Source organism: Microvirga lotononidis (assembly GCF_034627025.1).
Classification (GTDB): domain Bacteria; phylum Pseudomonadota; class Alphaproteobacteria; order Rhizobiales; family Beijerinckiaceae; genus Microvirga; species Microvirga lotononidis.
On the sequence record NZ_CP141049.1, the window covers coordinates 905,744 to 963,414 of the forward strand.

At 62.0% G+C, this 57,671-nt stretch carries 47 protein-coding genes and 12 pseudogenes (2 of these 59 running past the window's edge); 25 read left to right on the top strand and 34 right to left on the bottom strand.

Going from position 1 to position 57,671, the window contains the following annotated elements; all coding sequences use genetic code 11:
* From U0023_RS28090 to U0023_RS28110, 5 genes are all read left to right on the top strand, one after another.
* Window positions 1-333: the 3' portion of a helix-turn-helix domain-containing protein gene (locus U0023_RS28090; protein WP_245272843.1), read on the top strand. 303 nt of this gene lie to the left of the window's left edge; 333 of the gene's 636 nt are visible here — the last part of the coding sequence; its start codon lies off the left edge, out of view; the stop codon is at window positions 331-333.
* A complete protein-coding gene (locus U0023_RS28095) occupies window positions 266-1,417 on the top strand; it encodes an IS110 family RNA-guided transposase (RefSeq protein ID WP_009489212.1) in 1,152 nt (383 codons plus the stop codon). Before U0023_RS28090 ends, U0023_RS28095 begins: the two co-directional genes overlap by 68 nt.
* 266 nt (window positions 1,418-1,683) lie before the next feature.
* The gene (locus U0023_RS28100; RefSeq protein ID WP_154660886.1) at window positions 1,684-1,887 is read left to right on the top strand and encodes a hypothetical protein; all 204 of its coding nucleotides are present in this window, start codon (window positions 1,684-1,686) and stop codon (window positions 1,885-1,887) included.
* Window positions 1,888-2,027: 140 nt separating this feature from the next.
* Window positions 2,028-2,534, top strand: coding sequence for a transposase (locus U0023_RS28105; protein WP_245272851.1), 507 nt, complete (start codon window positions 2,028-2,030; stop codon window positions 2,532-2,534).
* 263 nt (window positions 2,535-2,797) lie between these two features.
* Window positions 2,798-4,609 (top strand): HrpF/NolX family T3SS translocon protein, encoded by a 1,812-nt coding sequence (locus tag U0023_RS28110; protein ID WP_009488845.1) that lies wholly within the window; start codon window positions 2,798-2,800, stop codon window positions 4,607-4,609.
* Window positions 4,610-5,878: 1,269 nt separating this feature from the next.
* Here the strand turns inward: U0023_RS28110 and U0023_RS28115 are convergent.
* Together U0023_RS28115 and U0023_RS28120 are read right to left on the bottom strand one after the other, a co-directional pair.
* Window positions 5,879-5,989, bottom strand: a pseudogene (locus tag U0023_RS28115) (IS3 family transposase); the annotation flags it as partial.
* A 16-nt stretch (window positions 5,990-6,005) separates the two neighbouring features.
* A pseudogene (locus U0023_RS28120) lies at window positions 6,006-6,593 on the bottom strand (transposase); the annotation flags it as partial.
* A 105-nt stretch (window positions 6,594-6,698) separates the two neighbouring features.
* On the opposite strand from U0023_RS28120, the gene U0023_RS28125 reads away from it, so the two are divergent.
* On the top strand, window positions 6,699-7,727 hold the full coding sequence (locus U0023_RS28125; RefSeq protein WP_040637926.1) for an IS110 family RNA-guided transposase: 1,029 nt from the start codon (window positions 6,699-6,701) through the stop codon (window positions 7,725-7,727).
* Window positions 7,728-8,081: 354 nt separating this feature from the next.
* Window positions 8,082-9,350, top strand: a complete 1,269-nt coding sequence (locus tag U0023_RS28130; protein WP_322883806.1) for an IS256 family transposase — start codon at window positions 8,082-8,084, stop codon at window positions 9,348-9,350.
* 32 nt (window positions 9,351-9,382) lie between these two features.
* Here U0023_RS28130 and U0023_RS28135 read toward each other — a convergent pair.
* From U0023_RS28135 to U0023_RS35725, 4 genes and pseudogenes are all read right to left on the bottom strand, one after another.
* Window positions 9,383-9,868, bottom strand: a pseudogene (locus tag U0023_RS28135) (IS110 family transposase); the annotation flags it as partial.
* A 309-nt stretch (window positions 9,869-10,177) separates the two neighbouring features.
* A complete protein-coding gene (locus U0023_RS28140) occupies window positions 10,178-11,260 on the bottom strand; it encodes an IS110 family RNA-guided transposase (protein WP_009488349.1) in 1,083 nt (360 codons plus the stop codon).
* Between the two features lie 286 nt (window positions 11,261-11,546).
* Window positions 11,547-12,223, bottom strand: a pseudogene (locus U0023_RS28145) (IS3 family transposase); the annotation flags it as partial.
* A gap of 58 nt (window positions 12,224-12,281) precedes the next feature.
* Window positions 12,282-12,437 (bottom strand): transposase, encoded by a 156-nt coding sequence (locus U0023_RS35725; RefSeq protein WP_407667430.1) that lies wholly within the window; start codon window positions 12,435-12,437, stop codon window positions 12,282-12,284.
* 259 nt (window positions 12,438-12,696) lie between these two features.
* Between U0023_RS35725 and U0023_RS28150 the strand changes: the two are divergent.
* Window positions 12,697-12,838 (top strand): annotated as a pseudogene (locus U0023_RS28150) (IS6 family transposase); the annotation flags it as partial.
* Between the two features lie 2 nt (window positions 12,839-12,840).
* Here U0023_RS28150 and U0023_RS28155 read toward each other — a convergent pair.
* Entirely contained in the window at window positions 12,841-13,326 is a 486-nt protein-coding gene (locus tag U0023_RS28155) for a transposase (protein ID WP_009489217.1), read from the bottom strand.
* Between the two features lie 64 nt (window positions 13,327-13,390).
* On the opposite strand from U0023_RS28155, the gene istA (U0023_RS28160) reads away from it, so the two are divergent.
* Together istA (U0023_RS28160) and istB (U0023_RS28165) are read left to right on the top strand one after the other, a co-directional pair.
* The gene (istA, locus tag U0023_RS28160) at window positions 13,391-14,890 is read left to right on the top strand and encodes an IS21 family transposase (RefSeq protein WP_009489216.1); all 1,500 of its coding nucleotides are present in this window, start codon (window positions 13,391-13,393) and stop codon (window positions 14,888-14,890) included.
* Window positions 14,890-15,618 (top strand): IS21-like element helper ATPase IstB, encoded by a 729-nt coding sequence (gene istB, locus U0023_RS28165; RefSeq protein ID WP_009489215.1) that lies wholly within the window; start codon window positions 14,890-14,892, stop codon window positions 15,616-15,618. The genes istA (U0023_RS28160) and istB (U0023_RS28165) overlap by 1 nt, the downstream gene beginning before the upstream one ends.
* A 307-nt stretch (window positions 15,619-15,925) precedes the next feature.
* On the opposite strand, the gene U0023_RS28170 is transcribed toward istB (U0023_RS28165), so the two are convergent.
* The 4 genes from U0023_RS28170 to U0023_RS28185 all read right to left on the bottom strand — a co-directional run bounded on the left by U0023_RS28170 (window position 15,926) and on the right by U0023_RS28185 (window position 19,017).
* Entirely contained in the window at window positions 15,926-16,129 is a 204-nt protein-coding gene (locus U0023_RS28170; protein ID WP_154660886.1) for a hypothetical protein, read from the bottom strand.
* A gap of 266 nt (window positions 16,130-16,395) precedes the next feature.
* The gene (locus tag U0023_RS28175; protein ID WP_322883808.1) at window positions 16,396-17,547 is read right to left on the bottom strand and encodes an IS110 family RNA-guided transposase; all 1,152 of its coding nucleotides are present in this window, start codon (window positions 17,545-17,547) and stop codon (window positions 16,396-16,398) included.
* Complete coding sequence (locus U0023_RS28180; RefSeq protein WP_245272843.1) at window positions 17,480-18,115, bottom strand: helix-turn-helix domain-containing protein; 636 nt, start codon at window positions 18,113-18,115, stop codon at window positions 17,480-17,482. The genes U0023_RS28175 and U0023_RS28180 overlap by 68 nt, the downstream gene beginning before the upstream one ends.
* Before the next feature lie 71 nt (window positions 18,116-18,186).
* Window positions 18,187-19,017, bottom strand: a complete 831-nt coding sequence (locus U0023_RS28185; protein ID WP_009491826.1) for an IS5 family transposase — start codon at window positions 19,015-19,017, stop codon at window positions 18,187-18,189.
* 780 nt (window positions 19,018-19,797) lie between these two features.
* Between U0023_RS28185 and U0023_RS28190 the strand changes: the two genes are divergently transcribed.
* The 3 genes from U0023_RS28190 to U0023_RS28200 are packed head-to-tail and all read left to right on the top strand — an operon-like array spanning window position 19,798 to window position 22,540.
* Complete coding sequence (locus tag U0023_RS28190) at window positions 19,798-20,484, top strand: winged helix-turn-helix domain-containing protein (protein WP_009491827.1); 687 nt, start codon at window positions 19,798-19,800, stop codon at window positions 20,482-20,484.
* Window positions 20,485-20,515: 31 nt separating this feature from the next.
* Window positions 20,516-21,964, top strand: a complete 1,449-nt coding sequence (locus tag U0023_RS28195; RefSeq protein ID WP_009491828.1) for a type II and III secretion system protein family protein — start codon at window positions 20,516-20,518, stop codon at window positions 21,962-21,964.
* 12 nt (window positions 21,965-21,976) lie between these two features.
* Window positions 21,977-22,540: a CpaD family pilus assembly lipoprotein gene (locus U0023_RS28200; protein ID WP_245272942.1), complete on the top strand. Its 564-nt coding sequence runs from the start codon at window positions 21,977-21,979 to the stop codon at window positions 22,538-22,540.
* Window positions 22,541-22,603: 63 nt separating this feature from the next.
* On the opposite strand, the gene U0023_RS28205 is transcribed toward U0023_RS28200, so the two are convergent.
* From U0023_RS28205 to U0023_RS28235, 7 genes are all read right to left on the bottom strand, one after another.
* Window positions 22,604-22,972 carry a prolyl oligopeptidase family serine peptidase gene (locus U0023_RS28205; protein ID WP_009491830.1) on the bottom strand — a complete coding sequence of 123 codons (369 nt, stop codon included), beginning with the start codon at window positions 22,970-22,972 and terminating at the stop codon, window positions 22,604-22,606.
* A 374-nt stretch (window positions 22,973-23,346) separates the two neighbouring features.
* A complete protein-coding gene (gene tnpA / locus U0023_RS28210) occupies window positions 23,347-23,790 on the bottom strand; it encodes an IS66 family insertion sequence element accessory protein TnpA (RefSeq protein WP_009491831.1) in 444 nt (147 codons plus the stop codon).
* Window positions 23,783-24,076, bottom strand: coding sequence for a hypothetical protein (locus U0023_RS28215; protein WP_052600536.1), 294 nt, complete (start codon window positions 24,074-24,076; stop codon window positions 23,783-23,785). The genes tnpA (U0023_RS28210) and U0023_RS28215 overlap by 8 nt, the downstream gene beginning before the upstream one ends.
* 85 nt (window positions 24,077-24,161) lie before the next feature.
* Window positions 24,162-25,862 carry an IS1182 family transposase gene (locus tag U0023_RS28220; RefSeq protein ID WP_322883809.1) on the bottom strand — a complete coding sequence of 567 codons (1,701 nt, stop codon included), beginning with the start codon at window positions 25,860-25,862 and terminating at the stop codon, window positions 24,162-24,164.
* Between the two features lie 28 nt (window positions 25,863-25,890).
* Window positions 25,891-26,340, bottom strand: coding sequence for a transposase (locus U0023_RS28225; protein WP_009491834.1), 450 nt, complete (start codon window positions 26,338-26,340; stop codon window positions 25,891-25,893).
* A 47-nt stretch (window positions 26,341-26,387) separates the two neighbouring features.
* Complete coding sequence (locus tag U0023_RS28230) at window positions 26,388-26,906, bottom strand: helix-turn-helix domain-containing protein (protein ID WP_245272939.1); 519 nt, start codon at window positions 26,904-26,906, stop codon at window positions 26,388-26,390.
* Between the two features lie 210 nt (window positions 26,907-27,116).
* Window positions 27,117-29,456 (bottom strand): PEP/pyruvate-binding domain-containing protein, encoded by a 2,340-nt coding sequence (locus U0023_RS28235; protein WP_040638537.1) that lies wholly within the window; start codon window positions 29,454-29,456, stop codon window positions 27,117-27,119.
* Window positions 29,457-30,406: 950 nt separating this feature from the next.
* On the opposite strand from U0023_RS28235, the gene U0023_RS28240 reads away from it, so the two are divergent.
* From U0023_RS28240 to U0023_RS28265, 6 genes and pseudogenes are all read left to right on the top strand, one after another.
* Window positions 30,407-31,423: a pyridoxal phosphate-dependent aminotransferase gene (locus U0023_RS28240; protein ID WP_210161007.1), complete on the top strand. Its 1,017-nt coding sequence runs from the start codon at window positions 30,407-30,409 to the stop codon at window positions 31,421-31,423.
* Window positions 31,424-31,431: 8 nt separating this feature from the next.
* Entirely contained in the window at window positions 31,432-33,030 is a 1,599-nt protein-coding gene (locus tag U0023_RS28245; protein ID WP_154661060.1) for a thiamine pyrophosphate-dependent enzyme, read from the top strand.
* A gap of 1,018 nt (window positions 33,031-34,048) precedes the next feature.
* Window positions 34,049-34,492 (top strand): IS66-like element accessory protein TnpA, encoded by a 444-nt coding sequence (gene tnpA, locus U0023_RS28250; RefSeq protein ID WP_040638546.1) that lies wholly within the window; start codon window positions 34,049-34,051, stop codon window positions 34,490-34,492.
* An 80-nt stretch (window positions 34,493-34,572) separates the two neighbouring features.
* Window positions 34,573-35,438 (top strand): annotated as a pseudogene (locus U0023_RS28255) (IS3 family transposase); the annotation flags it as partial.
* A 286-nt stretch (window positions 35,439-35,724) separates the two neighbouring features.
* Window positions 35,725-36,807: an IS110 family RNA-guided transposase gene (locus U0023_RS28260; protein WP_009488349.1), complete on the top strand. Its 1,083-nt coding sequence runs from the start codon at window positions 35,725-35,727 to the stop codon at window positions 36,805-36,807.
* A gap of 16 nt (window positions 36,808-36,823) precedes the next feature.
* Window positions 36,824-37,129: pseudogene (locus tag U0023_RS28265) on the top strand (IS3 family transposase); the annotation flags it as partial.
* Between the two features lie 34 nt (window positions 37,130-37,163).
* Here U0023_RS28265 and U0023_RS28270 read toward each other — a convergent pair.
* The 4 genes and pseudogenes from U0023_RS28270 to U0023_RS28285 all read right to left on the bottom strand — a co-directional run.
* Entirely contained in the window at window positions 37,164-37,376 is a 213-nt protein-coding gene (locus U0023_RS28270) for a hypothetical protein (protein ID WP_456085531.1), read from the bottom strand.
* A gap of 77 nt (window positions 37,377-37,453) precedes the next feature.
* Entirely contained in the window at window positions 37,454-38,200 is a 747-nt protein-coding gene (istB, locus tag U0023_RS28275) for an IS21-like element helper ATPase IstB (protein WP_322883810.1), read from the bottom strand.
* Window positions 38,201-38,213: 13 nt separating this feature from the next.
* Complete coding sequence (gene istA / locus U0023_RS28280; RefSeq protein ID WP_195904271.1) at window positions 38,214-39,722, bottom strand: IS21 family transposase; 1,509 nt, start codon at window positions 39,720-39,722, stop codon at window positions 38,214-38,216.
* A gap of 214 nt (window positions 39,723-39,936) precedes the next feature.
* A pseudogene (locus tag U0023_RS28285) lies at window positions 39,937-41,100 on the bottom strand (IS110 family RNA-guided transposase); the annotation flags it as partial.
* Window positions 41,101-41,227: 127 nt separating this feature from the next.
* On the opposite strand from U0023_RS28285, the pseudogene U0023_RS28290 reads away from it, so the two are divergent.
* Window positions 41,228-41,608: pseudogene (locus U0023_RS28290) on the top strand (integrase core domain-containing protein); the annotation flags it as partial.
* Window positions 41,609-41,802: 194 nt separating this feature from the next.
* On the opposite strand, the gene U0023_RS28295 reads toward U0023_RS28290, so the two are convergent.
* From U0023_RS28295 to U0023_RS28305, 3 genes are read right to left on the bottom strand one after another with little or no spacing between them, the layout of a single operon-like run.
* Window positions 41,803-42,225: a DUF6527 family protein gene (locus tag U0023_RS28295; RefSeq protein ID WP_009491853.1), complete on the bottom strand. Its 423-nt coding sequence runs from the start codon at window positions 42,223-42,225 to the stop codon at window positions 41,803-41,805.
* Entirely contained in the window at window positions 42,222-43,391 is a 1,170-nt protein-coding gene (locus U0023_RS28300; RefSeq protein WP_009491854.1) for a ThiF family adenylyltransferase, read from the bottom strand. Before U0023_RS28300 ends, U0023_RS28295 begins: the two co-directional genes overlap by 4 nt.
* Window positions 43,366-43,635, bottom strand: a complete 270-nt coding sequence (locus U0023_RS28305; RefSeq protein ID WP_009491855.1) for a multiubiquitin domain-containing protein — start codon at window positions 43,633-43,635, stop codon at window positions 43,366-43,368. The genes U0023_RS28300 and U0023_RS28305 overlap by 26 nt, the downstream gene beginning before the upstream one ends.
* Window positions 43,636-43,770: 135 nt before the next feature.
* Between U0023_RS28305 and U0023_RS28310 the strand changes: the two genes are divergently transcribed.
* Together U0023_RS28310 and U0023_RS28315 are read left to right on the top strand one after the other, a co-directional pair.
* Window positions 43,771-44,115 (top strand): helix-turn-helix domain-containing protein, encoded by a 345-nt coding sequence (locus tag U0023_RS28310; protein ID WP_009491856.1) that lies wholly within the window; start codon window positions 43,771-43,773, stop codon window positions 44,113-44,115.
* A 1-nt stretch (window position 44,116) separates the two neighbouring features.
* Window positions 44,117-44,680 (top strand): ImmA/IrrE family metallo-endopeptidase, encoded by a 564-nt coding sequence (locus tag U0023_RS28315; protein ID WP_009491857.1) that lies wholly within the window; start codon window positions 44,117-44,119, stop codon window positions 44,678-44,680.
* Between the two features lie 623 nt (window positions 44,681-45,303).
* Here U0023_RS28315 and U0023_RS28320 read toward each other — a convergent pair.
* A pseudogene (locus U0023_RS28320) lies at window positions 45,304-46,577 on the bottom strand (IS256 family transposase).
* Window positions 46,578-46,724: 147 nt separating this feature from the next.
* Here U0023_RS28320 and U0023_RS28325 point away from each other — a divergent pair.
* Window positions 46,725-46,934, top strand: coding sequence for an LbetaH domain-containing protein (locus U0023_RS28325; protein WP_009494076.1), 210 nt, complete (start codon window positions 46,725-46,727; stop codon window positions 46,932-46,934).
* Here the strand turns inward: U0023_RS28325 and U0023_RS28330 are convergent.
* The 8 genes and pseudogenes from U0023_RS28330 to U0023_RS28365 form a co-directional block, all read right to left on the bottom strand.
* The gene (locus tag U0023_RS28330) at window positions 46,931-48,307 is read right to left on the bottom strand and encodes an IS110 family RNA-guided transposase (protein ID WP_009494075.1); all 1,377 of its coding nucleotides are present in this window, start codon (window positions 48,305-48,307) and stop codon (window positions 46,931-46,933) included. The two genes, U0023_RS28325 and U0023_RS28330, sit on opposite strands and share 4 nt — an antisense overlap.
* Before the next feature lie 220 nt (window positions 48,308-48,527).
* Window positions 48,528-48,809: pseudogene (locus U0023_RS28335) on the bottom strand (transposase); the annotation flags it as partial.
* Between the two features lie 62 nt (window positions 48,810-48,871).
* Window positions 48,872-50,008, bottom strand: a pseudogene (locus U0023_RS28340) (IS256 family transposase); the annotation flags it as partial.
* A 354-nt stretch (window positions 50,009-50,362) separates the two neighbouring features.
* Entirely contained in the window at window positions 50,363-51,391 is a 1,029-nt protein-coding gene (locus tag U0023_RS28345) for an IS110 family RNA-guided transposase (RefSeq protein WP_040637926.1), read from the bottom strand.
* A gap of 60 nt (window positions 51,392-51,451) precedes the next feature.
* Window positions 51,452-51,727 carry a hypothetical protein gene (locus U0023_RS28350; RefSeq protein ID WP_009489153.1) on the bottom strand — a complete coding sequence of 92 codons (276 nt, stop codon included), beginning with the start codon at window positions 51,725-51,727 and terminating at the stop codon, window positions 51,452-51,454.
* Between the two features lie 87 nt (window positions 51,728-51,814).
* Window positions 51,815-52,024 (bottom strand): hypothetical protein, encoded by a 210-nt coding sequence (locus tag U0023_RS28355; protein ID WP_009489152.1) that lies wholly within the window; start codon window positions 52,022-52,024, stop codon window positions 51,815-51,817.
* Between the two features lie 763 nt (window positions 52,025-52,787).
* Entirely contained in the window at window positions 52,788-53,816 is a 1,029-nt protein-coding gene (locus U0023_RS28360) for an LLM class flavin-dependent oxidoreductase (RefSeq protein WP_009489151.1), read from the bottom strand.
* A gap of 100 nt (window positions 53,817-53,916) precedes the next feature.
* Entirely contained in the window at window positions 53,917-55,341 is a 1,425-nt protein-coding gene (locus U0023_RS28365) for a dicarboxylate/amino acid:cation symporter (RefSeq protein WP_009489150.1), read from the bottom strand.
* Window positions 55,342-55,574: 233 nt separating this feature from the next.
* Here U0023_RS28365 and U0023_RS28370 point away from each other — a divergent pair, with 233 nt between their 5' ends.
* Together U0023_RS28370 and U0023_RS28375 are read left to right on the top strand one after the other, a co-directional pair.
* On the top strand, window positions 55,575-57,464 hold the full coding sequence (locus U0023_RS28370) for a sensor histidine kinase (protein ID WP_009489149.1): 1,890 nt from the start codon (window positions 55,575-55,577) through the stop codon (window positions 57,462-57,464).
* Window positions 57,461-57,671, top strand: partial view of a sigma-54-dependent transcriptional regulator gene (locus U0023_RS28375; protein WP_009489148.1) — the 5' portion only. The gene runs 1,172 nt beyond the window's last position; the window shows 211 of its 1,383 coding nt (coding positions 1-211); it begins with the start codon at window positions 57,461-57,463; the stop codon falls past the right edge of the window. The genes U0023_RS28370 and U0023_RS28375 overlap by 4 nt, the downstream gene beginning before the upstream one ends.

Sequence of the window (57,671 nt, forward strand, 5' to 3'; positions counted from 1 at the left end):
CTGGCGCGCGACCCGCGCCGCTGCGGCTACCAGGCTACGAGCTGGACGGTGCCGCTGCTGGCCCACGACCTGGCCGCGAAGGGCCTCGCGGTCAGCCGCCAGACGCTGCGGCGGCGGCTGCACGAAGCCGGCTATCGTTGGAAGCGGCCGCGCTATGTCTATGTCGCGCGCGCGGCTCACCTGCCGCAGAAAAAGATCTCATGGGCCAGCGACCGCCGAACTGGTGAAGTAAGGCGGTCACCTCACCTCACCCTGGAGGCCGCTCATGTTCTCCTCTCCCTCAGCCGACGCTTCAGTCTCGGACAGCACCCACACGATCTATCTCGCCCTTGAACTCAGCCGCCGCTCCTGGCTGGTGGCGCTGCATGCCCCCGATGCCGCGAAGATCGAGCTGCATCGGCTTCCCGCCGGTGATGGACAGGCGGTGCTCGACCTGCTTGCCCGCATCCGGACCCGCGTGGAACGACGCACCGGCGTGAGCCCACATGTATCGTGCTGCTACGAGGCCGGCCGCGACGGGTTCTGGCTGCACCGCCTTCTCGAGGCGCACGGCGTCAGCAGCCATGTCATGGACCCGAGTTCGCTGCAGGTCGACCGCCGGGCCCGGCGGGCCAAGACGGACCGCCTGGATGCCCAGGCTCTGCTGCGGGCGCTGATGGCCTGGTCCCGCGGCGAGCCGAAGGTCTGCTCCATGGTCCGCCCACCGTCCCCGGACGAGGAGGATGCGCGTCGTCCGAGCCGCGAGCGGGCCACGCTGCTGCAGGAGCGCATTCGCCTGGTCAACCGGATCAAGGGGCTGTGCGCGACGCAAGGGATCGACGACTACGAGCCGCTGCGGCCGGATCGCCGCTCGCGCCTGGCGCAGCTGATCACGGGGGATGGCCGGCCGCTGCCGCCGCGGCTGTCGGCGGAGATCGCGCGTCAGCTCGACTGGCTCGAACTGGTCCTGCGGCACCTGGCCGAGGTCGAGACGAGGCGCGATGCCGACGCGGCGGCGGCACGAGCCGCGTCCTCGTCCAAGCTTGGGACCTTGCTGCATCTGAGGGGGATCGGCTCTGAGATTGCAACTGTCCTCGCCAAGGAGGTGTTCTACCGATGCTTTGCCAGCCGGCGCCACGTGGCTGCCTATGCGGGACTGACCCCCAGCCCGTTTGCGAGCGGCCGCCGCTCGCGCGAGCAAGGGATTACCAAGGCGGGCAACGCCCGCGCCCGCAAGGCGCTGATCGAACTCGCCTGGCTGTGGTTGCGCAACCAGCCTGACAGTGCACTCGCGGTCTGGTTCCGCAGCCGTGTGGGGTCGGCCACCGGGCGGGTCAGACGCATTGCAATTGTGGCGCTCGCCCGTAAGCTGCTGATCCTGTTGTGGCGCTATGTCGAAACAGGCGCCCTGCCAGCCGATGTGGCCGTGAAGCCCTGAACCCGCTTGCGCACTGGCGCGGGAGTGTCAGCGCGTGATGTCTGAGGGGAGTGCGACCGCGTTGTCCCCCCTGGCTGGAACAATGCCGCGAAAAAGAATGGTCGCGCTCACCCCGGAGCCCGTTCCCGACGCATGCGGGATTATGGTCAGGGCTTGGGCCCAACCGGATATAAGGTGATGCGGACGAACGGTTCGCATGAGCGCCATCGGGCTCAGCCTCGGAGGTCACCGCAAACTGTCGAATCCCGCCCTTGAGTAGACGGACAGTGTCGGAGCGAGTTGCCCTCGGGCAGTCTCCAGGATGGCTTGGAGCTTCGGCCGGCCCTCAAGCCCTGCGCCTGCGGCGCACCGCGAAGCGGCTGCGGGACTTGACCGCCCGCCTCGCCCAAGCTGAGAGCCGCCATGCCAGAATGGCAGGCTTTGAACTCGGCTTCCTTTGGTTCGACCCTGTCGGCCAGGTCAAACTCTGACTTCGATCCGGCACACCGCCTGCCAGCGCTTGACGGATCGGCCCATATAAGGGGGGATCACCCGACGCCTGAAGGCGGGCTGGCACAGGAGCGATCGGCTGCTGTGCCTCGACTGGACGCTGCTGCGGCTGTTTCCGCCGCTGCGCGCGACCTGGGCGCTCAAGGGCACGCAGGCCCTCGTGCCGATCACCGGCCGCAATGCCAAGCGGGTGCTGTTCGGGGCGATCGACTTGCAAAGCGCGCGTCGGGTGGTGCTGATCCGCACCCGTGCCGGTCAGGCCGATGCCCAGGCGTTCCTGCGTGCGCTGCGGCGCCGCTACCGCAAGGCTGGCTGGCTCTGGCTGCTCACCGATCGGGCGAGCGCCCACACTGCCCCGCAGACCCAAGCCCTGGCCGACCGGCTGCGCATCCGGTTCGTGTGGTTGCCCCGGCAGGCGCCCGAACTGAGCCCGATGGATCAACTCTGGCGCGAGCTCAAGCGGCTGATCGCGGCCAACCGGCAGGCGGCTTCCATCGATGCTCTGGCCGCCGAGGCCGCAGCCTGGGTGCTGACGCTGACGCCGCAACAAGCGTTCCGCAAGGCCGGCATGCTGTCCAAACGCTTCTGGCTCAGAAAGCTGTTGCAGAACTTTTGGCGACCTACTTAGCCGCAGCCGCCTCGTTAATGGATTCTTTGAGTTCGTCAGGTTCTCGAAAGCTGAGCCGGCCATGATGAGAGTCAAGACCTGACGGATCGCCGCCCATTGTGCGCTGGAACGGGAGTTTGGAGCCGTCAACAAACTGAGCACTCAAAGCACGGTCATAGAGAGACGGAATTGATGACGCGGCTAATGCTCATAATCATCAATGCTGGTGAATCCATTTGGTGACGCCCTTGTCGCGGATGCAACTTTACGTCTGAGGAGCCAGGATGCCAATCAATAACGCCAATAACGCTTTCTTGCAGTTCGCTCAGACTTCGTCGGAGCCAGTATCCGCGTTCATCAAGACTCAGCAGAACGCATCTCCCTTGGAAGAGGTGCTGCTCACGTCACTGCTCGAAGACAGGGCCCGTCCGTTCAGGCTCCCAGACCCGCTGCCGCGGGATCCCGCTTTATCGACGGGAGCATCTTCGCAGCAGTGTTCGGAATCGCTGTCGGATGTCGAGTCGGCGTTGGAGGACTTGGCGCAGAACCCATTGGACCTGCTGCCGCCAAATATGAGGGCAGCCATTGAGTCGATGGATCGGGACTGGCAAGCTTCCGAGGTCGCCAATCCTTCGGTTGCGCCGGCGCCCGTGGCAAGCGAGAGAATCACGTGGAATGGCGGCTCGCTGACCCAGGCCGAGTTGGAGATTGTAGCAGTGCTGAACCGCCACAAGGACCAAGCCCCACTCAGTTGGGAATCATTGGCGGAGAAAGCTAACGATCCCTCCACGCCCCCCGATTTGAAAGCGGCGATCGAGGGATTGCAGAAGGATCCAGAGCTGTTTTATGCGATCGGCTCGCAGGGCGATGGCCGCTGCGGCGGCAAGATCACGGCGAAGGACTTGTCCGGATTTTCCCGCCATCACTCCCAAGTTGCCGAATTTCAGGACAAGCAGGCGCAAAGCTACGTGCAGAACTACATTCCATCCGACAGCACTGGTGAACCGCAGCCGTCCGTCATGACCCGGAGCGATGCATTACGCGAGCTTTACCGGTACTCCGAAAACCTGCCCGAGAACCTGAGTCTGGCTGAATTCGAGAAGATCGTCGAAGGCGAAGCGAAGACTGGCAAGTGTCCGCCCCAGGTCATTGCTGCAGCTCAGTACTTCGTCAGCCACCCGGATCAATGGAAGCAGTTGTATGGTGGTGGAATAGACAAGGTGCACAAAGAGGACTTTCTTCAAGTCGCTTCATCGTCGATGAGCCTCACGCGTACTGAGCTTGAGACCTTAGAAACGATCAATAGCAATCAGGACGCCTTCTTTGGAAGCGGTGACCTGACGCGTGACAAGCTCGCGACGATGGCGGAAGACAAGAGCCTCACTCCGAAAGTACAGAAAGCGGCCTCTCAGCTGCTCTCAGATCCTCTACTGTTCAGTCAGCTTAACAATGCCATTACGGGCTATGAGACCGATAATTCGTTCTTCGACTTCGGCGGGGGCCACACCGTCGATTCCGGTGACATCAGCAAAAACGACTTTGCTCGGTTCTACCAAAGCATGTCGTCGGCGAACCGCACGGTCCAGCAGTCAAAGACCCATGTGCCCGAAACCACTGCGGAACAGGACGCGGTTTCGAATATGCTGGCGGGCCGGACGGACCAGCCTGACACCAAGTCACCGAAGAAAAACGGTGGGGCCTTTATCCACGCCGTCGGGGACGCGCTCAAGATCGTCTCGCCAGTTCTCGATTGGGCGGCGACGGCGGTGGGTTTATTGAGCTTCGTTCCAGTCCTTGGCCAAGTGGCCGATGCCGTTTCAATGGCGCTTTCGTGCGAGGCGCAGGCGGCAAATCTTCTCCGCACAGCCATTACCGGAGGCAACATGAAGCAGGCGCTGATAGAAGCTGGAATCAATATCGGAGCGCAAGCGCTCAGCCTTGTCGCAGGGCCGGAGGTAAAGTTAGCAATTCGCAATGGGCTCGTCAAAAAAGTGATGGAAGAGGCCGCGGCGGCTGGGATCGATCTGTCGATTTCCACGGCGCAAACTTATGCCGAAGACTATTTAAGCAACCTGGAAGCACGCCTTGCGGCCTGAGCCTCCAAAGCACGAGGCAGATCGGTACAATACCCTTGTTCTTGGTTCGGCTTTTATTCGGCGGGCAAAGTACGTTCATGTTTGGCCTTTGAGAAGGTGGTGCAGCGCGACAAAGGGAGCCAGGAGACAAATTGCGCGGGTCAAAGCATAGTGAACCGGCAACGCCCTACGATTGTGTTTTGGAAAGGCGAGTGCGGCAGAAAGTTGTGCGGCGCCGCCAACTCCATTGCACCCTGGTCGCCGGTTATCGTGGATGCCGGCAATAGGCGAGCCAGCCCCGGATGGTTATGCGGTCTTTGAAGAGAGATGAGACTACCAGGCGCTACGCCGCTTGCTCTTCTGGGTCAGCCGCGGGTTCAATGGCCAGGCGGCTCCGATCCTGCCCTGTCGGGTCGCGCAAGGTAGCGTGGCCGCGCGCCCGCGGCAGGTGTTTCGCAGGTACAGGCGAGTGGCCATCGGAGAGGCCCCACCTTATGGGCACGGCACGTGATGGGATTTGCCCCGCATTAGTGGAGAGCGGTTTGTTTGCTATTCGGCCGGCCTTTCGAACTGAACCAGACTGACATAATCGAGTGTCGAATGGCGGTGGGCGGGTTGTAAAAGTAGAGTAGGCGGCTAGCGAGTTGCCGTCGCCGGCACTTTTCCAACCGCCTCTCCCCGAACCGGGCTTGCGCTGTTAGGAGCACCCGGCTCTCCAGTGTCCTCCACAACCGCAGAGCGGTTGTGGATGATTCCCAACACGGTTTTGGCGTTTCGCATCTCGCGTACCTCGCCGTTCGGGTTTCAGGACACCTGCCACCCTTCCCCATGTGGACGGCTTTCCCGTCCTCAGAGTACTACGGTGGCTCCGTCGCCCTGCGCCTCGCGGCGCGGTGGGCGATCCCATATTCCCTTGATGCTGGACGTCCCGAGCGCGACGTAGGTGCCTCGTCCGTCTCCTTGAATGGGGTTATTCCCCATCGTCCATCGCGTGGAAGGTTCGAGCGACGACGGCTTTGCCGCTCCATCGCGGTGGCCCCGACCTCAGACGCTGTGTCGAGGGATGTACATTTGCATCACTGGAGGCTGAGGTTCGAGCAATGCGGCTCTCACCTTATCGCGCGGGCCTTGCAGACCATGGCCGTAAGCGTCTTCGGACCATTTCCGCTTCGACGGCATGCTACTGTCCCCTTTGGTTTTGACCGCCAGGTAAGCCGTTGGCCCAAGGGTCATTTCTTCCAAACCCCTCCTTTCTGCGAAAGGGATCCAGCGCCAGGTGATATGGCGCACGCCGTCGATATAACGCCCAATCGCATCCTTGGCCGCAGCTCGTGTCTGGAACACCGTGCGCCAGACCAATTCGGATTTCAAGGTCTTGAAGAAGGTCTCGACAGCGGCGTTGATGCTCCTATAGAGGTCAAGAGGTTGAAGAGACGGCCGCGAGAGGCCTGCTGGCGCGGCAGAGATAGCCGAAGATCTCCCGTGCAACAAAGCGCTTCAGACAGCGAATGATCTCCATCTTGCCCTTACCCTCTGCCGTTCGCTTTCGGACGTAGTCGCGGGTGGGAGAATGGCTGCGCATTCGGCTAATGACCACACGATACAGAGCGGCGTTGGCCTGACGGCGGCCGCCGCGGTTGAGCCGGTGCCGCGAGGTCTTGCCGCTCGAGGCGGGAATGGGACAGGCCCCGCACAGTTTGGCGAATGCCGCTTCGGAGCGAATACGCTCAGGATTATCGCCCACCAGGATCAACATCTCGGCGGCCGTGCCAGTCGCCATCCCATGAGCCTCCTTCAGAGCTGGGGCGTAGGCGGTGGTCAAAGCATCGAGAGCGGCATCGTGGCTCTTGATCTCAGCATCGAGCATCAGCCAGCGTCGGGCGAGAGCGCGCAATGTTGCTTTGGCGGAGGCTGTCGGGTCTGTCATCCCTCCTGGCCGCAGGGCTGGGAGATGCCGGATCAGCGCCATCGTGCCGGTGAGCCCCTCAAGGCTCTCGCGCAAGGCAGTGGAACTATACCGGAATGTGATGGAGTGGATGCCCCCTCCTGACGGCATCACAATGTGCCAAGGTGGTGATCTGAGGATCATTCACAAATGGAGAGGGCATCCGTGACAGACGTTAACATCATTGGTCTCGACCTTGCAAAGCGTGTCTTTCAGGCGCACGGCGCCCGCGCCGATGGGAGCGTGGCCTTTCGCCGGAAACTGACCCGCCAGCAGGTTCTGACGTTCTTCTCCAAGCAGCCACGTTGCATTGTTGCGATGGAGGCCTGCGCCACAGCGCATGACTGGGGCCGCGAACTTCAGGTTCTCGGGCATGAAGTGCGGCTCATCCCGCCGGTCTATGTAAAACCTTTCGTTAAGCGCCAGAAGAACGACGCGGCGGACGCAGAGGCCATCGCCGAGGCGGCGGCACGCCCGACCATGCGGTTCGTCACAGTCAAAACCGAGGAACAGCAGGCGCGAGCGATGGTCTTCCGCACGCGGGATCTTCTCGTGCGCCAACGCACGCAGCTGATCAATGCGCTGCGGGGGCATCTCGCCGAGCACGGCGTCGTCGCGCCACAGGGAACAGCCAAAGTGAAGCTGCTCAGCGATGTGATCGAGGACGTCAACACGACCCTTCAGCCACTGGTCGTCGAACTCGGTCGCCTCTATCTCGACCAGATCGCAGCCCTCGACGGCAAGATCGCGGATCTCGAGAGGGTGTTGAAACGCGAGGCCGCGCGTGGGGTGACGACGTCACGCCTGCAGACCATGCCCGGGATCGGGCCGATCACCGCAATGGCGATCGAAACCTTCGCACCGCCGATGGAGAGCTTCAGACGCGGACGCGACTTCGCCGCCTGGCTCGGGCTTGTCCCGGTCCAGCACTCCACCGGCGGCAAGCAGGTGCTCGGGCGCACCTCGAAGATGGGCCAGCGTGATATCCGACGTCTGCTCATCATCGGCGCGATGGCTGTCGTCAAGAGCGCAGGGCGCAAGAGCGCGCCGGAAGGCTCCTGGCTTGCCCGCATGCTGGCGCGCAAGCCGAGGATGCTCGTGGCCATTGCGCTGGCGAACAAGATGGCGCGGTCCGCCTGGGCCATGCTGACGAAAGGCGAGGACTTCAGAGTTCCGGCAGCAACGGCGTCGTGATCGGGAGATCCGGCATCGATCCTGCCGGTGCGTCAGGCGTGTGAGGAGGTCGAGGAACAGTAAGGGCAAAACGATCGGTCAGATCGGGAGCAGGAAAAGCATTATCACCCAAAGAGCTTCGCGCTCGGGAATTTGATCTGCACCTGCTCCGCGTATCTCCATACCGGCCAGCGGCATGATCATGGCCGCAACAGAAGGCCTGATACATGACCGCACCCGATCACATGCCGAAGCTGTTCAGAAATCCCTTGCGCGAACGGGGGCATCCATACATGGGTGATGACGGATTGAGAAAGGCGACGTATCGAGGCGGGTGTCGAGCCTGCCAGAACCTCTCCAGGAGAGCGATACGTCATGAACGAGACTACCAGCATTGTCCGCCTTCGTCAGCCCGACACGATCGACGATCCCCTGACCGATCTTCTCCGAGCCGGCGCGCGCAAGCTGCTGGCCCAAGCCATCGAGAGCGAGGCCGAGGCTTATCTGGCCAGCATGCGCGATCTCAAGCTGCCGGACGGCCGCGAGCGCCTGGTCCGGCACGGGCATGGCCCCGAGCGCATGCTCCAGACCTGCATCGGCCCGGTGGCGGTCCGCCGGGTCAAGATCCGCGACCGCGGCGCCACGGATGATGCCGACCGCATCCGCTTTACCTCGGCGATCCTGCCGAAATGGGCGCGGCGCACCAAAAGCTTGGATGCGCTGCTGCCGATCCTGTACCTGCGCGGGCTCTCGACCGGCGACTTCCAGGAGGCGCTCTCCGCCCTGCTCGGCCAGGATGCGCCCAACCTCTCGCCCTCGGTGGTCACCCGACTCACGGGCGAATGGCAGGGCGAGTACGAGCGTTGGCAGGCCCGCGATCTCTCGGCTCGGCGCTACGTCTATGTTTGGGCCGACGGCGTCTACCTGCAGGCCCGGATGGCGGACCAGGCTGAATGCATCCTGGTGCTGATCGGCGCCACCCCGGAGGGCAGGAAGGAGCTGATCGGCTTCCAGGCCGGCGTGCGCGAGAGTGCCCAGAGCTGGCGCGAGCTGCTGGTCGAGATCAAGCGGCGGGGTCTGTCGATTGCGCCTCACATTGCTGTGGGAGACGGAGCGCTGGGCTTCTGGAAGGCGCTCGACGAGCTCTTTCCCGGCACGCATCATCAACGCTGCTGGCTGCACAAGACCGCGAACGTGCTCAACAAGGTGCCCAAGTCCGTGCAGCCCGGCATGAAGGGGGCCCTGCGGGAGATCTATCTCGCCCCGACCCGCGCTCAGGCCGAGGTCGCCCTCGATCTGTTCGAGGACGCCTATGGCGCACGCTATCCGAAGGCGGTGGAGTGCCTGCGCAAGGACCAGCGGGCGCTGCTAGCCTTCTTCGACTGGCCGGCTGAGCACTGGATCCATCTGCGCACGACGAACCCGATTGAGAGCGTGTTTGCGACCGTGCGGCACCGCACCGTGCGCACCAAGGGCGCGCTGTCTCCAACGACTGCTCGCCTGATGGTGTTCAAACTCATCATGGCGGCTGCGAAAAGCTGGCGCCGGCTGATGGGCGAAAATCAGTTGCCGAAGGTGATTGCCGGTGTCAGGTTTAAGGACGGCGCCGAGATCACAACGACGCCAACACACAACGTCGCCTGATCGACCCCATCACCCACCTTCCGGTTTAACTCGGCAGTGGGAGCGTTGATGATGATCGTCTTGAGGGTGACCATCGCCTGGGTGCGGCTCTTCACGGCGGTGTCGCGCGCCACCTTGAGGTGGCGGATCATCTCAACCGAACTGGTGCCCGACTTGGGAGTTGCACGGGCTTGGCCACTGAGAACGGCACGAGCCGCGTTCTCGGCATCCAGTGGATCAGTCTTGCCATGCTGGTGCCGGATCTGGCGATTAGGTCGGTTGACCTCAATGACGCGATGGCCCCTCTCCTGTAGGAAGCGCGACAAGCCAGCCCCATAGGACCCGGTTCCCTCAATGCCAAAGGCTCGGACGCGGCCCAATGAATGGGCCCAGGCCTCCAGCTCCTGATAGCCTCTACGGGTCGCCGGCAGAGTTATCGCGCCAAGGCGGCTCCCCAGTCCATTGATAGCAACAGCAGCATGGGCTTCATTGTGGGTGTCGATGCCGATAATGACCTCGGCGGGATCGGTGTCATGCATTCCTGGTCCTCCGCGGGTGAGGCCCTGGCGGGTTCCTGCGGGCGGACAGGACTGTGACAGGACAAGGTCCCTCAAGCTCCTATCAAGTCACGCGACAGCAGACTGCCAGGTGCCGCCCGGAGGACCGACACGTCAACGCAATGACACGCGGTCAATCATAGCAAGGGTCAGGCCCTCCGAGCGGCTCTGATATTCTCACGATCATAACAGTTGCCTTTGCCGGACATCGAGATCCGGATGCTATGCTTCTTCAGCTCCGCCTGATACTCGATCGAACAATACTGGCTGCCACGGACGCCCTTCTGTTTGTCAAGCGGTGATCCGAGCCTGGTTGATCTCCTTTTGCCGCTGGCTGATTAGGGTGAACACCTCGCGCGCGATGTAGCGCTTCAGGCACCGGATCGCCTCAAGCTTGGAGTGGCCTTCAGCGACGCGTTTAGCCATGTAGGCCTTGGTTCGCGGATCGGTCCGAAGCCTCCCGATCGCAATGATGTGCAGAGCACTGTTGGCGGCTCGATCACCACCCCGGTTGAGACGGTGGCGCGTCGTCTTGCCGGACGAGGCTGGGACCGGGCTGACACCGCAGAGTGCGGCAAAGCCGGCCTCGGAATGCAAGCGCTCCGGATTGTCCCCCGCTGTCAGGAGCAACTGGGCCGCCCCTGCGTGACCAATCGAGTTCCGGGCCACGAGGTTGGGGGCAAGTTCATCGACAATGGCACCGATCATAACGTCCAAGTCGGCAATCTCATCGTGCAGTTCGACATAGCGGCGGCCGAGCGACTTGAGGCTGATCCTATAGGCGGAATCCACATTGCGGTAGTCAGTCAGGTCAGGCCGCCATGCCGCCAAGGTCCTGACCAGCTGCATGCGGGTCATCTGGCGCAGCGCCTCCCGCAACCCGTCCGGCGCGCAGACGATGGTGTTCTGGATCATCTGCAACGCGATGCGCCGCGCCACCACTGCTGTCTTTCGACACGCCTTGAGAACGCGCAAGGATTCGATCATGCCATCCCGGCTTCTGGGCGTGACGGTGCGCTTGCCGGCAAAGGCGGCATGCGCGGCGTTCTGAGCGTCGAGATCATCGTTCTTGCCCCGCTTGCGCCGGTCCGGTTTATCCGGAGCCGTGACCTCCAGAACTTCGACACCGGCATTCTGCATGGAGCGCAGCAACCCGGCGCCATAGGTGCCTGAGGCCTCAATGCCAACGCACCGGAGCTGTCCGAAGGAGCGCATCCAGGCGAGCATCTGCCGATATCCCTGTCGGGTTGTCGCAAAGCACTGGGTCCCGAGAACACGGTCGTGTTCGTCGACAACAGCGGCGACGTGAAGATCTTTGTGCGTGTCGACCCCGCCGACAACGGGATGTAAGACAACGTCCTGACCAACTTCCATACCGGCTCTCCTGGTTCGACCGTGGATCGACGGTTCACCACGACCGCATGCCTGGACAGGACAGTAATGCGACAGGATGTCAGGCCCTTCTTGGGTCACATGCACCGGTGAGGCAAACCTCACCGCAAGGCTCCCGGGCGGCCGACAGGTCCGAGGAAAGACACGGGTTGTGGTCGATCAGCGTGTGGGTCAGGCCACACCGGCGCCTTGCGATACCAGTGATGTTAGCCGGTCTATCGCCGTGAGGGTCAGGCCGCCCAGGAACACTGGCCTAAGCATACTTACTGTCCGCGTGGTGGGTCAGCCCCTCGCCGGGTCTTCGGATCGCCAGAGCCTTGCGCAGCGCCTCGAGCGCGAGTTCCTTGTGCAGCCGGTCACTCACCGCCCAACCAACCACCCGGCGAGCAAACAGATCGAGGACCACGGCCAGATACAGCCAGCCCTCGTTCGTCCACACGTATGAGATATCGGCGTTCCATTTCTGGTTCGGACGAGTGGCTGAGAAATCCTGCTCGAGCAGGTTGGGTGCGACCGGAAAAGAGTGATGGCTGTCGGTGGTGCGCGTGAACCGCCGCTTCTGCCGCACCTTGAGGCCGTTCTCCCGCATCAGCCGAGCGGTTCGACGGCGACCCACCGTCAGGCCCTCATCCTGCAGCTCGCGGGTGAGGCGCGGGCTGCCATAGGTCTCATGCGAGCGGGTGAAGGCCGAACGGACATGGGCCAGCAGAACCAGGTCCTCCCGCTGGCGCGGGCTGGCTGGACGCGATCGCCAGGCGAAGTAGCCACTCTGGCTGACACCGAGGACCTGGCACAGACGGGTGACGGGGAAGCTCTCTTTCGCCACATCGATGAACTGGAACTTCATCGACTTCCCTCCTTGGCGAAAAAAGCCGTGGCCCGTTTGAGGATCTCCCGTTCCTCGCGCAGAATTTCGTTCTCGCGCCGCAGCCGCTTCAGCTCGGCCGCCATGCCCTCCTAGCGCTCTACGGGCGGATCCTCGATCGCGCGCTCGAGCCGGCGATCAATCCAGTGGCGCAGGGTCGACGATCATGCGAAACACGCAGGTCGACAGGCCAACGCCGAGATCCGCGGCAATCGCCCGTCGGCTGCGGCCGCTGGTCAGAGCAAGCCGTACCGCCTCATCCTGAAACTCTGTCGTAAAGCGTGTCTGGGGCATGGGGATCCTCCTGAGTTGTAAGAGTGCTCTCCATTTTCCGAAGCAGGTCCAGTCGCAGATTAAGCCCTTCTCAAGGAGCCTGTTCGTCGCCCGGTCGAAGCTCTTCCGAGCTTGGAATCCATCGTGCCGCGTCAGCTACAGCAGGGCGATGACCGCCTCGCGGATCTTGTTCTGGTCGATCCTCATGCGGCTACTTTCCCACGACACGACCCTAGATTCCACAGTCATCGGCGCATGCGTATGTAGCCTCTGGACGTGCATGGCGTTCAAAGGCCGCCGATTCTCATCGGTCGGCAATCCTGCTCTGCGTGTGCTGGTACCAGTCCTATAATCTCAGCCTGCGCAATCTTGAGGAGATGATGGCTGAACGCCGCATCTCGTTCGACCATGCAACCATTCACCACTAAGTAGGTCGCCAAAAGTTCTGCAACAGCTTTCTGAGCCAGAAGCGTTTGGACAGCATGCCGGCCTTGCGGAACGCTTGTTGCGGCGTCAGCGTCAGCACCCAGGCTGCGGCCTCGGCGGCCAGAGCATCGATGGAAGCCGCCTGCCGGTTGGCCGCGATCAGCCGCTTGAGCTCGCGCCAGAGTTGATCCATCGGGCTCAGTTCGGGCGCCTGCCGGGGCAACCACACGAACCGGATGCGCAGCCGGTCGGCCAGGGCTTGGGTCTGCGGGGCAGTGTGGGCGCTCGCCCGATCGGTGAGCAGCCAGAGCCAGCCAGCCTTGCGGTAGCGGCGCCGCAGCGCACGCAGGAACGCCTGGGCATCGGCCTGACCGGCACGGGTGCGGATCAGCACCACCCGACGCGCGCTTTGCAAGTCGATCGCCCCGAACAGTGTGTTTCGGCATGCAATGTTGACCCTCTGAGACGGGGGATCGGCGTCCAAATTTGACCCCTGCGGCTGTCACGCGAGCACACTGCCTGTCCTGGATCAGGATAGGTGGCAGGGGATGAAGGGCGTGGACACGATTGCACGGATCCGACGCGAGTTCTTCGTGCGCGGCAAGACGATCAAGCAGATCGCCCGCGAGCTCCACATCGCTCGCAACACAGTCCGCAAGGTTCTGCGCTCGGGAGCCACTGAGTTCCGCTACGAGCGCGAACGCCAGCCTCTGCCACGCATCGGCCCCTGGAGGGAGGATCTGGATCGCCTTCTGGCGCTCAATGACGCCAAGCCCACTCGGGAACGTCTGACCCTGATCCGCCTCTTCGAGGAGCTGCGGGGTCTTGGCTATGAGGGTGGCTACGATGCCGTGCGCCGTTATGCCAGAAGCTGGCGCCGGGAGCAGTCCACCTCTGCGACCGCCGTCTTCGTGCCGCTGAGTTTTGCACCGGGCGAGGCCTACCAGTTCGACTGGAGCCACGAGGCCATCCTGCTCAACGGCATGCCGGTGACCGTCAAAGTCGCCCATGTCCGGCTCTGCCACTCGCGCATGATGTTCGTGCGGGCTTATCCGCGTGAGAGCCAGGAGATGGTCTTCGACGCCCATGACCGCGCCTTCGCCTTCTTCAAGGGCGCCTGCCGGCGCGGCATTTACGACAACATGAAGACGGCGGTGGACACCATCTTCATCGGCAAGGAGCGCGCCTACAACCGTCGCTTTCTCCAGATGTGCGGGCACTACCTGGTCGAGCCGGTCGCCTGCACGCCAGCCTCCGGCTGGGAGAAGGGTCAGGTAGAGAACCAGGTTGGGCTCGTGCGTGAGCGCTTCTTCACCCCGCGGCTGCGGGTGAAGAGCTATGACGAGTTGAATGCCTGGTTGCTCGATCAGTGTATCGCCTATGCCAAAGCGCATGCCCATCCCGAGCACCGCGACCGGACGATCTGGCAGGTCTTCGAAGCCGAGCGCGTGAGTCTGGTGCCCTATCCCGGACCGTTCGACGGCTTCCACGCCATTCCGGCCTCCGTCTCCCGAACCTGTCTGGTGCGCTTCGACTCCAACAAGTACTCGGTGGCCGCCAGCGCTGTCGGACGCCCGGTGGAGATCCGGGCCTATGCGGATCGGATTGAATGCCGCCAGGATGGCAGAGTTGTCGCGCAGCATGTCCGCTGCTTCGGCCGCGATCAGACGATCTTCGATCCCTGGCATTACGTGCCGGTGCTGGCCCGCAAGCCCGGGGCTCTGCGCAATGGTGCTCCGTTCAAGGACTGGATTCTGCCCGCTGCCCTTGAGCGCGTCCGGCGCAAGCACGCCGGCCGGGACGATGGCGACCGCCAGATGGTCAGCATCCTGGCGGCCGTGCTCAGCGACGGCCTGCCGGCGGTTGAGGCTGCCTGTGCCGAGGCTCTGAGTGAGGGCGTCTGGTCCGCTGATGTGATCCTCAACATTCTCGCCCGGCAGCGCGAGCCGGAACCGCCGCGGACGATTACGACCCCACAGGCGTTGCGGCTCCGGCATGAGCCGCAGGCCGATTGTGCCCGCTACGACAGTATCAGGAGGGCTGTGTGATGGAACGGACTGAGATCCTTGCTGCCATGGCCGACCTCAAGCTCTATGGCATGAGGTCGGCCTATGACGAGATCATCACGACCGCGGTCAAGCGCAGTCATGAGCCGCAGCGGGTGGTGGGCGATCTTCTGTCTGCCGAGATCGCCGAGAAGCAGGCGCGCTCGATCAAGTACCAGATGACGATTGCCAAACTGCCCCTGGCCAAGGACCTTGAGGACTTCGTCTTTGCCGGCACGCCGATCAATGAAGGCCTCGTGCGGGATCTGGCCGGCGGGGAGTTCCTGACCCAGGAACGCAACGTCGTCCTGGTGGGAGGCACCGGCACGGGCAAGACCCATCTGGCGATAGGGATTGCGCGAGCGTGCATTCGCGCTGGATCCCGCGGGCGGTTCTACAACGTGGTTGATCTGGTGAACCGGCTGGAGGCGGAGACTCGCGCGGGCCGGCAGGGCCGGATGGCGGACTATCTCTCGCGGATGGATTTCGTTGTGCTGGACGAACTCGGCTACCTGCCGTTTGCCCAATCGGGAGGCCAGCTCCTATTCCATCTGGTCAGCCGTCTGTACGAGCAGACTTCTGTGATCGTCACAACCAATCTGGCTTTTGGGGAATGGCCGAGCGTCTTTGGTGACGCAAAGATGACCACGGCCTTGCTCGACCGGCTCACCCACCACTGTGAGATCGTCGAGACCGGCAACGAGAGCTGGCGCTTCAAGAACAGAATCTAATCACGCCACAGAATGGCGGAATTGCCTCTATGCCCGGAGGGTTAGAATTGGATGCTGATCGAGGGTCATATTTGCAAGTCGATCGCCCCGAACAGCACCCGCTTGGCATTGCGGCCGGTGATCGGCACGAGGGCCTGCGTGCCCTTGAGCGCCCAGGTCGCGCGCAGCGGCGGAAACAGCCGCAGCAGCGTCCAGTCGAGGCACAGCAGCCGATCGCTCCTGTGCCAGCCCGCCTTCAGGCGTCGGGTGATCCCCCCTTATATGGGCCGATCCGTCAAGCGCTGGCAGGCGGTGTGCCGGATCGAAGTCAGAGTTTGACCTGGCCGACAGGGTCGAACCAAAGGAAGCCGAGTTCAAAGCCTGCCATTCTGGCATGGCGGCTCTCAGCTTGGGCGAGGCGGGCGGTCAAGTCCCGCAGCCGCTTCGCGGTGCGCCGCAGGCGCAGGGCTTGAGGGCCGGCCGAAGCTCCAAGCCATCCTGGAGACTGCCCGAGGGCAACTCGCTCCGACACTGTCCGTCTACTCAAGGGCGGGATTCGACAGTTTGCGGTGACCTCCGAGGCTGAGCCCGATGGCGCTCATGCGAACCGTTCGTCCGCATCACCTTATATCCGGTTGGGCCCAAGCCCTGACCATAATCCCGCATGCGTCGGGAACGGGCTCCGGGGTGAGCGCGACCATTCTTTTTCGCGGCATTGTTCCAGCCAGGGGGGACAACGCGGTCGCACTCCCCTCAGACATCACGCGCTGACACTCCCGCGCCAGTGCGCAAGCGGGTTCAGGGCTTCACGGCCACATCGGCTGGCAGGGCGCCTGTTTCGACATAGCGCCACAACAGGATCAGCAGCTTACGGGCGAGCGCCACAATTGCAATGCGTCTGACCCGCCCGGTGGCCGACCCCACACGGCTGCGGAACCAGACCGCGAGTGCACTGTCAGGCTGGTTGCGCAACCACAGCCAGGCGAGTTCGATCAGCGCCTTGCGGGCGCGGGCGTTGCCCGCCTTGGTAATCCCTTGCTCGCGCGAGCGGCGGCCGCTCGCAAACGGGCTGGGGGTCAGTCCCGCATAGGCAGCCACGTGGCGCCGGCTGGCAAAGCATCGGTAGAACACCTCCTTGGCGAGGACAGTTGCAATCTCAGAGCCGATCCCCCTCAGATGCAGCAAGGTCCCAAGCTTGGACGAGGACGCGGCTCGTGCCGCCGCCGCGTCGGCATCGCGCCTCGTCTCGACCTCGGCCAGGTGCCGCAGGACCAGTTCGAGCCAGTCGAGCTGACGCGCGATCTCCGCCGACAGCCGCGGCGGCAGCGGCCGGCCATCCCCCGTGATCAGCTGCGCCAGGCGCGAGCGGCGATCCGGCCGCAGCGGCTCGTAGTCGTCGATCCCTTGCGTCGCGCACAGCCCCTTGATCTGGTTGACCAGGCGAATGCGCTCCTGCAGCAGCGTGGCCCGCTCGCGGCTCGGACGACGCGCATCCTCCTCGTCCGGGGACGGTGGGCGGACCATGGAGCAGACCTTCGGCTCGCCGCGGGACCAGGCCATCAGCGCCCGCAGCAGAGCCTGGGCATCCAGGCGGTCCGTCTTGGCCCGCCGGGCCCGGCGGTCGACCTGCAGCGAACTCGGGTCCATGACATGGCTGCTGACGCCGTGCGCCTCGAGAAGGCGGTGCAGCCAGAACCCGTCGCGGCCGGCCTCGTAGCAGCACGATACATGTGGGCTCACGCCGGTGCGTCGTTCCACGCGGGTCCGGATGCGGGCAAGCAGGTCGAGCACCGCCTGTCCATCACCGGCGGGAAGCCGATGCAGCTCGATCTTCGCGGCATCGGGGGCATGCAGCGCCACCAGCCAGGAGCGGCGGCTGAGTTCAAGGGCGAGATAGATCGTGTGGGTGCTGTCCGAGACTGAAGCGTCGGCTGAGGGAGAGGAGAACATGAGCGGCCTCCAGGGTGAGGTGAGGTGACCGCCTTACTTCACCAGTTCGGCGGTCGCTGGCCCATGAGATCTTTTTCTGCGGCAGGTGAGCCGCGCGCGCGACATAGACATAGCGCGGCCGCTTCCAACGATAGCCGGCTTCGTGCAGCCGCCGCCGCAGCGTCTGGCGGCTGACCGCGAGGCCCTTCGCGGCCAGGTCGTGGGCCAGCAGCGGCACCGTCCAGCTCGTAGCCTGGTAGCCGCAGCGGCGCGGGTCGCGCGCCAGGGCCGCCGCCAGCCGCTGCGGCGTGAGCCTCGGCTGACGGCGGGGACGTCCGCTGCGCGGCCGGTCGATCAGGGCCGTGGCCTCATGCTCGGCTCGGTACTGGACGAGCCAGCGGTGCACGCTGGAGCGGTTGACCCGGCAGCGGCGGGCCGCCTCGGCGACGGGATGGCCCTCGGCCACCAGCAGCAGCGCCTCGAGGCGGCGATACACCCGGGCCTCACGGGCACCAGAAAGCGCGGCAGTAAGCCGCTTGCGATCCGCCTCGTCGAGCCACGTTTCGGGAGAGTGATCATGGTGTTGCATGCTCTCCAGGGAACACCCGCAGTGCTTGCGTTGCAAGTCTTATGAAGACCTACTTAGAGGCTGGTGAGCAATTATCTTTCTTTTCGCGTGAGGCGACGCAGCAGGATGCGGCTCATGGCGAGATAGAGCAGCATCTCGCCGGTCTCGACGAGCCGCTCATAGTCCTTGGCCAGCCGCCGGTTGGTGGTCAGCCAACCGATGGTCCGTTCCACCACCCATCGGCGTGCGAGCACCTGAAAGCCGCTCGGGCGCGGCGGCGGCTCCGCGTCAGCCCGCATCCAGACGCCGCCGCTCCACCAGTGCTGCGGAATGGACAGCTTCCATCCGAGCGCTCTGGACAACCAGTCCTTTAATCCGCGATAAGCGGTGTCGGCCCACATCAGCTCGATGGCGGGGAAGAGATGGTGCAGCCCCTCCAACAGGAGCTCGGCCCCGGCGCGATCGTGGATGTCGGCGGGATGCACGCTGTTCTTCAGCAGATTGCCTTGCGTATCAACGAGAAGATGACGCTTGCGACCCTTGATCTTTTTGCCGCCATCATAGCCGCGTGGTCCGCCCATCTCAGAGGTCTTGACCGATTGGCTGTCGATGATCGCGGCGGTCGGCTGCGGTGCGCGGCCGCTCTGACAGCGATAGCTCTCGCGCAGAACCTGGGTCACGTGTTCCCACGTGCCGTCGTCACGCCACTGGGCATAGTGATAGAAAACGGCACAGCGCGGAGGATACTCGTGTGGCAGCAGCCGCCACTGCGCTCCGGTGCGTAACAGATAGAAGATGGCATCGACGACGCGTCGGAGCGGATAAGTCTGCCGTCGCCCGGCCGGATGGCTGCGGGAGACAAGGGGCGCAAGCAGGGCCCATTCGGCATCAGTGAGATCGCAGGCGTAGGAACTGGCATCCATGGCGGGGCTCCCAGACCGTCAAACAGCCCACATCCGCCGCAGCAGTCAGCACCAAATCTATTCTGAATCAATGATTTACATTGAGCAATAAAATTGCTCACCAGCCTCTTAGACGATCCACAGGCGCCTCCGGTGATCGTTGTAACGCCGCCGAAGCATAGCCGCGATATTCCAAGCGCTTCAGTGCATCGACCAATCGCTCTGACCGCGGCTGCCACCCGGCGGCGCTAACAAACCTGTGATAGCTTGCGCCGGACGAACTACGGCAGTTAAGCTTATTGGCTCGGCAGATCCCCGGCCTTAGCTGAGCCCGCCCCAGTGTGTTGCGGTTTCGTTAAATGTCGTGACAGCGTGTCGACTGTCAGATCACTCTGACATGGACTATGCGGGGTGCATCCATCGCGTGGATGTGTCCGATCAGAACTATGGATTTCTCCAGCCAACTCCTCGACGTTAACCCTTCCATTCATCGAATCATCGGCGCGGGACACGCTGGGCTGATGAACACCGGGGAGTGGCACGCAGGGGAAACGATGCGCGGAGAAATGACAGTCAGAGCAGGTGGCATTCTGGGTCGGCAGACCGGCAGTTTCGATCCGCCACGGGTCGTCACAAGCTTCTATCCGCGACTGTTGCCATTGCTGAAATGCTCCTGCGAATACCTCTCCGAAAGAACGGCCAAGACTACTGACACGAGTTGCTTAACTTCTGCTGCTGTCCAGGATTCATAGCTGACGGTGACGTGCCCAATTTACAACTCTATCTCGACTGTGAGACGAAATGCGAACGCTGCTCGTTGATCACCATACGAACTTTGCACGCACGGTGCGCGGTGCGCTGGCGGAAAGCGGCTTTGCCGTTGATATAGCTTGTACCCTGGAAGAGGCTTCGAGCATATTTCATTGCGCCAGCTACGAGATTCTCCTCCTAGAATTGGCTTTGCCGGATGGCAATGGCTTGGACTGGTTGAGGCAACTAAGGAGCGGGGGGCATTCGGTTCCCGCCGTAATTATGAGTTGCCTCGACGATTGCGAGAAGCGGATTGCCTCTTTCAACGGTGGGGCGGACGATTTTTTGCTCAAGCCGGTCTCTCCTGTTGAGCTCATCGCCAGGATGAGAGCCATTCAGCGCCGGGCAAGACAGATGGCCGCCCCCATCCTTGTATTTGGCAACCTCAACTTCGACCCCATCAGCAGAGAGGTTTCCGTGGCAGGCGATCCGCTGACCATAGCACGCCGCGAGCTATGTATTCTTGAACATTTGCTTAGTCGCGCCGGCCGCGTCGTGCCGCGCGACCAGTTGGAAGATCACCTTTATCCGTTCAACGACGAGGTTTCTACCAACGCACTTGAAGTTGGAATTTATCGCTTACGTGGACATCTGAATAGGTCAGGTGCGACGCCACGAATAAAGACCGTGCGTGGAATTGGCTACATTCTTCAATTGCCTGACGCGGCATCCGTATGATTGTTGACTGTGAAGGAAGACTGTCTTGAGAATGTTTACAACTCGCGATCCCAGCATCATTCAGCGGCCGCCCCTCGTCGACGGCTCGAGTGTTACGGATTGCTTCTGTTTGGGCCCTCTCCTCTGCACCCTACTGCTGCTTTTTCCACTTTCGGCCGCGGCTCAAAGTAACAGGGATGAAGGGAAGCAGCGTGCAGCTTCCAATGGCATCAATGCCACGCTGAAGCTTACCTCGTCGCTCGGCAAGACAGTTCATCTGCCCGCGCCAGCTGCCACAATCTTTGTTGCCGACCCGACGGTTGCGGATTATCAGGCACCTTCAAACAAAACCATCTTCGTCTTTGGCAAGAAATCCGGGCGGACCACCCTGTTCGCCTTGAACGACAATGGTGAGGCCCTCGCCGCGTTGCAGATCGTCGTCACAGAGCCGATTGAGGATCTGCGGGCGATGTTGAGGGATCAGGTCGGCGACTATCCGATCCGCGTCAAGTATACTCCACGCGGCGCAATCCTTAGCGGCACGGCGCCCGACGCAGAAACTGTCCACACGGCGAAAGAGATCACCGAGCAATTTCTCGGAGACGGTGCTCAGGTCGTCAATAACATCAAAGTCGCTGGGTCCTTGCAGGTGAATCTGAGTGTGCGCGTAGCGGAAGTGTCTCGTGGGGCGATGAACGAACTCGGTATTAACCTGTCCGCCCTCGGTCAAATCGGCGGTTTCAAGGTGGGTTTGGTGAGCGGCGGCGGCAAACGTGCCGGCTCTGGCGCGGGGAAAGGTGGCGGTACAGCAGAAATCGGATACAACGATGGTAACGTCAACATCAGCGCGGTTCTTGACGCGCTCGCCAAAGAGAACATTGCTTCTATCTTGGCTGAGCCGAACCTCACGGCGATTTCAGGCGAAACCGCTCGCTTCCTCGTCGGCGGCGAGTTTCCCATTCCTGTGCTGCAAGAAAATGGGCAAGTCTCAATTGAATTTCGGCACTTCGGAGTCAGCCTGGAATTCTTACCTACCGTCCTCGGCAACAACCAAATCAATATTCGCGTAAAACCGGAAGTCAGTGACCTCACGTCACAAGGCGCCGTTCAAATCAACGGCATTTCAGTGCCAGCGATTTCAACCCGCCGCGCCGATACGGTCGTCGAACTCGCCAGTGGGCAGAGCTTTGCAATTGGTGGGCTCATCAGGCGTACCGCCAGCAATAACATCAGTGCTGTTCCCGGGCTCGGCCAGATGCCGATCCTTGGCACCCTGTTCCGTTCTTCCTCATTTCAAAAGGAGGAATCAGAACTGGTTATTCTGGTTACGCCGTACATCGTAAGACCAGGGTCGAGCCCCGACCAGATGAGCGCGCCGACGGATCGGATGGCGTCGCGTTTGGATGGTGGGGGGGCCAGATCGAATGTGCCCAGTCGGCCGCGAGGCCGCGCGACTGTCCGCACAGGCGCCGAGAGCGGCATCGGCTATATTATCAAATAGCTGTGGTCAATGATGTTGCGGATCAAAGTTTACTTGGTCGGTCTAACGGCAGGCCTAAGTTGCTGCGCAAGCCCGCCGTTCCATGTGGAGCCGTCGGCACCCATCCTTATCCGAGAGGAGACCTCCGTTCTGACTTTAGAGGGCGTTCGCGCTTCGGAACGGCAGCGGTTGCGAGTCTTTCTTGAGAGGGCCAGCCGCGGTCGGCCTGATGCGCTTCATCTGCTTATCAGCGGGTCGCCCCGGCTTAGCGCAGAGGCGGTCCATCAGGCGAAACAGATCGGGATCGACGCTTACAATATTCAGTTGTTGAACCAACACGACGGCCGCGTAGCGCGAATAGAGGCGATCGTCTATCTTGCCCACCCTCCTGTCTGCCCGTCATTTTCCAGTCCGTTACCTGAGGACGAATCCGTCGATCAGACGCTTGGCTGTTCGACGCGCCATAACCTCGCCGTAATGGTGAACGATCCGCGCGATCTGTTCGGCAACATGGCTGTCAAGCCAAGCGACGGTGATCGTGCGGCCATACCAATTGCAAAATACAGGGAGTTTACAACAGACAAAAGTGGTGAATGATGCCATTGGAGTGCACCCTCGGCGCCGGCTTCATCTTGCTCGCACTGCCTAACGCAGACGCACTCACTCGTTGCCCATAAGCTTTTGAGAAATGTAGCTGTATTCAAGCGCGTAGCGGCGGGCACCGTCCCACAATTTGGCGGCACCGGCGTGACCCCCCTCCAACTTTTCGAAATAGTAGAAGGGCAGGTCCATTTCTTCGAATAGAGCGACCATCTTGCGCGCATGCACCGGGCCGAGGACGTCATCGTTGGTCGAATCTTCGAAGAAAGGTTCCGGATAGGTCACGCCCGCCCTGACGTTATGATAAGGCGATATCGAGCGCACGAAGCCGCCTTCGACCGGATCGTCGGGATTGCCATATTGCGGTGCTGACCGCTGCGGAATGTTATGTCCTCGATGGTATGGCGAGAAGAGGCTGATCTCCACCATCGGGAGATCTCCGGTTCGAAGTCTTGCTCTGAGATCCCTCCGATCCTTCCAGCCGTCGGGCCGCCGTTGCCACAGCTCCTCATATGTGGAGCCGGCGGCGGCTTCGTTCAATCCTCTCGCAAGGACCCGGCTTCCGGCAAAACCCCACCTCATCATGCGACTTCCGGGAATGCAAATCAAAGCCTCGCCAGCCGGTTGTGCAGCGCCTGCCGACCGGCGACGAGGTTGTCAAGGTGCGGCCACAAGGGTGGCTCGTCTCCTGCGAGCGCCGAAGCCGGCAATCAACCATGAGGGCGTCACATCGCCTTCTCGCACGATCTGGGTCCATCGCTCGGGATGAATGCGGGACCGTCGCTAGCCGCAATACCGTTGACTTAGGTCTGGACGGCTTCGTCGGTACCCTCATGGATTGCCTTTCTAGAGTGTCGGCGGGTGTTGCGCAGGCGGGCGACCCAAGCGTTAAAGGAGCGCAGCGCGAGACCCTGGCTCTGGCAGTAGGCGGGTCGTGACAGCCCGCTCATCTGCCAGGAGCGGATGTGGGCGCGCCAGACGGTCTCCGGCTTGGGTCCCGGAGCAGGCGTCGCGGCGGCTTTGGGCCCGGCCGCAAGAGGCACGGCTGCGGGCAAGAGCACGGGGTCAGGCGGTGGCGCGACAATCCGGATGTGGTCGGCTGCGATGATCCGGCCTGGGACGGCCGGGGCGGCGCGGGCCTTGGTCGGAAAGCCGCTCATCTTGCGCTTGACCACGCGCGGGTTGTGCCGCCCCCGGCTCTGTTCGGCCGGCAGCGCGATCAGCTCGATCAGCACGCACTCACCCATGCGCTGGCGTTGCCGAGGGGGAAAACGCGGCGTGGAATGGCAGGTGGCGCCGCACGATCCGCACCGCATGCACAAAGGAGAGGCGGTCCGGATCGCAGCCGGCCCGCTGACTGGCCTCGTGCATCAGCCGCCGCAGCGCGAAATGCACGAGCAGCAGGCCATAGAGCTCCTGCTCGACGAGATCGGCCCGGCGCGAGCGCAGCATCAGGCGCTCCCCCGGCAACGTCACCTTCAGTTCGGCAAACGTCCTCTCGCTTTCCCAGCGCTCGTGGTAGAGCGCCGCCAATTCCGGCGCCGGCGCGGCGACCGTGTCGAGCAGCGTGGTGACCAGCCGTGGACTTGTTTCGGGAAAGATACTGCTGGCGAATGCCTCATGCTGGGATGGGAGCCATCATGAGCTTGGTGAATGCGGACTGCCGGGTTCGTGCGAGCGGCGTGTCCGCGAACCAAGCCCCGAGCCGAATGAGGTTCATGGCGGCGGCCGTCAGCACGTGTTGCAGATGCGTTTTGGCCAACCCAATGTAGCGGGAGCGCCGCAGGTGTAGGACCCGGACCCCGGCCGAGATCGTTCCCTCGATGCCGGCGCGCTTCTGGTACTCTTTGGCGAAGGCAGGCTGCGCCTCACGCTCGCGAGCCGCTGCAAGGGTCTCGTGCTCCTCTTGTGGGCGCAGCGTCAGAAGCCGCCGCTCGCTTCGGGTACACTGTGCCTTCACCGGACAGGGACGACAGTGGGTTGTCGAGAAGCGCACCTTGAAGGCTGTTCGTCCCTGCCAGTAATCGGGACGCCAGCTCCGGCTCTCGTGCCCGGCCGGACAGATCGCGACTTGCCGATCCCAATCGAAGATGAAGTCCTGCAAGGTGAAGCCATCACCGGATTGGGTCTGCCACTGATAATTCTGGGGAGCCGGCCCCAGGAGCGTGACGCGATAGGTCCGGCGACTGGCGACGAGTTGATCGGCCGCGACGTAACCAGCATCGACAAGATGGGTGTCGGGCAGCAGACCTTTGGCTTCGAGCGCCGCATGGATGTCTTCGAGAGCGTCGCGATCCACGACCGGTGCCGGCGTAGTCTCCACATGCGTGATCAGGTGCGGGCCGCCCTCGTCACAAGCCTCGGTCAGATGAACCTTGTAGCCAATCCAGGTCGTCGTCCCCTTATTGGCATAGTGGACCTCTGGATCGTAGGGCGATCCGGCCATCAGCAGGGAGGGTGGAAATCCCTCATGCTCAGTCCGCCACCGCACCCGGGGAGTGGTCTCAGAGCATAGGCCATCCTCAGGTTCTCCGGTCTGAGCCGGGGCGGTGAGACAGAAATTCTGCACCCAGACCTGCCGCAGCAGCTCAACGGCCAGGATCTCGCGCAACCATGCTGGTGCGTCAGGGGCTGTGATCGCCGCGAGCAACCGATGGCCATCGTGCCCGATCTGTTCAGCGTAGGCGCGCCGCTTCGCCTCGCCTTGCGGGACGTCATAGTCGTCAGCCCGCCTGCCATACCGCTCGATCCAGGCGGGATTGGCATGAGCGCGCAACCATGCGGGAGCCGCGGAGGCCAAGGCATTGAGGGCCGCCCGCATGGTCTCGGTCGCGCAGGCGAGACGGTTCAGGGAACGGACGGCTCCGAGCACATGCGTGGAGTCGGTGCGCTGGCGGCCTCGGGCGCCCAGCAGCTTGTGCTCCCGGCACAGAACCAGAAGCGTATCGAGGAGCTGCTCTTCCAAGCCTCCCGCCACCACACGACCGCGGAACTCGCTCAGAACAGAGGCATCGAAGCCAGGGTCGGTGAGTTCCAGGCCCAGCAGATACTTCCAATCAATGCGGCTGCGGACCGCATCAGCCGCCCGCCGATCAGAGAGGTTCTCAGCGAACTGCAGCAAGCTCACCAGCGCCAACCGCCACGGGCATTCGGCTGGCTGCCCGCAAGGGGCGAAGAGCGGCGCGAACTGGGCGTCGGAGAAGATCGTCCCGAGGCGGTCGCGCAAGTGCAGATAGGCATTGCCCTGGGGGAAGGCTGCACGGGCCACGGTTGCGGTCGAAGTCGGAACGTCAGCACTCACGGTCGGGCGGAGCGACATGGAACCCTCCAGATCTGGACCCAAGCCCCTACAGCCTGAACGCTGAGCTCACTTTAACCGCTCCACCGAATAACGAATTCGCCAGCAGTATCTTTCCCGAAACAAGTCCAACCAGCCGCTTGAGCTCGCGCCAAAGCTGATCCATCGGGCTCAGTTCCGGCGCCTGCCGGGGCAACCACACGAACCGGATGCGCAGCCGGTCGGCCAGGGCTTGGGTTTGCGGGGCGGTGTGGGCACTCGCCCGATCGCTCAGCAGCCAGAGCCAGCCGGCGCGGCGATACCGACGCCGCAACGCGCGCAGGAACGCCTGCGCGTTGGCCTGACCGGCGCGATGGCGTATCAGCACCATGCGGCGAGCACTTCCCAGATCGATGGCCCCAAACAGCACCCGCTTGGCATTGCGGCCGGTGATCGGCACCACCGCCTGGGTGCCCTTGAGCGCCCAGGTCGCGCGCAGCGGCGGAAACAGCCGCAGCAACGTCCAGTCGAGGCACAGCAGCCGATCACCCCTGTGCCAGCCCGCCTTCAGACGTCGGATGATGCCCCTTTTTTCTGCGCCAGATGAGCCGCGCGCTCGACATAGACGTAGCGGGGCCGCTTCCAGCGATAACCGGCTTCGTGCAGTCGGCGCCGCAGCGTCCGCGGGCTGACGGCGATGCCCTTGGCAGCCAGGTCGTGCGCCAGGAGCGGCACGGTCCAGCCTGTGGCCTGATAGCCGCAGCGGCGGGGATCGCGTGCCAGGGCTGCCGCCAACCGCCGCGGCGTGAGAGTGTGATAGAGACGAGGGCGTCCGCTGCGCGGCCGGTCGCGGAGGGCCGCGGCCTCGTGCTCGGCCTGGTACTGCGTCAGCCAGCGGTGCACGCTGGAGCGGTTGACGCGGCAGCGGCGGGCCGCCTCAGCCATAGAATGCCCCTCGGCCACCAGCAGCAGCGCCTCGAGGCGGCGATCCACACGGGCCTCACGGGCACCAGCAAGCGCGGCAGCCAGCCGCTTGCGATCCGCCTCGTCGAGCCCCGTCCCGGGAGAGCGATCATGTCGTTGCATGCTCCCAAGGAAACACCCGCAGCTCTCGCGTTGCAAGTCTTATGGCGACCTACTTAGCGGGCTTATGTACGCTGTGTCTCGGGGGCGGCCGCTTTGGGTGCGACATGATCCCAGCAATCGATTTGCCTCGGTGCTCAACGTCGTGTCGGGGTCATTAGGAATCGGCGCCGAGAGCACCCTGCAGGCCCCGCATCGTAGCGGTAACAATCCTCACCTAAGAATTTCCACGCGTTGGACCGCGCACTCGAGGCGGATAACGCGAGCGTTCCGCCAACTCTCAAATCGGCTGCCAGCGCCGATCACTGCGGGGAGACCGAGTTCGCGTGCTCTAATTGACATATGTGAGTTCTCCCCACCGAATTTCGTGACGATGCCTTTGATCCCGCGCGTGAATACCCAATCGAAGCCCGGATCCGCGTTCTCGATAAACAGGATGCCATCCTTCAAGGAGATGTCATCCACACCTGTGACGAGGCCTTCGACTGTGTTTCCGGTGATGAAGCTGGGACGCGATTCGAAGACATGAAAGCCGAAGATGTCTTTTGGGGAACACAGAACGTCCGGCAGGCGTAGATGCCTAGTCGTTTCCCAGGCCCTCCGATTTCGTCTGGCCACGGCGCGCAAGAAGGACGAAAGGTCCTTGCGCATTTCCACAGCGAGGGCAATCTCTGGTAACGTGAGGAAGGATAACTCCTCTCGGTTAAGGCCGAGGTCGGCCCCGATCAGCGCAAGCTGCTCTAAGGCGTCAGAAACAAGCCAGCTGAATGCATGTTTGACGCGTTCGCGGGCCTGAATCGCATTCATTGCGAACGCTTCGAATTCCGGCCAACCGAAGGCGTAGCCAGTCTGATCGAACTCCAGACAAACGCGGGAGATCTGAGCAGGTGACAGAACTGGAGCAGCCGCCGGCGTCTCTGTCGGGTTTCCCCTGACAGAGCGATTCACCCAGTCGAAATATTGACCGCGTGGGTCGTCGTATCGCGGAACAGTGATCTCATATGTGCCGGGGCGAATATGTCCATGCAGCTTGAGGAATGCTGCAGGCTCGAGTACGGCAAAATCGTGAACCAGTTGGGCGCCAACAGCATCGGAGGCACACACAATGGCGTCAAGAAATCCTTGAGGAACCAATTGTTCAGCCTCCAATGACTTCAGAATGTCTGTCGCGACGAAGGCTGCCCTCGCCACCTCCGCGAACAGCACAGTACCGTGCACACGAGCCTTCTCGATCAACGACAATACGTCGAGTAACCCGCGGCCCGCATTCTGCTTTACCTGCCCTGCGGCGGACTCTAACCTTTCGATCCCCTCCGCAGCGCGGTCAAAAAGGGCGCCTCCGCTGACAATTCGGTTTGTGAGGATTCCGAGAGCGTCGAGATACGAGGCCCATTCATCGTCTGAAAGGCTAGAAAACTGCTGACGCCACTGACCGTCCCTCATTCGGGGCTTGAGGCAGGTCGGCACGACACGAAATTCGATCTTGTCATGGAGTTCTGGTTCTTGATTCAGTTTTCGTTGTGCATCGGCGATGACCTTTTGGGCAACGGGTTCTGGCACCGTGGCAGGAATAAAAGATGCCACGCTCGCGGATACGCTAACATATGGAGTCCCGCCGATCATATGCACAAGGGGAATCGATCGGAGGTCTCGGTATCCGAACTTCTCCCGAGCGGTCGCCCAGGCGGTGTCACTCAGTAAGTGCCGGTAGAGCGAAGCGGCAAGCGACCTTGGCTTCGTGCCAATCAACTCGGCCGGATTTAAATCCGGCATAACTCCAAGGGTGTGTCCGACGAGGCCTTGGCCGTCGTTAAACCTGTTGACGTCCTCGATCGAAGCTTTGACGCGATTAAGCGATCGCAGAAGGCCATCAATTCGATCGCCCCAGGTTCCATCCTTTATCCCTCGCGTAGTGATTGGCCGCACCTGAAAGACGACAACCGTAGCCTCATTTGTGATCGCGAACTCGATATCGACCTCTTTGACACCGACAATATTGACCACTTCGTCGATCGCCGGCAGCAAACCGCGGAGCGGCTTCGGAACATCGTGCCCTGGCACAAAGATGTACGTGCGTGTCCCGTTTCCCCCGGAAGTAACAACCGTGGTGTCACCGCTCTCATCGTAGCTGACAATGCAATAGGGTAGGCCCGAGTCTGGGTCGCAGGTCATGACCACGCCACTTAGCGCAACATCTTGAGCCATCGGCTGAATGAACACCTCGTCCGCGGGCGTCGGATCACCGTAAGAGGAGAATACGTCGTCTATAGCCTGGCTCAGCTGTTCGTCCGTGTGTAGACCCAAAACTGAAAGGTACTTCCCGGCTTGCGATTGTTCCGAGCCATCCTCCGAAGCTGCGCTTGACCGAACGATCAGCGGTTCAGACGCCCCAATAGCCATTCTTATTCTTTTGGTCGATCCAGTGCCTTCTCGGCGCCACTGTTCATACGTCAAACAATAGCCTGGCAAGACCCTAAAATGTGAAGCAGCAGCACGAAGAGCCAATAACGTCTTTGCTTTTGTAGAACGAACGGCTTCTGCCATAATGTTCATTGGTCGATTTTCTCCATTCAAGGCAATGCTCTCGGTTTTATTGGGGCTTTCCGTCGGAACCGAATGAATTGCTGACTATGAAAAATTGACCGCACAGAGATCGGCCCTTCGTTTCGAGCTGTCCCATTACGGCTGCAGCCAGACTGAGCTGGCCGACATCATCTTGAAGGGACGCCAAGCGTTCCAGCCACCTAGTTCGTGTAGCAGCCAGCTCCGCCTTTGGTACGTTCGGCGATCAACGCATGTCCGAACTCAACCAAGCCCGCGAAGACGGAATCCTGTGGATCGTCCAGCGGTAACTTGGCGCTGGGCAGTGCTTTCCCAGTTGAACTTGACGCTCGCCTGCACGAACACGCCGTAGCGCTAAGCCCTCCAATCGTGGACCTGCGGACTACTAGCACGCGGTGTCTCCTCGAATTGTGCGGTGCCCGTCGATGCCAGGCGCCAGTAGCGGCCGCTGACGATGGTGAACAAATCCGTGACCTTCTTCTGCATCGGGAGGTCCCGCTGTAGTATGGCCTGATCCCTGGCAGACAGCAATGTGCGAACATTATGCATTCCTTGCGCGACGCGTTGCGGACACCTAGAGCAACGTGCAACATGCGTGCCAAAAGGAAAAACTCATTTAAATACGAGGCAATCGATCGGCCGCATTTCCGACATTTGTCGCGCCTCAGACAATGCCAGGGGTTTTGTCGCATTCTTGGTAAGACGGTTGAGCCATGTGAAGAAAATCAATTGGAATCGACTGCTGCGTTCCCTCGGGCATGGCTCTTGCTTTTCCAGGTGTGCCATTACACACTAACGGAGCCGTTTGATGTCTACAGGTAACAATCTCACTTGGGCTAAAACGATAGTCCCATCCCTTATAGATAAGGTCCGAGGTCTCCATAATGGAATGTAAGACTGTCCCCTCAATTGATGAAGCTAAGGGGCAGGCCGAGGGCCTGGTGATTACAAAGCTCTCATCAAACGAGAACCCGTTTGGTCCTTCGCCCAAGGCGGTTGCCGCCGCACAATCGGCAGGCCGCTCGGCGAGCCGATATCCGGAACGCACGGACAGCAAGCTTTGCGATACTCTGGCAGCCTTCCACGGCCGGGGCCTCGCAACAGCCCATTTTTTCTCGGCAAACGGTGGTGTTGAGGTCCTGTCGCTCGTCGAGGATGCGCTTATCCACCCCGGCCAGCGGGCAATCATTTGCCCGCCGTGCTTTGGAGGATACTCGCAATCGCTGTCCAACAAGCGATGTGAGATAGACAAGGTCCCACTTGTCGGATCCGGCTTCAACCTCGACGTGGATGCGATCTTGTGCGCGGTCACCGAGGAAACCCGGTTGGTATATCTGTCCAATCCGAACAACCCGACTGGAACGTGGTTTGGCGGAAATCCGTTGAAGGAAATTCTCGACGGACTGCCTGAACACGTCACGGTGATCTACGACGAAGTATACTATCAATTCGCTACTGAAGAGGGCCTTCCTGACGCCATCCGTCACGTCGTCGATGGTCGGAACATCGTGATCGTTCACAGCTTCTCCAAGGCTTATGGTCTGGCGGGCATGCGCCTCGGTTATGGCATTGCGCCCCAGCGGACAGCACAGAAGGTGCAAAAGCTGAAGCGCAGTTTCCACCTGAGCAACCCAGGTATGGAAGCGGCTATGGCTGCTCTGGAAGATACCAGTCACTTGCAGCGTACCGTCGAAAACAACCATGTCGAACGGCGTCGCCTCTTGGAAAGGCTGTCCGAGTTGAGTCTGGAGGTGACACCGAGCCAGGCTAACTTCGTTATGGTCCGCTGTCCCGAAGGCTACGACGCTGAGGAACTGACAACGGTGTTGGCCAAGCGTGGCGTGATGGTGCGACCTGCATTCTATCTGCCGCACCATATCCGGGTCACAGTCGGTACACCGGACGACAATACGCGCCTACTCACGTCGCTCGCACAATTCTGTAGGGTTGAGGGATGATGAGAACTATGACGGGCGGTGAGGCAGCTGTTCTTTCGCTGCACAATCTCGGAATAAATACAATATTCGGCCTGCCTGGCGTGCAGAACGATTGGCTCTATAACGCATTGTACGATCATCGCAACAAGTTTCGCGTCATCCACGCACGACACGAGCAGGGCGCGGCCTACATGGGCCTCGGCCACGCGCTGGCGAGCGATTTGCCAACAGTCTTCAACGTCGTTCCGGGGCCCGGCCTTCTCAACGCCACGGCAGCGATGTCGACGGCATACGCGCTTAACGCGAAGCTGATGTGCTTGACTGGACAGATCAACTCGACCGCCATCGGCAAGGATTGGGGCGAATTGCACGAGATCAATGATCAGCTTTCGATCCTACGTTCGCTGACTAAATGGGCGGACAGAGCGGACACCCCGTCGGAGATCCCTGTCTTGATTGGCGAAGCCTTTCGCCAGATGCTCTCCGGGCGGCCGCGGCCAGTTGGACTTGAAATTCCGATGGACGTGCTTGCGGGCAAGGCCCCGGCGAATCCGCAATTCAACATGCCTCCCTGCTATGAACCGCCTCTCGACGAAGATGCGATCGAAGAGGCGGCCAAGCTGCTTGGCGGCTCAGTTTCCCCGCTGATCTTTGTCGGGAGCGGTGCGCAAGGCGCGAGTGCTCTTGTTCGTCAGTTGGCCGAGACCTTGCAGGCGCCCGTCGTCGCATACCGCACTGGCATGGGCGTCGTGGATGCCCGAAGCTATCTCTCGCTTCACCAGCCGGCCGCCAAGGAGCTTTGGAAAAGGACTGATGTGGTGCTGGCAATCGGCAGCAATATGCGGGTTCCCGCGAGGAAATGGATTCAGACCTACAGGCCCGACATCATCCGCATCGACGTCGACCCGACCAGCCACCGCAAGTTCTTCACACCGGAATGTGAAATCACGGCGCGCGCAGAGCAGGCCTTGCCGCTTTTGCTGAGAAGGCTCGAAAACCACAACACAGTCCGCCCGTCGCGGGAGGCTGAATTGTTGGAGGTTAAAGCCGACTGGGCAAGACGTTCCGCAGTTCTGGAGCCGCAGCTCAGCTATCTCAAGGTCATCCGCGATGAAATTGGCGAACATGGCATCTTTGTCGACGAGTTAACCCAGGTCGGCTTTGCCAGCCGTATCGTTTATCCGGTATATAACCCTCGCACCTACATATCGACCGGTTACCAGGGAACGCTCGGCTATGGCTTTCCGACGGCGCTTGGGGTGAAGGTGGCAAAGCCGGACGTTCCTGTGGTCTCTGTCACCGGCGACGGCGGATTCATGTTTTCCGTGCAGGAACTCGCCACCGCCATTCAACACAAGATTCCGTTGATCGTCCTGCTTTTCAATAACAACCGCTTCGGCAATGTCCAGCAGATGCAGATCAACCATTACGGTGGGAGGGTCATAGCTACCGATCTGCGGAACCCCGATTTCTGCCGCATGTCGGAAAGCTTCGGCGCGCAGGCGATCCGAACTGTATCGCCTGAAGAAGTACGGTTCGCACTGCGCCGGGCGATTGCGACGACGAAGGTGCCGACCGTCATTGAAGTCACCGTCGGCGATATGCCGAGTGTTGACCAGTTCCGTTGAGGTGAGCTGCATCAGCGACGGTTACATTATACCGACCGAAGATCCGATTGGCACCAGTTTCCGGAAGGCAGTTTCTTCCTGTAGTCCAAGGCCACAGGGTTCATGCGGGATAGAGGCGCTGCAGTTTGGTGCGGGCCTGTGCGGTCGTGAAGCGCCAATGGGCTGTCACTCTCATTGTATTGCGTCCAGCCTCCCAGGTTTTGTCGCAAGTTGTGGCTGAGAACAGATCTTGCGCTGGCCCCTATACCCGGGTCGAATTTTCGGGTTGCGTCCGATGCTTTGACAATCAGCAAATGGAGGGTTGCTTGACTGCTCATTACCAGCCCGACCGGTTCGCTTGTAAATCCTGCGGGGCGGCGTCCATTACGCTCCCGGACGTCATCCACGATGGTGCGGAACTGTTCTGCGCTGGATGCAGTCTGTCGCTCGGAACGTGGAGCCACTTCAAGGAACGCATCCGCCAGGTGGTTCTCAGCGAGATCGAGAGTGGTCGGGCCTCTCCCGAGCGAGCCAGCAGCGATATTCCGATCGATCGTATAAATTCGCCTCTTCGTTGACTTCGGCATGACAAGCCGCTTGAGCGGGCGACTACGGAAGGTTTACCTTATTCGGTCAGGATGATCTCACCGGGCGTGGCGCGAAACACCTCGATCTGGTGCGGGGGCTCTACTCCTCCGCTGAGCGCCCTGGTTGAGGCTCAAGACAGCGCCTCGACTGGGGCGTTTCTATTTTCAAAACTGACAGACTTGCATCATAGGATAGGGCTGCGTATTTCGCGGGATGCGTTGCCCCATCACCAGTTCGACGGTCGCCCAGGCCTGGGCCGAGGAGCGGGCGCGGCTGACCCGGGTGCCCGAGACATTGCCGGAGCCGTTCGATCTGGTGGCCACCCGCCAAGTCGGTCGCGACGGGCTGGTGTCGTTCGAGGGGCGCCAATACGTAAGCGCGCAAATCTCCGCACCTTTTCATTGATGAAGCCGTGATGCAGTCTGTGTCCGCAATGGAGACTGTGGACGCAATGACATTGAATAGCGCGGAAGTACCGGGGCAGCTGAGGGTCGTCAGGGTTCTTCGCAACGGGAAGCGGTGGTTCGATCCGGTTGAGAAGGAGCGCTTGATCGATGCATGCCTTGAGCCGGGGGTATCGGTGGCAGGGCTCGCGCTGGCGCACGGGATCAACGCCAATCAGTTGCGCAAGTGGGTCAAGCTGCGCCAGGACCGGAAGGCGAGCGAGAAAGCGTTGCTGGCTATGGGTCGCTGCGCGCCGTCGGCCTTCGTGCCGGTGGTTGAGACCGCGCCGATGGCGCGGCGGCCGGCCCCGCCAGCTCGGCCGCCAGCGGCACGGGTCCGCGTGACAGCGTCGCTGCCGAACGGTGTGCGGCTTGAGCTTGACGATGCGGATGCGCAGGTTCTGTCGGCGATGATCGAAGCGCTGGGGCGGTGCAGTGTTCCGGCTGGCTGATGATCTGCGCGTCTATCTGCACCGGGATGGTCTTGCTTCGGAACAATGGAGAGCACTTCTTATAATCCAGGAGGTGCTCCATGCCCCACACACGCTTTACGAGAGAGTTTCGGGATGAGGCGGTGCGGCTCGCTCTGACCAGCGGCCGCAGCCGACGGGCGATTGCTGAGGATCTCGGCGTCGGCCTGTCGACCCTGCGCAGCTGGCTCGACCGTCGCCGTGAGCACGAGATCGACGCTCCGCCCGAGGAGCGGCAGGAGGACATGGCGACCGAGCTGAAGCGGCTGCGGCGCGAGAACGAGATCCTGCGTCAGGAGCGGGAGATCCTCAAACGGGCCACCGCTTTTTTCGCCAAGGAGGGAAGTCGATGAAGCTCCGGTTCATCGATGCGGCGAAAGAGAGCTTCCCCGTCACCCGTCTGTGCCAGGTCCTCGGTGTCAGCCAGAGTGGCTACTTTGCCTGGAGATCGCGTCCAGCCAGCCCGCGCCAGCGGGAGGATCTGGTGCTGTTGGCCCACATCCGCTCGGCCTTCACCCGCTCGCATGAGACCTACGGCAGTCCACGCATGACCCGCGAGCTGCAGGATGAAGGACTGCAAGTCGGTCGCCGTCGGACCGCCCGGCTGATGCGGGAGAATGGCCTCAAGGTGCGGCAGAAGCGGCGCTTCAAACGCACCACTGACAGCCACCACGCCTTTCCGATCGCACCCAACCTGCTCGAGCAGGATTTCTCAGCCACTCGTCCGAACCAGAAATGGAACGCCGATATCTCATACGTGTGGACGAACGAGGGCTGGCTGTATCTGGCCGTGGTCCTCGATCTGTTTGCTCGCCGGGTGGTTGGTTGGGCGGTGAGTGACCGGCTGCACAAGGAACTCGCGCTCGAGGCGCTGCGCAAGGCTCTGGCGATCCGAAGACCCGGCGAGGGGCTGACCCACCACGCGGACAGTAAGTATGCTTAGGCCAGTGTTCCTGGGCGGCCTGACCCTCACGGCGATAGACCGGCTAACATCACTGGTATCGCAAGGCGCCGGTGTGGCCTGACCCACACGCTGATCGACCACAACCCGTGTCTTTCCTCGGACCTGTCGGCCGCCCGGGAGCCTTGCGGTGAGGTTTGCCTCACCGGTGCATGTGACCCAAGAAGGGCCTGACATCCTGTCGCATTACTGTCCTGTCCAGGCATGCGGTCGTGGTGAACCGTCGATCCACGGTCGAACCAGGAGAGCCGGTATGGAAGTTGGTCAGGACGTTGTCTTACATCCCGTTGTCGGCGGGGTCGACACGCACAAAGATCTTCACGTCGCCGCTGTTGTCGACGAACACGACCGTGTTCTCGGGACCCAGTGCTTTGCGACAACCCGACAGGGATATCGGCAGATGCTCGCCTGGATGCGCTCCTTCGGACAGCTCCGGTGCGTTGGCATTGAGGCCTCAGGCACCTATGGCGCCGGGTTGCTGCGCTCCATGCAGAATGCCGGTGTCGAAGTTCTGGAGGTCACGGCTCCGGATAAACCGGACCGGCGCAAGCGGGGCAAGAACGATGATCTCGACGCTCAGAACGCCGCGCATGCCGCCTTTGCCGGCAAGCGCACCGTCACGCCCAGAAGCCGGGATGGCATGATCGAATCCTTGCGCGTTCTCAAGGCGTGTCGAAAGACAGCAGTGGTGGCGCGGCGCATCGCGTTGCAGATGATCCAGAACACCATCGTCTGCGCGCCGGACGGGTTGCGGGAGGCGCTGCGCCAGATGACCCGCATGCAGCTGGTCAGGACCTTGGCGGCATGGCGGCCTGACCTGACTGACTACCGCAATGTGGATTCCGCCTATAGGATCAGCCTCAAGTCGCTCGGCCGCCGCTATGTCGAACTGCACGATGAGATTGCCGACTTGGACGTTATGATCGGTGCCATTGTCGATGAACTTGCCCCCAACCTCGTGGCCCGGAACTCGATTGGTCACGCAGGGGCGGCCCAGTTGCTCCTGACAGCGGGGGACAATCCGGAGCGCTTGCATTCCGAGGCCGGCTTTGCCGCACTCTGCGGTGTCAGCCCGGTCCCAGCCTCGTCCGGCAAGACGACGCGCCACCGTCTCAACCGGGGTGGTGATCGAGCCGCCAACAGTGCTCTGCACATCATTGCGATCGGGAGGCTTCGGACCGATCCGCGAACCAAGGCCTACATGGCTAAACGCGTCGCTGAAGGCCACTCCAAGCTTGAGGCGATCCGGTGCCTGAAGCGCTACATCGCGCGCGAGGTGTTCACCCTAATCAGCCAGCGGCAAAAGGAGATCAACCAGGCTCGGATCACCGCTTGACAAACAGAAGGGCGTCCGTGGCAGCCAGTATTGTTCGATCGCGTACCAGGCCGAGCTGAGGAAGCACGGCATCCGGATCTCGATGTCCGGGACAGGGAACTGTTACGATAATTCGGTGGTCGAGACCTTCTTCAAGACCTTGAAGTCCGAGTTGGTCTGGCGCACCGTCTTCCAGACGAGAGTTAAGGCCAAGGCGGCAATTGGTCGTTACATCGATGGCTTCTACAATCCCGTCCGGCGTCATTCGACACTGGACTATGTCAGCCCGGTTCAGTTTGAAAGGCTGGCCAGATCGCTACAAAACCGCTCTCCACTAAACTGAAGCAAGACCACCAGGTGGAAGGCCCAAACATTATCTACAGGGTCGCTTGCGCGCCCTTACGGCCCACACAGAGAGAGGTCCTTCCACCCGGCACCGGACGCTCAAAGAACGGCCGGTATTCTGCCCCGCCTTTGATCACCGCGTGCACCACACGGGCCATTTTGGCGGTCAAAGTGAGGATACCGACGAAGCCGTCCACTTCGTCCAATCTGAAGCCGTCCAGGCATTCCGATTTCAAGCCGTCCATGGGTCCGAGGTGAAGTCGTCCACCTGAGCGCCGCTCTTCGGGTCAGTGATGGATGGTGGTTGAGGTGGTGACGCTGGTCAAGCGTCGGCTGGCGTGTGGCGGGTCTTGCGCAGGCTCTCGCCGGTCAGATTAATCCGGTAGGCGTTGTGCACGACCCGATCGAGGATGGCGTCCGCCAGCGTCGGAACGCTGCCGATCATCGCGTACCAGTTCTCGACCGGCACCTGGCTCGTGATCAGCAGCGAACCGGCATCGTAGCGGTCCTCGACGATTTCCAGCAGATCGCGCTGCTGCTCGCCGGTGAGCGCCTCAGGACCCCAGTCGTCGAGGATCAGCAGCTTGGCCCGGGCAAGACTGCGTAACAGGCGAGAGTAGCGGCCATCGCTGCGGGCGAGATCGAGCGCCGCAAACAGCCGTGGCACACGATGGTAGAGCACCGACAGGTCCTCCCGGCGGGCCCGGTGTCCCAGGGCGCAGGCGAGCCAGCTCTTCCCGACCCCGCACGGGCCGGTGATCAACAGATTGCGCCGCTCGCGGATCCAGTCGCAGGTGGCCAGCTTGAGAAACAGCGCCCGGTCGAGGCCGCGTGCGGCCCGGAAGTCAACATCCTCGACGCTGGCGGGATGGCGCAGTTTGGCCGTTTTGGCCCGGGTCTCGCAGCGCTTCTGCTGCCGCGTCGTCACTTCATGATCGAGGATCAGGCCGAGCCATTCGGCATGGCCGAGCGCGTCAGCCTCGGGAGTGGCGCTGAGCGCCTTGAAGCCTTTGGCCATGCCGTGCAGGCCCAGCGCGTGAAGCTGGTCGAGGGTGGGATGGATCAACATGGTCGGTCTCCTGTCAGTGGAAATACCCCGGTCCGCGGACATTGGGGTGGGTGAGAACGGGCGTATCGGCGGCGGGAGCGCGCTCGCGGTAGGTGTCGAGAAGCGACACGATGCTCTTGTAGGTCAGCGCCTGGATCGCCAGGGCTTTGGCCGCGACCGCCTCGACACGCTCCTGCGGGATGCCGCGCATGTGCTGCAAAACCCCGATGCAGGTGCGAAAGCCCTGCTCGGGATGGCGGCGGGCGGACAGAATGGCGGCAATCAGCCCCTCGGTGTTGGGGCCGATCGACGCCGCCCAGGAGCGGAAGCGCTCGGGCGACCAGGCGGCATAGCGGCGATGCGAGCTCGGCATGTGCTCGGCCTGCGTGCCATGCGCCCGTCCCGCATAACGCCGCGCGTGGGCCGCGACGCGTCCGCCTTTGTGGAAGGCCTCGATCGTGCGCTGGGTGACGCGCACCTCGACCTGCTGGCCGATGAGGCCAAATGGCACCGAGTAGAAGAAGCCCTCGACCTCGATGTGGTAGTCGAGCCCGACCCGGGCGAACTGCCACTGCGCGAAGACGTAGTCCTCGGCCGGCAGGGGTGCGAGGGCCGGCTTCTCGATCGTCTCGAACAACTGGCGCCGGCTGACGCCGAGCCGGCGCATGGGTACGCTGTTCATCCGCTCGACGGCCTCGGCGATCGCGGCATTGGCCTCCTGGAGCGAGAAGAAGGTGCGGTGGCGCAGGCGACCGAGAATGTAGGATTGGGCGAAGCGCACCCCGGCCTCGACTTTGGCTTTGTCCTTCGGCCGGCGCGGTCGGGCTGGCAAAATGCCGACCGCGTAATGGGCCGCCATCTTGCCGTAGCTGCGGTTGATCTCGGGATCGTAGAACGAGGCCTTGTGGACGCCGCTCTTCAGGTTGTCCGGCACGACGAGCTTGGTCACGCCACCCTGGAACCGGAACATGCGCACATGCGCCTCGATCCAATCCGGCAGGGTCTGGGTCCAGGTGGCTTCGGCATAGGTCAGGTTGGAGGCGCCGAGCACCGCGACGAAGATCTCGGCCTGGCGGATCTCGCCGGTGAGTGGATCGACGATCGGCAGCTTCTTGCCCGAGTAATCCACGAACACCTTGTCGCCGGCGACGTGATGCTGACGCATGGTCGGCGTCAGGCGGCGCTCGAAGGAGCGGACCAGGTCGCAGAAACGCGAATAGCCGTAGCCGTCCGGATGGTCTGCCCGGTACTCCTCATGCAGGATGGCGATGCTGACGCCGGGCCGCTTGAGTTCCTGGACCAGGTGAGCCCAATCCGGCTCCGGCCGGCGGCGCGTTCCGACCCGGGTGCCCGCCCGGGCGAACAGCTTCTCCTCCAGGGCCGCGTCGGTCAGGTCCTCCGGCAGGGGCCAGGCCAGCCCGGCCGCCTTGGCCCGCTGGATGGCATCGCGCACGGTCGAGCGCGCCGCACCGACAATCCGGCCGATCTCGCGATCGCTGGTTTGGCTGGCGTGGAGCCGCAGCACTTGCCGCATCTGTCGCATGGTCATCTCTCTGTTTGCTGGCATCGCGTCCTCTCTGGTGGAGAGGTCGCAATGCCCCAATCGGATGACCCGGTGCAGCAGGGTTCTTCAGACCGATCCCTGGACGGGATCAAATCGGAAGGAGGGACGGCTTCAAGTCGGAAGGGTGGACGGGATCAAATCGGAACCGGGGACGACTTCAAGTCGGTACACATGGACGGATTGCGTCGGTATCCGCAGTCAAAGCGGTCACGGCCTTGCGGCGCAGATCAGCATCGTGACGATCGCGCTCGGTGTAGCGGCCAAGTTTATCCCGAAAGCTGTTGTCGCGCTGGCGGGCTGCGACCTGAGCGGCCATCCACAACGCCCGGCGCAAGCGGGCATTGCCGTACTTCGACAGTTTGGTGCGGCCACGGAACGTGCCCGACTTGCAGGTGGCCAGATCAAGACCACAGAACTTCAGGAACTGGCGGTGGTGCCCGAAGCGGCGCAGATCACCGGCTTCCGCCAGGATGGTCAGGGCGTGGATTGGTCCAATTCCCGGGATCGTGCACAGCCGCTGATAGTCAACGTGATCAGCCAGCATTGCATGAGCGAGCTTCTCAATCTGATCCCTCTGTCGGATCAGACTACGGACCTCGGCCAGAACCATGCGGAACATGGCGATGGCCGCAGAGCCTTCTGCTACGGGCAGAGCCGTAGAGGAGCGTGCGGTCTCATAGATATCGTTGAGCAACCGGGCTTTGGAGACCTTGCGGCCGATCACGGGCCATGCCTCCTCCACAAAGCTCTCCCGGTCCAGGGCCATGATGCTGGAGGGCGTGGGAAAGCGCTCGAGCAGGGCCAGGAACCAGTCGGAGCGGCTGTTGCCGGCGAAACGCTCGATCTCGGGAAAGTACAGAGGCAGGTAATGGGTCAGGATCCGGTGCCAGGTCTCGGTCTTGGCCTTGGAGATCGCCTCATGGGTTTTTGACAGCTCTTGCAGGTCGTTGATCCCGGCCGCCAGGGGATCGACATAGCGTTGGGTCGCTCCAATCCGGAGCATGTGCAGGATCACCTGTGCGTCCTTGGGATCGTTCTTGTCCCAACCATTGTGCAGCGCCTCCCGGGTGCGGGCGAGCGCCACGGACGAGACCAGCCGCAACTCGAAGCCGGCTGAGAGCAGGCGGTAGGCCAGCCCGCGGTGGTAATCGCCTGTGGCCTCAAAGCCGATGAGCACTGGGCCGCCGTAAGCCATAATGATCTCGACGAGGCGGTCATACTCCGCCTTTTTGCTCAAGATGGTAAGCCGCCGACGCCGCTGATGGCCGGCAGCCTCGATGAGCACCTCGTGGCGGTGCTTGGCGATGTCGATTGCTACCAGAGTGGCAGGGACAGGTGTACGATTGAGCTCGGTCATGGTCGGTCGGCCTCCAGTGTGTGTTCAGCGACATCACTGTGAGACCTGTCGGCTGGCCATGACCACCCCGGGCAGCGCGGCTGCGCAACCCGGACCAGCTCCGCCGCGCTGCTTCCCCATGTACTACGGCACCGAACTGACTTCGAACGCCGTTCTCACTTGGTGTGCCGAGCACCGGATCGAGTGGCATTACATTGCCCCGGGCAAGCCGATGCAGAACGGCTACATCGAGTCGTTCAACGGCCGCATGCGCGATGAGCTGCTGAACGAAAGCCTGTTCTTCGGACTGGATCATGCCCGCGAGCTGATCGCGGCCTGGGTTGAGGATTACAACACGGAGAGACCCCACTCTTCCTTGGGCTATCAGACGCCGCAGGCGTTCTCCAAAGCCCTACGAACCGCAAGGGACCATCACATTGCGCAACGGACAGGCTCCGCGCGCTGGCCCCTTGCTCCTGTCGCGCCACACGGCGTATCACCTGCCGAGGCTCTAAACGCCACTGGATGAAACTTCAGCAGCAGGTCAAACCCAAGAACCGGCCGCGATCAGGACTATCCGCAAGGGTCACTCGGCTCAAATCATGGGCCCGAGCGGGTGAGCTGTTGAGAAAAAGCTTGCAAAGTGCCCCGCGATTAGAGGCCCCATCAGATCTTGTTCTGACCCGTATCTGATGCAGGCGGTAGGGCAGGGCGCAGCCAGAACTAGCCACGCCACCAGTTGCCAATCTTTGAAAGGGTGCGCGCCAGCACGCGACCCAACCTCGAAAGGAAACCCGCAGGCTCGGGAGCCAGGGCCGCGGCGTCTCGGCGGTCGCGGGCCTTCACCGCCGCTATGACCTCCGGTGCCATAGCGCCAGCCCAGCTGACGCGGTTCCCCTTGATCCAGTAGTGCGACTGACAGGGAAAGCTCCAGTTGCCGATCGAGGGGGAGAGGGAGACCGTGCCGCCGTCCTCTTTCAGGTGCCACTTGGCCGGATTGAGCGGCGTGACGACCTCGCTCCCGCAGCCGCAGCAGCACAGGTGCAGCGCCGTCGCGTAGCGCTTCGAGACGTAAAGGAAGCCGGGCGCGGGTCGCTCCGGTATGTACTCCACAAACTCCGGGGAGAGCTGGTCGATGCGGGTCATTCGGCTCCCTCATTGGCGATCTCGCCGGGAGCGATAGCATAGCCCGTGTAAACGGCCTGTCCCGTATCGCGGTAGATTCCGACCATCTTCTTCCACTGGATCACCGCCATGGCGGCGTTAAGCGCGTTGAGCTCGGCAATCTGGATGTTCGTCGTGTAGTCGTTGGCTGCGGCGTCGTCGGCAAAAGAAATATGCCGCTCCGCGATCCCGCGGGTAGCGGGCGTGCTCGAAGTCACCCGCACGATGCCACCCATCTGGCCGTCTGTCAGGAGAACGCCCAGGCCGACCTCGACGAACGGGGTTCCGTTCGCAGTAAGCCTGTCCACGACTATGCGCTTGGCGGCGCCCTGGTCGATGCAGACAAAGACGAAGTCGAGCCCGTCGAGCAGGGCCAGGTTGTGCTCGCTGAGGAAGGCGTCATGCACGATGATCCCGTTGTGCATGTTCGAGTAGATTTCGCTGAGCCGCACCGCCTTCCTCGGACGCGCCTGCAGTTCTTCGAGAGTGGGAGCACCGGGCGCGCGAAAGGCGTTGTGCTGCGAGAACACATCGCCGTCGATCAGTCGGATTTCGGCAACCTCGGTCTTCGCGACCAGGTCGAGCACGTAGCTGCCGGTTCCGCCGAGACCGGCGATGCCGACCTTCTGGCCCGCCAGCTTGCCGTTCACTGCCGAGATCCCCGCGCGGCTCGATGCCGCGTCCACATACTTGAACGGTCCTCCGCACTCGTCCGCAGGGATCGCGGGGAAGATGCGGGCGTCGGCGTCGGGATCGAGCTTGGTCGCCTCGCCGGTGATGCGAGCGATGTAGCTCGTCATCTTGTGGTGATAGTCCCGGTAGTCGGCCTTCGCCGAGAAGGTGTGGTCGGCGCTGACGCCGTCGCAGAGCACCTGCGGCGTGGAGCTATTCTCTATGGCGCGGATTTTGCCGCCGTCGCTGTGGCAGGGGTGCTCCCCGGTCCAGTAGGCGACGTGATCCCCCGGCTTGTTCGTCACGTCGCCCGAAAGGTCGAGCCGCGAGATCAGGATGCCGCGCTGCACGGTGCGGTCGGCCCCGACATAGGGGACATTCCTGACGAGCAGGAAGCCACCCCGAATGTCGAGGTCGTAGCCTTCGTTCCGCAGGCGGGAGAGGTCGGAACTAAGAGCGATTGGTCGAAGTGACATCGAATTCCATCCCGTCCTTAACCTTGACCGACTGGCCTTCGACCACGGCTCCGGTGGGTTTGTTGCCTTGGCCGCGTGAGTACTGGATCGTGTACTGGATGCCGTCGCCGGTCGGCGGGTTCTCGAAGGCCAGGGCGACGACCTCCTCGAAGGTGAGATCATCGTTCTTCGGGATCGTCTTGGGCCGTCCGTTGATAATGATGGTGACTGTCTTGATGTCCTCGTTCCGGTGCGGAGCGTTCATACGCGTTCTCCTTAGACGTGGGACGCGCCGCTGCCAGACGCGCCGATTGCAGATTCGCAATCGATTCCGTATATAGAAGCGAGTCGACGAAATTGCAAGATCGCAATTGCGTTCCGATTTCGCAACGGTGAGGACATGACAGACAGGTTTGACAGCGAAGCCTTTTACGCGGCCCTGAACGCCGCTCGCCTGAGCAAGCAGATGACATGGAAAGACGTGGCCGAAGAGGCCGGGATAGCAGCTTCGACGCTGTCCCGCATAGGCCACGGGGCAAAGCCCGATGTGAACGGCCTTGCGGCCCTTCTCGCCTGGTCGAACCTCAAGGCGGAAGATTTCATTCGGGGAGCAAAGACAGAAGAAGCGGAGCCACTGGCAAAGATCACGGCGCTCTTGCGTGCGGACCCGCATCTATCGACGCAGAACGCACAGCTGATGGAGAACATCGTCATCAGCACCTACAACAAGCTCCGGGGCACCTGAATTGACGTTCCGTCGTGGTTTCAAAGCCGAGGCAAACCGGATCGCGCTGCGCATCCGCGACCGAATGGGACTAAGCCCCATTGACCCCCTTGATCCTTTCGAGGTCTGTACCCGACTCGATATCCGTGTGATCCGGCTGAGCGAGATCGACCCGCACTCGGCCTTCCTGAGAGGCGAGAGCTCGGCCTTTTCGGCCGTCACTGTTCCCTGCGGGCACGAAATGGCCATCGTCCATAACGACTCGCATCATCTCTACCGGCAGCGGAGCAACCTGGCCCATGAGCTCGCCCACTGCTTCCTCGGCCACAAATGCACGCCGCCGCTCACCGAGAAGGGCGAACGGGCGCGGGACGGCGGGATCGAGGGGGAAGCGAACTTCTTGGGTGGCGCGCTTCTGATCCCCAACGAGGCGGCGCTGCACATCATCAGCAACGGCCTCATGATGGCGGCGCAGCGCCTGTACGGGGTCAGCCAAGCTATGCTTACCTATCGGCTCCGCATCAGCGGCGCTCATACGATCTACCGGCGCAGGTCCGGCCTCCCGTATAGGGGAAGCCGCATCTGACTGGCAGGGGCGCTCCCCTGCCAGTCGATAAGCCTCAATATTCCGAGGCCAGCATGATCGTGAGAACGCTCACGGTTTTCGCCGGGTCGGCGGGATCGTCGCGGTACTGTCATATGTGGACGCTCCCCTTTGGCAAGGGATTTGTTGACGTGTTTGCAAGGTGGTCGGGTGCAGTCATTTGTACGGCCTGTTGGTGCGGCACGTCTGACCGCTGGCCCTGATGGAATCCGCTGATCAAGTCCCTGACAGGTTGGCGTGCTCGAAGCTTTGAGACTGTGAAAGTCAGGATTTGACCTGTCGGACAGTGTCGGACCCGGTCGTGTTGTGCACGAGATAGCCGAGTTCAGAACCCGCCATTCTGGCATGATTGCTCTCGGCTTGGGCAACGTGGGCGGTCAAGCCCCATAGCCGCTTGGCGGTGCGCCACAGGCGCAGGGCTTGAGGGCCCGCCGGAGCCCCAAGCCATCATTCAAGCTGCCAGAGGCAACTCGCTCTGACACTGTCCGTCAAATCAAGTCCAGGATTCTACAATTATTGGCCCTGGATCTGAGCTTAAATCTTCTTTTCTCTTCGCCGGTTCGCGGCTAGGAGATAACGCCAGATTTTGGTGACGGCCTGACAGATCAGGCGGCGGGTTGAGCTTGAGATCCAGGTTGGGAAGCACCGACCTCAAGGCCGTCAGCGAACTTCACACCCTGGATCAGCTTTGGCAACTGGTTTGGTCCATCAAGGCGTCGCCAGCCCTTCTGAGCTCCCTCGACCAGCTTGAAGACCATGATCAAGGCAGTTTGGTTTGACAGACACCCCTTGGCCCGGATTGTTCGGTGCCGCACGGTGGCGAACGTACTTTCAATCGGATTGGTCGTTCTCAGGTCTTCCAGTGCTCGGCGGGAAAATCGTAGAAGGCCAGGAGCGCATCGCGATCTTTGACCAGGCAGTCCACGGCTTTCTCGTACTTGATGCGGTAGGTTTGCGTGAAGGCGTCGAACGCGGCCAGAGCATCCTTCTTGGTCTCGGCCATCCAGATGGCCTGAAGGGCGGATTTGGCTTTGGCGTGAAGGCTCTTCGGCAGCCGGTTGAGGACATTGGCGGTCTTGTGCACCCAGCAGCGCTGCTCGCGCGTCAGAGGCCAGACCTCGCCGAGCGCCTTCCAGAAGCCCAGCGCACCATCGGCCACCGCGATTTCCGGCGCAGCCGCCAATCCCCGCCGTCTCAGGTCCAGCAGCAGGTCGCGCCAGGAGTGGGCGCTCTCGCGCAGGCCATCGGTAAAGCCTACCAACTCCTTTTTGCCTTCCGGCGTCGCCCCGATGAGGACGAGGATGCACTGGGCTTGGTCTTCCAAGCGTGCCTCCAGATGGATGCCGTCCGCCCACAGGTAGACATAGCGCTTGGCCGACAGATCACGCTTTTGCCAGCGGGCATGGTCCTCGCTCCAGACCTGCTTCAGGCGAGCGATGGTCGAGGCCGACAGCCCGGGCGCGTCCTGGCCCACCAGGGCCGAGAGCGCTTCGGCAAAGTCGCCGGTGGAGATGCCTTTGAGGTACAGGACCGGGATGAGCACCTCCAGGCTCTTCGAGCGCCGGGCATAGGGTGGCAGGATCGAGGGCCTGAACCGAACCTGCTCGGTCGGGCTCGCCTGCCGGTCACGCACGCGGGGCTGGCGCACGCCGACCGGGCCAATGCCGGTCAACACCTCGCGGGATGGCAGATAGCCGTGGCGCACCAGGCGCTGCAGTCCGTTCTCCGTCTTGAGTGTGGCGTGCTGGGCGAGGAAATCGGCGACTTCGGCCTCAATGGCTTGGGCCAGTAAGGCGCGGGCACCCTCGCGCAGGATGTCGGTCAGAGAGTCGGTAAAGCTCCCTGGCTGGGCGAGCTTGAAGACGTTATGATCAGACAAGGCGTATCCCTCCTTCGGTGGAGAAGTGGAGGCTCGAACACCCCCACGATACGCCGCTTCATCCCTTCATGCCGTCCCCAACTTACGACGCTATCTCCGCGGCTAGCCCACTTCAACTTTGTTGGAGACAGCATTCTCGGGACAGACGTGAACCTTGAGGCAGGCTCAATTCTTGCCAACCATCGCAACGAGCTGCCTGATCCGACTATTGTGATCCTCTATGAGGGCACCTCGATTGAAACTGGTGCCCTGAAGTTCGGAGCCATCGTGGGGGATGGCTGTCGCATTGGCTCCAATGCCGTTCTTGCGCCTGGCACTATCCTGCCAGCAAAGACCGTCGTGCAGCGGCTTTCCTAAGAAACAGCTCCCGCGGGTGCGACGACACCGACCTCCTGCAACACGAAGCCAAACGCCTTGGCGCGGCGGTGTAAGTTATCGATCACCCGCTTTCGATACCGCTCCTCATAGTACGACGCTCCCGGATCAACGTAATCCATGCCATGGCGCAGGGCGTTGTAGAACAGCGCTGCAATCTTACGAGCGGTTGCAGTCACAGCTTTGGCCTTGCCGATCCGCGTCGACAGGCGCCGGTAAAAGGCACCCAGTGCCGTCTCCGTCTTGCCGATCGTCACGGCCGCCAGCCGCAGAAGGGCCGCCGCCCGACTGCCTGACCGGCGCGTTCGGGAGGAGAGCACCTTGCCCCCGGAGATCTTATTGCCGGGCGCGAGGCAGAGCCAGGAGGTGAAGTGCTTGCTGCTGGGCCAAGCCGTCAGATCCGTTCCGCACTCCGCGATCAGTTTGAGTGCCAAGGACGGCCCTAGGCCGTGGATCCGGGTCAGGTCCTGGCCCAGAATCGCATAGAGGGCGCCACGAAGATCGAAGCTCGGCTCATTGGGCTGGCGGCTCATGCGTCGGCGAGGAGGCGGCAAGGAAGCGGAATCGGGCTTATGGGGGCTCAGCGACTTGAGAACGGCTTCGATCCTCTGGTCGCACGCCGCCACTTTGTGCTGATAGGTGTCGTACAGCGCCAGCGCCTGTTCGAGCGCGAACAGATGCTCGGCGCGATAATGACCCGTCAACCCCTTCTCGATCGTCTCGGAGCTGGAGTGACACCGAACGTCTCTTAAGTTCGCCAGGACTGCCGGATCACGTTCCCCGGCGAGAATGGCACGGATGATGCGCATGCCTGTGGCGCCGGTGATGTCGCTGACCACGTGATGCAGCTGCAGGTTCATCTCGGTCAGCGCCTTCTGCATGTGCTGAATATGCGAGGCGGCATACTCGAGCAGGCGCTCACGCTGGCGCAGATACGCGCGCAGTTCGGCAATCTCGGCTTTGGGTTGGAAGCTGGCGCGCAACAGGCCATAGGCATGGAGGCGCTGGAGCCATTGCGCATCCTTCACATCCGTCTTGCGTCCGGGCACCTGCTTGGCGTCACGGGCATTGACCAGAAACACCTCGAGGCCGCGGTCCTGCAGGATCTCGAAGACCGGGATCCAGTAAACCCCGGTCGATTCCATGACGACGGAGGTGACGCCACAAACCTCGAACCAGTCGGCCAACCGGTGCAGGTCGGCGGTAAAGGTCCCGAAGCTGCGGACAGGCTCGTCAGCGCAGTCGGGTCCCACGGCCGCCATGTGCATCGTGGCCCCGACATCGATGGCGGCGGCATGGGGGTGAACCACCGGCAGGCTCTGGCGATCTTTGCCGGCTTCTCGTTTGCGTCTCATCGGCTCCTCCTTAGGGTGGGAGGGGCTGGACTGCGCCAAAGGTCAACTTCCTAACCGGGATCACCCTGGGGCGTCACCACTCTCAAGCGCGCAACAGTCCATGGACCATGTTTTTTAACGGGGTCATGCGCCACCAATAAGCGAACGGCCGCTCCCCTCCGGCAACAGACTACCAGCAAGCTGTTTCTGACCCCACAGGCGGACCCAGTCCGCGACGGTTTTTTAAGATGTCCCGCTCCATCCGGGTGCGATCGAGTTCACGGCGCAGCCGGGCGATTTCCGCCGCCTGATCGGCCGGGGATGCGCTGCCAGCTGGCAACGGCGTGGGAGCGGCCCTGGACCGGGGCGCAGCTCCATGGGCAAGAGCCCGCCAGTTGCGCAGCATGGATGGGGAGATCCCCAGCTCGGTCGCGATCTGCATGGTTGGGCGGCCACTGCTCTCCAGCAGGGCAACGGCCTCTCGCTTGAACTCGGGGGTGAATTCTCGCCTCGTCTTCGTCATCAAACACCTTCCCGCTCCCGCAGGAGCGTATCAGAGGTGTCCGTCAAAGCGAGGGAAGATCAGAACACCATCAGGCGAGCAGTCGTTGGAGACAGCGCGCCCTTGGTGCGCACGGTGCGGTGCCGCACGGTCGCAAACACGCTCTCAATCGGGTTCGTCGTGCGCAGATGGATCCAGTGCTCAGCCGGCCAGTCGAAGAAGGCTAGCAGCGCCCGCTGGTCCTTGCGCAGGCACTCCACCGCCTTCGGATAGCGTGCGCCATAGGCGTCCTCGAACAGATCGAGGGCGACCTCGGCCTGAGCGCGGGTCGGGGCGAGATAGATCTCCCGCAGGGCCCCCTTCATGCCGGGCTGCACGGACTTGGGCACCTTGTTGAGCACGTTCGCGGTCTTGTGCAGCCAGCAGCGTTGATGATGCGTGCCGGGAAAGAGCTCGTCGAGCGCCTTCCAGAAGCCCAGCGCTCCGTCTCCCACAGCAATGTGAGGCGCAATCGACAGACCCCGCCGCTTGATCTCGACCAGCAGCTCGCGCCAGCTCTGGGCACTCTCGCGCACGCCGGCCTGGAAGCCGATCAGCTCCTTCCTGCCCTCCGGGGTGGCGCCGATCAGCACCAGGATGCATTCAGCCTGGTCCGCCATCCGGGCCTGCAGGTAGACGCCGTCGGCCCAAACATAGACGTAGCGCCGAGCCGAGAGATCGCGGGCCTGCCAACGCTCGTACTCGCCCTGCCATTCGCCCGTGAGTCGGGTGACCACCGAGGGCGAGAGGTTGGGCGCATCCTGGCCGAGCAGGGCGGAGAGCGCCTCCTGGAAGTCGCCGGTCGAGAGCCCGCGCAGGTACAGGATCGGCAGCAGCGCATCCAAGCTTTTGGTGCGCCGCGCCCATTTCGGCAGGATCGCCGAGGTAAAGCGGATGCGGTCGGCATCATCCGTGGCGCCGCGGTCGCGGATCTTGACCCGGCGGACCGCCACCGGGCCGATGCAGGTCTGGAGCATGCGCTCGGGGCCATGCCCGTGCCGGACCAGGCGCTCGCGGCCGTCCGGCAGCTTGAGATCGCGCATGCTGGCCAGATAAGCCTCGGCCTCGCTCTCGATGGCTTGGGCCAGCAGCTTGCGCGCGCCGGCTCGGAGAAGATCGGTCAGGGGATCGTCGATCGTGTCGGGCTGACGAAGGCGGACAATGCTGGTAGTCTCGTTCATGACGTATCGCTCTCCTGGAGAGGTTCTGGCAGGCTCGACACCCGCCTCGATACGTCGCCTTTCTCAATCCGTCATCACCCATGTATGGATGCCCCCGTTCGCGCAAGGGATTTCTGAACAGCTTCGGCATGTGATCGGGTGCGGTCATGTATCAGGCCTTCTGTTGCGGCCATGATCATGCCGCTGGCCGGTATGGAGATACGCGGAGCAGGTGCAGATCAAATTCCCGAGCGCGAAGCTCTTTGGGTGATAATGCTTTTCCTGCTCCCGATCTGACCGATCGTTTTGCCCTTACTGTTCCTCGACCTCCTCACACGCCTGACGCACCGGCAGGATCGATGCCGGATCTCCCGATCACGACGCCGTTGCTGCCGGAACTCTGAAGTCCTCGCCTTTCGTCAGCATGGCCCAGGCGGACCGCGCCATCTTGTTCGCCAGCGCAATGGCCACGAGCATCCTCGGCTTGCGCGCCAGCATGCGGGCAAGCCAGGAGCCTTCCGGCGCGCTCTTGCGCCCTGCGCTCTTGACGACAGCCATCGCGCCGATGATGAGCAGACGTCGGATATCACGCTGGCCCATCTTCGAGGTGCGCCCGAGCACCTGCTTGCCGCCGGTGGAGTGCTGGACCGGGACAAGCCCGAGCCAGGCGGCGAAGTCGCGTCCGCGTCTGAAGCTCTCCATCGGCGGTGCGAAGGTTTCGATCGCCATTGCGGTGATCGGCCCGATCCCGGGCATGGTCTGCAGGCGTGACGTCGTCACCCCACGCGCGGCCTCGCGTTTCAACACCCTCTCGAGATCCGCGATCTTGCCGTCGAGGGCTGCGATCTGGTCGAGATAGAGGCGACCGAGTTCGACGACCAGTGGCTGAAGGGTCGTGTTGACGTCCTCGATCACATCGCTGAGCAGCTTCACTTTGGCTGTTCCCTGTGGCGCGACGACGCCGTGCTCGGCGAGATGCCCCCGCAGCGCATTGATCAGCTGCGTGCGTTGGCGCACGAGAAGATCCCGCGTGCGGAAGACCATCGCTCGCGCCTGCTGTTCCTCGGTTTTGACTGTGACGAACCGCATGGTCGGGCGTGCCGCCGCCTCGGCGATGGCCTCTGCGTCCGCCGCGTCGTTCTTCTGGCGCTTAACGAAAGGTTTTACATAGACCGGCGGGATGAGCCGCACTTCATGCCCGAGAACCTGAAGTTCGCGGCCCCAGTCATGCGCTGTGGCGCAGGCCTCCATCGCAACAATGCAACGTGGCTGCTTGGAGAAGAACGTCAGAACCTGCTGGCGGGTCAGTTTCCGGCGAAAGGCCACGCTCCCATCGGCGCGGGCGCCGTGCGCCTGAAAGACACGCTTTGCAAGGTCGAGACCAATGATGTTAACGTCTGTCACGGATGCCCTCTCCATTTGTGAATGATCCTCAGATCACCACCTTGGCACATTGTGATGCCGTCAGGAGGGGGCATCCACTCCATCAGGTTCCGAAATAACTCTCGGAGCACTGATCTCGGGCATGTCGCTGGAATCAGGCATTGGGACTCCGATGATCTTGCAGGTCTCGCCGACGCCAATCTGGCTGATCAGAAAGGCGATCTGACCGGGCAGGCCGTCGTTGTTGGCGGCCGCGGCTGCCGATGAGGCGGCATTGTGAACTCTCTCGTCGAGGCTGCTGTCAGACAGTCCGTGTGATAGGGCAAGTCTCACGAGTTCCGCAATGATAGTGGGCATCGGTGCTCCATTCGTATGAACGATGGGAAGGTAAGTACCATGTAGTATCTTTGTAAAGAGGCACAGCAAGTTCGAGTTCGCCGGCCATCACAAGAACGCCGAGTCGGTCGATCTCATTGATGAATCGGTAAGCCGAACGAGATCGTTTGAACATTTGTTCAGCGCGTCGAACACGATCGCATCGCCCTTAGCGCCGGATTCGCGCATTATCATCGACGGGGCCGCCAGAGTGGTCGACTTGGGCACGCCGAAGACCTCATCGACAATCGCGCCGTGTTGCTCAACGTCGATCAGCATCCCAGCACGGCGTGCGCTGCGTCGGTCAATCTCCTCAACGGGGGACTCGGCGGATGGCTCGTAGGCGGCGCTCTTCGCGGCTTCTTGCGTCTACTTCGTCGCATGCTGTAGCGGGCCGCAGACAACTTCGCCGAGGCGGTGGCGTCCATTCCGCCGGCGTTTGATGTAGCAGTCGGTGGCGAGCTTAGTGAGCCAGGACTTACTGACTCGCGCAACGCTTCGAGCTTTTCCAATGAGACTTCTCGATTCGTATCTACGTCCATGTTAGGTTTCCCCTTCCGTCGTTGAAATGGACAAACGACTCGCTGTTGCTGAGAGTTTGGACAAGTAGAAGAGTCACTGTTATTGATGCAGCCGCGTCCAAATGAGCTTGCTGGTTTCACGCTCTGCACGCTCGAGTTTGCCGATGCTGAGTTAAGTTCGCCGGTGGGCAGCAGCGCCTTCCGCTCGTAACGCCAAGATGCCGGGTTCCTCGCGCTTGGAGATCACAGGCCGCTTGCGACAACGTCCCGTCTCCAGGCCGATCCGCTCAGGCTTCGATCCCAGCGATCCAAGCCAGGCAGCCAGTGCCGCGGGCTCGCTCGGCACTTTGACCTCCCTCCCGACCTTGCCCGTCCCTTCCACGTCGCACGCGCTTGAGCATTCGACTGCCACATCAATCCCGCCTTATAGTGACATGGTCATCCCCGCAGGCTGCTTGGAGAGTGTCGAGGAGCGTCGCCACGACGATTTGATCTCCAAAGTCGGATAGCGAATTTCATCGTCAGCCAATTCGATCCATGATTTCGGCTTGAATCGCGTTTGCGGTGTGTAGAGAAGCATCTAGTTGCAGGTTCCCAAATGCGAGTTGACAAAGAAGGTAGTTGGCACCTGCCACTTCCAGCTGATTGAGAAGAGTTTGTCGCACAGAAACTGCCGTTCCTGCTACACACAATTCACTCTCGACTGCTGCATCGAAGGTCAGCGGCAGGTTTGGGGGAGTCGGGATAGCATTTTGGTCGCAAAGGTCTTTAAAGCTCTTGAGCCATCGTTCGTAAGCAGGTGCTGCGAGCGAGTAGGCGTGTATGTCAGAATTCCCAATCACGACCATGCGGAGCAATCCAAGGAATGGCGCTTGATGGTCCGCGTCAGGTTTGTGTTCTCGATTGGCGCGGAAGGCTTCAGTAATTCTTCGAAGAGAAGAGGAAGGTCCTACGCAGGCGATATTTGCGCCATTCGCAGCGGCCCAGCCTGCGGTCTCGGGTTGATTGGTGGTGATCCATATCGGCGGATGTGGACGCTGATGGGGTCCTAGCGTCAAAGGAACGCCGTTCAGCTCGAAATGGTGGCCTTGATAGGACAGCGTGCCGCCCTTCATCGCCTCAGTAAGGATTTCGCTGGCTTCCGCGTAGCGGCCTGGCGCCGCCTCCGCCCCAATTCCGAAGTAACCCAGCTCGATCGAGAGAGAGCCGCGTCCGATACCCAGCTCGAGCCTGCCACCGCTCAATTGGTCCAGCATACAGATCTCTTCAAACGCACGCAGCGGATGAGAAAGGACAAGCAGCATTACTAACGGGCCGACACGAAGTCGCTGTGTCCGCTGTGCAACACTCGATAGGAAGAGGTTCGGCGATGGACCTCTCCCATGCGGGGTACAGTGGTGCTCACCAAGATGGTATGCATAGAAACAAAGGTGATCGCACGCCTCCGCTAAGGTCAGGCGAGCTGCGTATTGTCGGGCGATGTCGCCGCCGCCATCATCCAGATGATCGAAGATGCCGCAGGTTAACTTCGAAGGAGAGACGTGTCTCACTCAGTTATCTCCAAGTTCGCGCAGGCTTTTGACGTACGTTTGTTCAGGGGGTGCACAGGAGTTTGCAGTCACTGCATTTCGCGCTTCTGATGTCATCGGTTCACGAGGCGCTATTCGGCGCCTGCGGGTCGGTTCTGCAGTGCTTGTGACCAGCCTGGCGATTTTGCAGGTTGCGATGCGCGACCCTACTCGGCGGGTGCGGGATCGGCGGGTGGCCGGTCTCGGTCTCGGTAAGCTGATGGCCGCGCAAGGCAGCTCCCAGCTGCGCTTGGTCGAGTTCGCCTTCCCAGCGGGCAACCACAAGCGATGCCACCGCGTTACCGATCAAGTTCGTCAGCGCCCGGCATTCGGACATGAAGCGGTCGATGCCAAGGATCAGAGCCATGCCAGCAACCGGAACACTCGGCACGACGGAGAGCGTAGCGGCCAGCGTGATGAAGCCGGCCCCTGTGACACCTGCCGCACCCTTCGAGGAAAGCATCGCAACGAGCAGCAGGAGAACCTGATCGCTGATTGACAGATCCGCATTCGTCGCTTGGGCGATAAAAAGGGCCGCCAGCGTCATGTAGATGTTGGTGCCGTCCAGGTTGAAGGAATATCCGGTCGGGATGACGAGGCCCACCACCGAGCGCTTGGCGCCGGCCTTCTCCATCTTCTCCATGAGCGAGGGCAGCGCGGCCTCCGAAGACGATGTTCCGAGGACCAGCAGCAGCTCTTCCTTGAGGTAGCGGATGAGAGAAAAGATCGAGAAGCCATTGTAGCGGCAGACCGCGCCGAGAACCCCGAACACGAAGAAGAAGGCCGTGATATAGAATGTCCCGACCAGCAGCGCGAGGTTGATCATCGAGCCGAGGCCATACTTGCCGATCGTGAAGGCCATTGCGCCGAAAGCGCCGAGCGGTGCCGCCTTCATCAGGATGCTGACGAGCTTGAAGATGGGCGCGGTGAGCGCCTGGAGGAAGCAAATGACCGGCTTGCCCGTCTCTCCGACCATCGCCAGCGCAATCCCGAAGAGGACGGAGAAGAACAGCACCTGCAGGATGTCGCCTTCCGCAAAGGCGCCGACAATCGTTACCGGGATGATGTTCATCAGGAAGCCCGTCACGGACCGCTCGTGGGCCTTGGCGGCATAAGTATTCACGGCCTGGACATCGAGCGAGGCCGGATCGATGTTGAGGCCGGCGCCCGGCTGAATGACATTGGCGACGATGAGGCCGACGATCAGGGCGAGCGTCGAGAAGGTGAGGAAGTAGACCATCGCCTTGCCGACGACCCGGCCGGCCTTCTGGGGATCGTTCATGCCGGCAATGCCGGTCGTAACGGTCAGAAATATAACGGGCGCGATGATCATCTTGACGAGCTTGATGAAGGCATCGCCGAGCGGTTTCAGGCTTTCACCAATTCCCGGATAGAAATGACCGAGTGCGACGCCGAGGATGATTGCGGCAAGCACCTGCACGTAAAGCTGGGCATGAAAGCGCTTGCGGGGCACAAGGTTTGCGCTGTGGGCTTGTGGGGTCAACATGGATTTCTCTCCCTGGCCGGATTGGGGCGGGCTCTTCGTCCCTCCCCGGTTTTCTCCCGTCTCGGCGCTCCGGTCGAACGCGGCTGCGATGTCAACTGCAAGAGCCATGCCAAACCAAACAACGAGCGAATCGCGCGGTTCTCAGGTATTTCGGAAGCCTTGTGCAGTACGCTTGTGCGGATTTCCGCACTGGCTGCCTTCCCCGTGGCGGAATCCCGCACTAAGATTCGCCAATGGCCGGTCTGGAGAATGCGGTGGCAGAAGACGGCATCGACAAGGGCACCTTGCAGCATGCCCCATTGATGTTCCCTGGCAGATCGGCCGCCGGTCGATCTCTCTGGCTTGCGGTTTTGCTCGCACTTCTTGGTGCGGCCCTCGGTTTTGTCGTCTTTGCAACGGGCCAGATCGCTGGCGCCGGAGCGGAGTATGCCCTACGCAACCGTGCGCTTGCCGCGCTCCCGCTTGTAGCCGACAGTTTGAAAGCGGACGTCGAGAAGCAGAGATTGATTCCGCTGATCCTGGCCCGCGACGGTGCGGTTCAGGAGATGTTTTGCAGTCCGAGCTCTGCCAAGGAAGCCGCGCTCGACGACAAGCTTCGCGGCATTGCCCGCGATGCCACGGCTTCCGTGGTCTATGTCATCAACACCGAGGGCATAGCGGTTGCTGCGAGCAACGCCGGCGAGCCGACCAGTTTCGTCGGCAACGACTACCGCTACCGCCACTACTTCACCGAGGCGATGGCAAATGGCACGGCCACGCAATATGCGCTCGGCACGACCAGCGCGCGCCCGGGCCTATACCTGGCGAGCCGGGTTGACGGGTCGGAGGGTCCGCTCGGCGTGGTCGTGGTGAAGGTGGAGCTCGACCGGGTCGAGTCGAGCTGGAGGGAGAGCGGCTTCGTGGTCTTCACGACGGATGAGCGCGGCGCTGTCCTTGCGACGAGCGTGCCCCAATGGCGTTTTGGCGATCTCTCACCTCTTTCCGAAGAGGAGACGGAAACCACCCGCGATCATCTGCAGCTATCAGGCGCGACTTTCAAGCCGGTGCCGCTTTCCCAGCGTGGCGGCAACATGGTCACCGCAAGTCCTGCGGGCAGATCAGCCGGCTTCGTTGCGGTTTCGCGGGATCTCGGTAAAGCAGTTCCGGGCTGGCGTCTGTCCCTGCTCATTCCTGCTGACGCTGAGATTTCTTCGGCGGCCATAACGGGCCGCGTAACGACACTGCTTGCCCTGATTCTCCTTGGGTTCGTCGTTTTCGTCATTGTCCGACGGCGGCGGGCGATCCGACAGCGGCAGGAAGCACTTGCGCGCATAAATACCGAACTCGAGTACCGCGTCAATCTGCGCACGGCGGATCTCCGCCGCACGGACCAAGCGCTCGCGCACGAGATCGCCGAGCGCGAGAACGCTGAGGAGAGGGTGCGCCGCCTGCGTGATGAACTCGCTCAGGCGAACCGGCTGTCTATTCTTGGGCAGATCGCGGCCGGGGTCGCCCACGAGATCAACCAGCCGGTGGCAGCGATCCGAACCTATGCTGAAAGTGCCGCGCGCCTTCTTCAGAACGGCCGGTCGCAAGACACCGCTGGGAATTTGAGCTCGATCGTCGCCATGACCGGCAGGATCGGGTCAATCACAGAAACACTGCGGTCCTTCTCCCGCCGCGCGACCGGAGCGATATGGCCGTTACCAGCGGAAGAGGCGATTGATGGTGCGCTGTCGCTCCTGTCAGGCCGAATCCGCGATTCCGGGGTGATGATCGAACGAAAGCGGACCGACTCGTCTCCAATGGTGATGGCAAGCCGCATCCGGTTGGAGCAGATCCTCGTCAACCTTCTTCAGAATGCGCTCGACGCCTTAGAGGACCAACCGGAGCCCCAGGTCGAGATCGCGCTCACCGCGAAGGAAGAAATGGTTGCCATTTCCGTCCGGGATAACGGTCCCGGCCTTGCCCCCGACATCCGCCGGAACCTTTTCATGCCGTTCACCACCAGTAAGGAAAAAGGCCTCGGTCTTGGCCTGGTCATTTCAGAAGAGATCGCACGGGAGCTCGGCGGCTCATTGCGGCTCGATACGAACCATGAGAAAGGAGCTTCCTTCACGGTCGAACTGAGGCGTGCGGCATGAGTGCGGAAAAAGGACCAGTTATTTTTGTGGACGATGACGAGGATCTGCTACGGGCAACCAAGCAGATGCTGGAGCTTGCCTGCTTCTTTCCGATCCTTTTCCGCTCGGCCGAGACGGCGCTCGCCACGATAGATAAGGATTTCGAGGGGCCTGTAGTGAGCGACATTCGCATGCCCGGAATGGACGGGCTCCAGCTCTTCGAGCGGG

Coding starts and splice junctions, on each gene's coding strand:
- U0023_RS28095 (WP_009489212.1), top strand. CDS start 266: ATGTTCTCCTCTCCCTCAGCCGACGCTTCAGTCTCGGACAGCACCCAC.
- U0023_RS28110 (WP_009488845.1), top strand. CDS start 2,798: ATGCCAATCAATAACGCCAATAACGCTTTCTTGCAGTTCGCTCAGACT.
- U0023_RS28130 (WP_322883806.1), top strand. CDS start 8,082: ATGAACGAGACTACCAGCATTGTCCGCCTTCGTCAGCCCGACACGATC.
- U0023_RS28140 (WP_009488349.1), bottom strand. CDS start 11,260: ATGGAAGTTGGTCAGGACGTTGTCTTACATCCCGTTGTCGGCGGGGTC.
- U0023_RS35725 (WP_407667430.1), bottom strand. CDS start 12,437: ATGCCCCAGACACGCTTTACGACAGAGTTTCAGGATGAGGCGGTACGG.
- istA (WP_009489216.1), top strand. CDS start 13,391: ATGAAGGGCGTGGACACGATTGCACGGATCCGACGCGAGTTCTTCGTG.
- istB (WP_009489215.1), top strand. CDS start 14,890: ATGGAACGGACTGAGATCCTTGCTGCCATGGCCGACCTCAAGCTCTAT.
- U0023_RS28175 (WP_322883808.1), bottom strand. CDS start 17,547: ATGTTCTCCTCTCCCTCAGCCGACGCTTCAGTCTCGGACAGCACCCAC.
- U0023_RS28180 (WP_245272843.1), bottom strand. CDS start 18,115: ATGCAACACCATGATCACTCTCCCGAAACGTGGCTCGACGAGGCGGAT.
- U0023_RS28185 (WP_009491826.1), bottom strand. CDS start 19,017: ATGGATGCCAGTTCCTACGCCTGCGATCTCACTGATGCCGAATGGGCC.
- U0023_RS28190 (WP_009491827.1), top strand. CDS start 19,798: ATGCGAACGCTGCTCGTTGATCACCATACGAACTTTGCACGCACGGTG.
- U0023_RS28195 (WP_009491828.1), top strand. CDS start 20,516: ATGTTTACAACTCGCGATCCCAGCATCATTCAGCGGCCGCCCCTCGTC.
- U0023_RS28200 (WP_245272942.1), top strand. CDS start 21,977: ATGTTGCGGATCAAAGTTTACTTGGTCGGTCTAACGGCAGGCCTAAGT.
- U0023_RS28205 (WP_009491830.1), bottom strand. CDS start 22,972: ATGGTGGAGATCAGCCTCTTCTCGCCATACCATCGAGGACATAACATT.
- tnpA (WP_009491831.1), bottom strand. CDS start 23,790: ATGGGTGAGTGCGTGCTGATCGAGCTGATCGCGCTGCCGGCCGAACAG.
- U0023_RS28220 (WP_322883809.1), bottom strand. CDS start 25,862: ATGTCGCTCCGCCCGACCGTGAGTGCTGACGTTCCGACTTCGACCGCA.
- U0023_RS28230 (WP_245272939.1), bottom strand. CDS start 26,906: ATGCAACGACATGATCGCTCTCCCGGGACGGGGCTCGACGAGGCGGAT.
- U0023_RS28235 (WP_040638537.1), bottom strand. CDS start 29,456: ATGAACATTATGGCAGAAGCCGTTCGTTCTACAAAAGCAAAGACGTTA.
- U0023_RS28245 (WP_154661060.1), top strand. CDS start 31,432: ATGACGGGCGGTGAGGCAGCTGTTCTTTCGCTGCACAATCTCGGAATA.
- tnpA (WP_040638546.1), top strand. CDS start 34,049: ATGACATTGAATAGCGCGGAAGTACCGGGGCAGCTGAGGGTCGTCAGG.
- U0023_RS28260 (WP_009488349.1), top strand. CDS start 35,725: ATGGAAGTTGGTCAGGACGTTGTCTTACATCCCGTTGTCGGCGGGGTC.
- U0023_RS28270 (WP_456085531.1), bottom strand. CDS start 37,376: ATGGACGGCTTGAAATCGGAATGCCTGGACGGCTTCAGATTGGACGAA.
- istB (WP_322883810.1), bottom strand. CDS start 38,200: ATGTTGATCCATCCCACCCTCGACCAGCTTCACGCGCTGGGCCTGCAC.
- istA (WP_195904271.1), bottom strand. CDS start 39,722: ATGCGACAGATGCGGCAAGTGCTGCGGCTCCACGCCAGCCAAACCAGC.
- U0023_RS28295 (WP_009491853.1), bottom strand. CDS start 42,225: ATGACCCGCATCGACCAGCTCTCCCCGGAGTTTGTGGAGTACATACCG.
- U0023_RS28300 (WP_009491854.1), bottom strand. CDS start 43,391: ATGTCACTTCGACCAATCGCTCTTAGTTCCGACCTCTCCCGCCTGCGG.
- U0023_RS28305 (WP_009491855.1), bottom strand. CDS start 43,635: ATGAACGCTCCGCACCGGAACGAGGACATCAAGACAGTCACCATCATT.
- U0023_RS28310 (WP_009491856.1), top strand. CDS start 43,771: ATGACAGACAGGTTTGACAGCGAAGCCTTTTACGCGGCCCTGAACGCC.
- U0023_RS28330 (WP_009494075.1), bottom strand. CDS start 48,307: ATGAGACGCAAACGAGAAGCCGGCAAAGATCGCCAGAGCCTGCCGGTG.
- U0023_RS28350 (WP_009489153.1), bottom strand. CDS start 51,727: ATGCCCACTATCATTGCGGAACTCGTGAGACTTGCCCTATCACACGGA.
- U0023_RS28355 (WP_009489152.1), bottom strand. CDS start 52,024: ATGCTGATCGACGTTGAGCAACACGGCGCGATTGTCGATGAGGTCTTC.
- U0023_RS28365 (WP_009489150.1), bottom strand. CDS start 55,341: ATGTTGACCCCACAAGCCCACAGCGCAAACCTTGTGCCCCGCAAGCGC.
- U0023_RS28370 (WP_009489149.1), top strand. CDS start 55,575: ATGGCCGGTCTGGAGAATGCGGTGGCAGAAGACGGCATCGACAAGGGC.